This window comes from Weissella paramesenteroides, from assembly GCF_036327715.1.
Classification (GTDB): Bacteria; Bacillota; Bacilli; order Lactobacillales; family Lactobacillaceae; genus Weissella; species Weissella paramesenteroides.
In genome coordinates, this window is sequence record NZ_CP130559.1 from 230,686 (window position 1) to 288,356 (window position 57,671).

Annotated in this window: 48 protein-coding genes, 4 tRNA genes and 1 riboswitch (2 of these 53 only partly in view); of the genes, 44 read left to right on the forward strand and 8 right to left on the reverse strand. The window is 39.2% G+C overall.

Features of this window, described 5'->3' with window-relative positions; translation table 11 throughout:
- The 6 genes from QRX23_RS01095 to QRX23_RS01120 all read left to right on the forward strand — a co-directional run.
- Positions 1–250: the 3' portion of a hypothetical protein gene (locus QRX23_RS01095; RefSeq protein WP_330155637.1), read on the forward strand. 176 nt of this gene lie to the left of the window's left edge; the window shows 250 of its 426 coding nt (coding positions 177–426); the start codon falls outside the window, past its left edge; its stop codon occupies positions 248–250.
- Positions 251–314: 64 nt separating this feature from the next.
- Complete coding sequence (gene rlmD / locus QRX23_RS01100; RefSeq protein ID WP_150191379.1) at positions 315–1,691, forward strand: 23S rRNA (uracil(1939)-C(5))-methyltransferase RlmD; 1,377 nt, start codon at positions 315–317, stop codon at positions 1,689–1,691.
- Between the two features lie 204 nt (positions 1,692–1,895).
- On the forward strand, positions 1,896–2,879 hold the full coding sequence (locus tag QRX23_RS01105; protein ID WP_330155638.1) for a LacI family DNA-binding transcriptional regulator: 984 nt from the start codon (positions 1,896–1,898) through the stop codon (positions 2,877–2,879).
- A gap of 153 nt (positions 2,880–3,032) precedes the next feature.
- Entirely contained in the window at positions 3,033–4,307 is a 1,275-nt protein-coding gene (locus QRX23_RS01110; RefSeq protein WP_040761002.1) for an MFS transporter, read from the forward strand.
- Between the two features lie 18 nt (positions 4,308–4,325).
- Entirely contained in the window at positions 4,326–5,756 is a 1,431-nt protein-coding gene (locus QRX23_RS01115) for a glycoside hydrolase family 32 protein (RefSeq protein ID WP_330155639.1), read from the forward strand.
- 23 nt (positions 5,757–5,779) lie between these two features.
- Positions 5,780–6,655: an ROK family protein gene (locus QRX23_RS01120; protein WP_330155640.1), complete on the forward strand. Its 876-nt coding sequence runs from the start codon at positions 5,780–5,782 to the stop codon at positions 6,653–6,655.
- Between the two features lie 48 nt (positions 6,656–6,703).
- Here the strand turns inward: QRX23_RS01120 and QRX23_RS01125 are convergent, their stop codons facing one another.
- Both QRX23_RS01125 and QRX23_RS01130 read right to left on the reverse strand, forming a co-directional pair.
- Positions 6,704–7,216, reverse strand: a complete 513-nt coding sequence (locus QRX23_RS01125; protein WP_330155641.1) for an rRNA methyltransferase — start codon at positions 7,214–7,216, stop codon at positions 6,704–6,706.
- Positions 7,176–7,871, reverse strand: coding sequence for a phosphatase PAP2 family protein (locus QRX23_RS01130; RefSeq protein WP_002828764.1), 696 nt, complete (start codon positions 7,869–7,871; stop codon positions 7,176–7,178). The genes QRX23_RS01125 and QRX23_RS01130 overlap by 41 nt, the downstream gene beginning before the upstream one ends.
- A 155-nt stretch (positions 7,872–8,026) precedes the next feature.
- Here QRX23_RS01130 and leuS point away from each other — a divergent pair, with 155 nt between their 5' ends.
- From leuS to QRX23_RS01155, 5 genes are all read left to right on the forward strand, one after another.
- Positions 8,027–10,441 carry a leucine--tRNA ligase gene (leuS, locus tag QRX23_RS01135; protein ID WP_330155642.1) on the forward strand — a complete coding sequence of 805 codons (2,415 nt, stop codon included), beginning with the start codon at positions 8,027–8,029 and terminating at the stop codon, positions 10,439–10,441.
- A gap of 190 nt (positions 10,442–10,631) precedes the next feature.
- Positions 10,632–11,702, forward strand: a complete 1,071-nt coding sequence (locus QRX23_RS01140) for a glycosyltransferase (protein WP_002828761.1) — start codon at positions 10,632–10,634, stop codon at positions 11,700–11,702.
- A gap of 88 nt (positions 11,703–11,790) precedes the next feature.
- Positions 11,791–11,863 (forward strand) — tRNA-Arg (locus QRX23_RS01145).
- A gap of 25 nt (positions 11,864–11,888) precedes the next feature.
- Positions 11,889–13,892 (forward strand): putative polysaccharide biosynthesis protein, encoded by a 2,004-nt coding sequence (locus QRX23_RS01150; protein ID WP_330155643.1) that lies wholly within the window; start codon positions 11,889–11,891, stop codon positions 13,890–13,892.
- Positions 13,893–14,229: 337 nt separating this feature from the next.
- The gene (locus QRX23_RS01155; RefSeq protein WP_330155644.1) at positions 14,230–15,495 is read left to right on the forward strand and encodes an aminoacyltransferase; all 1,266 of its coding nucleotides are present in this window, start codon (positions 14,230–14,232) and stop codon (positions 15,493–15,495) included.
- Positions 15,496–15,585: 90 nt separating this feature from the next.
- On the opposite strand, the gene QRX23_RS01160 is transcribed toward QRX23_RS01155, so the two are convergent.
- Complete coding sequence (locus QRX23_RS01160) at positions 15,586–16,494, reverse strand: magnesium transporter CorA family protein (protein ID WP_330155645.1); 909 nt, start codon at positions 16,492–16,494, stop codon at positions 15,586–15,588.
- Between the two features lie 135 nt (positions 16,495–16,629).
- Positions 16,630–17,025 carry a pyridoxamine 5'-phosphate oxidase family protein gene (locus QRX23_RS01165; protein WP_002828755.1) on the reverse strand — a complete coding sequence of 132 codons (396 nt, stop codon included), beginning with the start codon at positions 17,023–17,025 and terminating at the stop codon, positions 16,630–16,632.
- 152 nt (positions 17,026–17,177) lie between these two features.
- On the opposite strand from QRX23_RS01165, the gene QRX23_RS01170 reads away from it, so the two are divergent.
- The 7 genes from QRX23_RS01170 (at position 17,178) to addA (ending at position 29,983) form a co-directional block, all read left to right on the forward strand.
- On the forward strand, positions 17,178–17,315 hold the full coding sequence (locus QRX23_RS01170; RefSeq protein ID WP_330155646.1) for a hypothetical protein: 138 nt from the start codon (positions 17,178–17,180) through the stop codon (positions 17,313–17,315).
- 189 nt (positions 17,316–17,504) lie between these two features.
- A complete protein-coding gene (locus QRX23_RS01175; protein WP_330155647.1) occupies positions 17,505–17,837 on the forward strand; it encodes a DUF7671 family protein in 333 nt (110 codons plus the stop codon).
- A 79-nt stretch (positions 17,838–17,916) separates the two neighbouring features.
- Positions 17,917–19,344: an NADP-dependent phosphogluconate dehydrogenase gene (gndA, locus tag QRX23_RS01180; RefSeq protein WP_330155648.1), complete on the forward strand. Its 1,428-nt coding sequence runs from the start codon at positions 17,917–17,919 to the stop codon at positions 19,342–19,344.
- 268 nt (positions 19,345–19,612) lie between these two features.
- Positions 19,613–20,944 (forward strand): APC family permease, encoded by a 1,332-nt coding sequence (locus tag QRX23_RS01185; protein WP_330155649.1) that lies wholly within the window; start codon positions 19,613–19,615, stop codon positions 20,942–20,944.
- A 72-nt stretch (positions 20,945–21,016) separates the two neighbouring features.
- On the forward strand, positions 21,017–22,420 hold the full coding sequence (pepV, locus tag QRX23_RS01190; protein WP_330155650.1) for a dipeptidase PepV: 1,404 nt from the start codon (positions 21,017–21,019) through the stop codon (positions 22,418–22,420).
- A 187-nt stretch (positions 22,421–22,607) separates the two neighbouring features.
- Positions 22,608–26,174, forward strand: a complete 3,567-nt coding sequence (locus tag QRX23_RS01195) for a PD-(D/E)XK nuclease family protein (RefSeq protein ID WP_330155651.1) — start codon at positions 22,608–22,610, stop codon at positions 26,172–26,174.
- Positions 26,174–29,983: a helicase-exonuclease AddAB subunit AddA gene (gene addA, locus QRX23_RS01200; RefSeq protein WP_330155652.1), complete on the forward strand. Its 3,810-nt coding sequence runs from the start codon at positions 26,174–26,176 to the stop codon at positions 29,981–29,983. The genes QRX23_RS01195 and addA overlap by 1 nt, the downstream gene beginning before the upstream one ends.
- A gap of 110 nt (positions 29,984–30,093) precedes the next feature.
- On the opposite strand, the gene QRX23_RS01205 is transcribed toward addA, so the two are convergent.
- Positions 30,094–31,293: an MFS transporter gene (locus QRX23_RS01205; RefSeq protein ID WP_330155653.1), complete on the reverse strand. Its 1,200-nt coding sequence runs from the start codon at positions 31,291–31,293 to the stop codon at positions 30,094–30,096.
- Positions 31,294–31,499: 206 nt separating this feature from the next.
- On the opposite strand from QRX23_RS01205, the gene glpK reads away from it, so the two are divergent.
- From glpK to purD, 22 genes are all read left to right on the forward strand, one after another.
- On the forward strand, positions 31,500–33,011 hold the full coding sequence (gene glpK, locus QRX23_RS01210) for a glycerol kinase GlpK (protein ID WP_330155654.1): 1,512 nt from the start codon (positions 31,500–31,502) through the stop codon (positions 33,009–33,011).
- Between the two features lie 122 nt (positions 33,012–33,133).
- Positions 33,134–34,600, forward strand: a complete 1,467-nt coding sequence (gene zwf, locus QRX23_RS01215; RefSeq protein ID WP_216814131.1) for a glucose-6-phosphate dehydrogenase — start codon at positions 33,134–33,136, stop codon at positions 34,598–34,600.
- Positions 34,601–34,769: 169 nt separating this feature from the next.
- The gene (locus QRX23_RS01220) at positions 34,770–35,240 is read left to right on the forward strand and encodes an 8-oxo-dGTP diphosphatase (protein WP_330155655.1); all 471 of its coding nucleotides are present in this window, start codon (positions 34,770–34,772) and stop codon (positions 35,238–35,240) included.
- A 156-nt stretch (positions 35,241–35,396) separates the two neighbouring features.
- Positions 35,397–36,245: a pur operon repressor gene (gene purR, locus QRX23_RS01225; protein ID WP_002828743.1), complete on the forward strand. Its 849-nt coding sequence runs from the start codon at positions 35,397–35,399 to the stop codon at positions 36,243–36,245.
- Between the two features lie 21 nt (positions 36,246–36,266).
- Positions 36,267–37,649 carry a bifunctional UDP-N-acetylglucosamine diphosphorylase/glucosamine-1-phosphate N-acetyltransferase GlmU gene (glmU, locus tag QRX23_RS01230; protein ID WP_330155656.1) on the forward strand — a complete coding sequence of 461 codons (1,383 nt, stop codon included), beginning with the start codon at positions 36,267–36,269 and terminating at the stop codon, positions 37,647–37,649.
- Between the two features lie 124 nt (positions 37,650–37,773).
- Complete coding sequence (locus QRX23_RS01235; protein WP_040760995.1) at positions 37,774–38,760, forward strand: ribose-phosphate diphosphokinase; 987 nt, start codon at positions 37,774–37,776, stop codon at positions 38,758–38,760.
- Positions 38,761–38,825: 65 nt separating this feature from the next.
- Positions 38,826–39,770 (forward strand): nucleoside hydrolase, encoded by a 945-nt coding sequence (locus QRX23_RS01240; protein WP_330155657.1) that lies wholly within the window; start codon positions 38,826–38,828, stop codon positions 39,768–39,770.
- A 126-nt stretch (positions 39,771–39,896) separates the two neighbouring features.
- Positions 39,897–40,196: a 30S ribosomal protein S6 gene (rpsF, locus tag QRX23_RS01245; protein WP_002828739.1), complete on the forward strand. Its 300-nt coding sequence runs from the start codon at positions 39,897–39,899 to the stop codon at positions 40,194–40,196.
- Between the two features lie 70 nt (positions 40,197–40,266).
- Positions 40,267–40,818 (forward strand): single-stranded DNA-binding protein, encoded by a 552-nt coding sequence (ssb, locus tag QRX23_RS01250; RefSeq protein WP_002828738.1) that lies wholly within the window; start codon positions 40,267–40,269, stop codon positions 40,816–40,818.
- A gap of 56 nt (positions 40,819–40,874) precedes the next feature.
- Positions 40,875–41,117, forward strand: a complete 243-nt coding sequence (gene rpsR / locus QRX23_RS01255; protein ID WP_002828737.1) for a 30S ribosomal protein S18 — start codon at positions 40,875–40,877, stop codon at positions 41,115–41,117.
- Between the two features lie 294 nt (positions 41,118–41,411).
- Positions 41,412–41,879 carry a hypothetical protein gene (locus QRX23_RS01260; protein ID WP_330155658.1) on the forward strand — a complete coding sequence of 156 codons (468 nt, stop codon included), beginning with the start codon at positions 41,412–41,414 and terminating at the stop codon, positions 41,877–41,879.
- A 265-nt stretch (positions 41,880–42,144) separates the two neighbouring features.
- Positions 42,145–42,636 (forward strand): 5-(carboxyamino)imidazole ribonucleotide mutase, encoded by a 492-nt coding sequence (purE, locus tag QRX23_RS01265; protein WP_330155659.1) that lies wholly within the window; start codon positions 42,145–42,147, stop codon positions 42,634–42,636.
- Positions 42,629–43,750: a 5-(carboxyamino)imidazole ribonucleotide synthase gene (gene purK, locus QRX23_RS01270; RefSeq protein WP_330155660.1), complete on the forward strand. Its 1,122-nt coding sequence runs from the start codon at positions 42,629–42,631 to the stop codon at positions 43,748–43,750. Before purE ends, purK begins: the two co-directional genes overlap by 8 nt.
- Before the next feature lie 2 nt (positions 43,751–43,752).
- Entirely contained in the window at positions 43,753–44,490 is a 738-nt protein-coding gene (gene purC, locus QRX23_RS01275) for a phosphoribosylaminoimidazolesuccinocarboxamide synthase (protein ID WP_330155661.1), read from the forward strand.
- Position 44,491: 1 nt separating this feature from the next.
- Positions 44,492–44,755 (forward strand): phosphoribosylformylglycinamidine synthase subunit PurS, encoded by a 264-nt coding sequence (gene purS, locus QRX23_RS01280; protein ID WP_140837207.1) that lies wholly within the window; start codon positions 44,492–44,494, stop codon positions 44,753–44,755.
- Positions 44,752–45,438: a phosphoribosylformylglycinamidine synthase subunit PurQ gene (purQ, locus tag QRX23_RS01285; protein ID WP_330155662.1), complete on the forward strand. Its 687-nt coding sequence runs from the start codon at positions 44,752–44,754 to the stop codon at positions 45,436–45,438. Before purS ends, purQ begins: the two co-directional genes overlap by 4 nt.
- Entirely contained in the window at positions 45,431–47,665 is a 2,235-nt protein-coding gene (gene purL / locus QRX23_RS01290) for a phosphoribosylformylglycinamidine synthase subunit PurL (protein ID WP_330155663.1), read from the forward strand. The genes purQ and purL overlap by 8 nt, the downstream gene beginning before the upstream one ends.
- Positions 47,650–49,116 (forward strand): amidophosphoribosyltransferase, encoded by a 1,467-nt coding sequence (purF, locus tag QRX23_RS01295; RefSeq protein ID WP_330155664.1) that lies wholly within the window; start codon positions 47,650–47,652, stop codon positions 49,114–49,116. Before purL ends, purF begins: the two co-directional genes overlap by 16 nt.
- Positions 49,117–49,137: 21 nt before the next feature.
- Entirely contained in the window at positions 49,138–50,154 is a 1,017-nt protein-coding gene (purM, locus tag QRX23_RS01300; RefSeq protein ID WP_330155665.1) for a phosphoribosylformylglycinamidine cyclo-ligase, read from the forward strand.
- Positions 50,154–50,738, forward strand: coding sequence for a phosphoribosylglycinamide formyltransferase (purN, locus tag QRX23_RS01305; protein ID WP_330155666.1), 585 nt, complete (start codon positions 50,154–50,156; stop codon positions 50,736–50,738). Before purM ends, purN begins: the two co-directional genes overlap by 1 nt.
- 2 nt (positions 50,739–50,740) lie before the next feature.
- Positions 50,741–52,270, forward strand: a complete 1,530-nt coding sequence (purH, locus tag QRX23_RS01310) for a bifunctional phosphoribosylaminoimidazolecarboxamide formyltransferase/IMP cyclohydrolase (RefSeq protein WP_330155667.1) — start codon at positions 50,741–50,743, stop codon at positions 52,268–52,270.
- Between the two features lie 14 nt (positions 52,271–52,284).
- Positions 52,285–53,517, forward strand: coding sequence for a phosphoribosylamine--glycine ligase (gene purD, locus QRX23_RS01315; protein ID WP_330155668.1), 1,233 nt, complete (start codon positions 52,285–52,287; stop codon positions 53,515–53,517).
- Between the two features lie 195 nt (positions 53,518–53,712).
- Here the strand turns inward: purD and QRX23_RS01320 are convergent.
- Positions 53,713–53,785: transfer RNA gene (locus QRX23_RS01320), tRNA-Lys, on the reverse strand.
- A gap of 110 nt (positions 53,786–53,895) precedes the next feature.
- A tRNA-Lys gene (locus tag QRX23_RS01325) sits at positions 53,896–53,968 on the reverse strand.
- A 135-nt stretch (positions 53,969–54,103) separates the two neighbouring features.
- Positions 54,104–54,206: riboswitch (purine riboswitch) on the forward strand.
- 77 nt (positions 54,207–54,283) lie between these two features.
- Between QRX23_RS01325 and guaB the strand changes: the two genes are divergently transcribed.
- Complete coding sequence (gene guaB / locus QRX23_RS01330) at positions 54,284–55,435, forward strand: IMP dehydrogenase (protein WP_330155669.1); 1,152 nt, start codon at positions 54,284–54,286, stop codon at positions 55,433–55,435.
- Positions 55,435–56,277 carry an IMP dehydrogenase gene (locus tag QRX23_RS01335; RefSeq protein ID WP_330155670.1) on the forward strand — a complete coding sequence of 281 codons (843 nt, stop codon included), beginning with the start codon at positions 55,435–55,437 and terminating at the stop codon, positions 56,275–56,277. The genes guaB and QRX23_RS01335 overlap by 1 nt, the downstream gene beginning before the upstream one ends.
- A gap of 74 nt (positions 56,278–56,351) precedes the next feature.
- Here QRX23_RS01335 and QRX23_RS01340 read toward each other — a convergent pair.
- Positions 56,352–56,424, reverse strand: a tRNA-Lys gene (locus QRX23_RS01340).
- A 252-nt stretch (positions 56,425–56,676) separates the two neighbouring features.
- On the opposite strand from QRX23_RS01340, the gene yycF reads away from it, so the two are divergent.
- On the forward strand, positions 56,677–57,381 hold the full coding sequence (gene yycF / locus QRX23_RS01345) for a response regulator YycF (RefSeq protein ID WP_002828720.1): 705 nt from the start codon (positions 56,677–56,679) through the stop codon (positions 57,379–57,381).
- A gap of 77 nt (positions 57,382–57,458) precedes the next feature.
- Positions 57,459–57,671: the 5' portion of a cell wall metabolism sensor histidine kinase WalK gene (gene walK, locus QRX23_RS01350; protein WP_330155671.1), read on the forward strand. The gene runs 1,671 nt beyond the window's last position; 213 of the gene's 1,884 nt are visible here — the first part of the coding sequence; the start codon lies at positions 57,459–57,461; its stop codon lies beyond the right edge, outside the window.

Genomic DNA, 57,671 nt, shown 5'->3' on the forward strand with positions numbered 1-57,671 from the left:
TGTACAACTTTTAAAAGATAGCGTAACTGAATTACAGGTGGACGTTCGTTATTTAAAACGCGATGTCAGTGATTTGAAACAAGATGTTCAAGAATTAAAATTAGATATGGCGGAAGTCAAAGTAGGTTTGAAAACAATTGTGGCAGATATGCGATTTTTTAAATGGTTAATTGGGGTTAGTGTGGCGCTGCCAAGTATAATCTGGATGGTTCAACAGTTGTGCCGTCTTATTGGATGCCCAATTGATTGATTGCCTACAATTAATAAACTAGTATAATAGGAAGCAGAATGCTAAAGATAATGAGAGAGATAATATGAGTCATACAATCATGCCTGTTCGTTTGGGACAAAAATTGACGGGTCAGGTAATCGATGTTCTCTATAATGGTTTTGGTGTTGTGATGTTGAATGATTATCCAATTCACATGGCAAATGCTTTTCCTGATGAGACAGTCACTTTTGAAATAACACAAGTTAATCGAAAGTTTGCCCGTGCAGAGGTGATTGATGTCGTAGACCCATCACCAGATCGTTTGGAAGCTGGTAAAGATTATCTACTTGATGTTGGAATTGCGCCGTACATTAACTTACGTTATGAAGCACAACTAAAATTAAAGCAATTTCAAGTGGAAAAATTTTATGCAGCAGCAGGTATTGATGCAAATATTGCACCAACAATAGGTATGGAGAATCCAACGCATTACCGCAATAAAACTGTGGTACCCATCAAACGTGATGGCGATAAGCTAGTGACAGGATTTATTAAACGACGAACACCAGGAGAAATTCTCCCTTTAAGTGATTACTATGTTAATGATCCTGTTATTGATCAAACAATTGGCACAGTTCGCGATATTTTAAATGCACACCATATTTCGGTATTCAGTGATGAGACACAGCAGGGTGAAATGCGCTACATCATGGTGCGTCGGGGTTATTATAGTCATGAATTAATGGTTGTTTTAGTTGCGCAAACGGCAACTATTAAAGATGAAATGGCTATTGCAAACGAAATTGCGGCAGTTGTTCCAGGAATTCGTAGCGTTGTTTTGAATCATAATCCAAGAGCCTTACATTTGTTAATGTCTGGTGATAATCGGACATTATGGGGGGCAGATGCTATTCATGATACCTTGCTGGGCATTGAATTTGAAATTGGACCAAACTCGTTTTATCAAGTAAATCCACAAACAACAGAAGTGCTGTATGCCTTGGCTGCTAGAAAAGCAGAACTAAAGCCAACGGATACAGTCATTGATGCTTATTCAGGTATAGGAACGATTGGATTAACAGTTGCCAGCCAGGTAAAGCAGGTGTTAGGGGTTGAGGTAATTGAACGTGCGGTTATTGATGCGCAAAAAAATGTGATGAATAATCAAGTGAAAAATGCTACGTTTATTACTGCGGATGCGCCAGCACAGATGCATCGATGGCAGCAGGAAGGGTTACATGCTAATGTTATTTTTGTTGATCCACCTCGTCGGGGGTTGACCAATGAATTACTTGATGCAGTAACTGAGATGCGACCAGATCGGTTTGTTTATGTGTCATGCAACCCAGCAACAATGGCAAGAGATGCGAAATACTTAATAGAACAAGGCTTTCATATTAAAGGGGATGTTCAACCATTGGATCAATTCCCACAAACTGCCCATGTTGAAGTTGTGACCGTTTTTGAACCGAATAATTAAAAGAGAGCGAGACGAAAGTTGTCTTGAGTCTAATGTGTTGATGCAATCAAATTGATACGCATATAATTAAGCTGTTTTTAGCGGAAAAGGTTGGAACATTTTCTTGTGTTCCAACCTTTTTTGTTTAAAAAAAGCGAATTGTTAAGGGCTTTGATACAATAATATTATTAAGATAAATTTTGAAAGGCAGTATGGTTATTAGGTATGAAACCAAAATTAGAAGACGTCGCAAAATTAGCTGGTGTGTCAAAAACAACTGCTTCACGAGTGCTTAATAATAGAGGTTATTTAAGTGAAAAAACGTTAAAAAAAGTACATGATGCTATGGAACAACTCAATTATCAGCCCAATGCAGCGGCTCGACAATTGTTTAAGCAAAAAACGGGTTTAATCGGACTTATTTTTCCGACAGTATCAAATCCTTTTTTCGGCGAATTAGTTGATTATTTAGAATACGAATTGTATCAGCGACAGTTTAAGGTCATTATTGGTAATTCCTTGCAGGATATATCCAAAGAGACGGATTATTTAAATCAACTATTAGCTGGTCAAGTTGATGGATTGATTGTTGGTACACATAATCAAGGTATTGCAGAATATAAATATAGCCATTTACCAGTGGTAGCAATTGATCGTGTAATGAATAGTGATATTCCGATAGTAGAGTCAGATAATTACAATGGTGGTGTACTGGCAACAGAGAGATTAATTAAGTCGGGTGTTAAACAAATCATTCACACAAATGGCCCAGTTGATTTAGAAACACCTGCAAATCGACGCAGATTAGCATATGAAAAAGTTATGCAGGATCATGGGCTACCACACAACACATTTACGGTAGATTTCAGACTATCCTATAACGAAAAAAAAGAGCAGTATAACAAATTATTTGATTTATATCCTAATGTAGAAGCAATATTTGCATCAAATGATGTGGATGCAAAAATCATTATGACAATTGCTGAGGAACGTGGTAGAAAGATACCAGATAATTTACTAGTAGTCGGTTATGATGGTACAGAATTAATGCGCAATATTGTGCCAGAATTAACGACAGTTATACAGCCCATTGAAGAGATGGCCAAAACAGCGGTGGATGTTCTAATAAAGCGTATTTCTGGCGTTCAAACAGAACCGGAATACATATTACCAGTAACTTTATGGGACGGTCGGACCGGAATTAAATAAAGGGGAAAAGACCAGTTATCTGGTTTTTTTATTTAAGTATATATCAACCGGTTGACATACGTTTTAAAAACAGTATATAATACAATTCGTGAAAGCGATTACATTCCAGTGACTGCATTATACAGTTATCTTTCTACTATGGGGGGACGTCGTATGTCTAAATATATGAAGGCTTTTAAAAATGAGTCTTATCTTCAAAGTTCAGTGACAATGTTATTGTACTTCGCATCTTGGGGTATTTGGTGGTCTTTCTTTCAATTATGGTTAACTGCCAAAAGCGGTTTGAATTTGGATGGTAGTGCCGTTGGAACAATTTATTCCGCTAATTCATTAGTGACCTTAGTATTAATGTTTTTTTATGGCACATTACAAGATAAATTGGGAATTAAAAGGCATTTACTAATATTCAGCGGTGTTTGTGCGGCATTAGTGGGTCCATTCTTTATTTATGCTTATGAACCAATGTTACATACTAACTTCACCATGGGCTTGGTGGTTGGTTCAATTTTTCTTTCAGCAGGATTTTTAGCAACGACAGGTATTTATGAGGCACTAGTTGAGCGCTTCAGTCGCGTTTTCAAATTTGAATATGGTCAGGCACGCGCATGGGGATCATTTGGCTATGCGGTGGTTGCACTATTGGCTGGCCATTTATTTGTCATTAACCCTGATTTAAATTTCTGGGTTGGATCAATATTTGGTGTGCTATTATTGCTAAATGTTTGTTTTTGGGTGCCAAAAGCCGAACGTCTTGAACGAGTACGTAGTGCTCAAGAAACTGAAAAAACAGTACCAAGCGTAAGAGAAATGTTGTCTTTGTTGAAGATGCGTGATCTTTGGGTAGTTATTGTCTTGATTTTCTTTACATGGACTTTCTATACTGTATTTGATCAACAAATGTTTCCGAGCTTCTATGCAGGATTATTTTCATCTGTTGCACAAGGTCAACAGATGTACGGTAATTTGAATTCGATCCAGGTCTTTGTTGAAGCAATTATGATGGGGATTGTACCAGTCATTATGAATAAAATTGGTGTTCGTAACACATTATTGTTAGGAATTGCAATTATGGCAATTCGAATCGGATTATGTGGTTTTATTGATAACCCAGTTGCTATTTCGTTTGTGAAGATGTTGCACTCGTTTGAAACACCATTATTTATTCTGTCGATTTTTAGATATTTTACACTTCATTTTGATACAAAATTATCGGCAACGTTGTATATGATAGGCTTCCAAGTTGCCGCACAGTTAGGTCAGGTTTTCCTTTCAACACCGTTGGGTATGTTGCGAGATAACTCAGGTTATGCAGTGACATTCCATATTATTACAATTATCGTTATCGCTGCGGGAATCTATGCATTCTTTGTTATTAAAAAAGACAATCAAGATGTTAATGGCGAGCCATTAGTTAGTAAAGCTGCTTAAGTAAGAAAGGAATTTTTAATGATGAATGATACATTTATGCAAGTAACTAATCCACGTTATCGTCCACATTTTCATGTGACAGCGCCAGCAGGTTGGATAAATGATCCTAATGGTTTTGTTTATTTTAAAGGTTATTATCATATCTTTTACCAATACCACCCTTACAGTGCAGAATGGGGGCCAATGCATTGGGGACATGCACGCAGCTTAGATCTTGTTCATTGGGAATCATTACCAATTGCGTTGACTCCTGAAAAGCCAATTGCAAAAAATGGTATTTTTTCTGGTAGTGCAATTGTTAAAGATGACAAACTATACCTAATGTATACGGGACATCATTTTGGTGAAAGTGGTCATGATGATGATTTTTATGAAGATCAAAACATTGCAATTAGTGAAGATGGCATTCATTTTAAAAAGTATGAAAATAATCCAGTGATTTCGATGCCACCAAGCGATAATACTGCGAATTTCCGTGATCCTAAAGTTTGGCAACAAGGAGATATGTATTACGTCATTTTAGGTGGTCAAACGAAAGCAGAAAAGGTTGGACGTGTGTTGCTATATGCTTCAAAAGACTTACTTAATTGGACATATGAAGGTGCTATTGCGCAAGCTGATACAGCAGACCAAGAGGGTTATATGTGGGAATGCCCGGATATTTTCTCGCTTGAAGGGCAAGACGTTTTGTTGATGTCTCCGCAGGGTATTCAGCCAAATCATGAAAAATATTTAAACTTACACCAGACAGGTTATATGATTGGTAAATTGGATGTTGATACAGCGCAATTTGAAAGAAATGCATTTGTCGAAATAGATCATGGTCATGATTTCTATGCAAGTCAGACAATGTTGGCACCGGATGGTCGTCGATTGATGTTTGGCTGGATGGCAATGTGGGAGAGCATTATGCCAGAACAGGCTGATGGTTGGGCAGGTGCCTTAACTTTTCCTAGAGAATTAACGATTAAAGACAATCACATTTACATGAACCCAGTTGCGGAGCTTGATCAGTTAAGGATTAATGGTTCAAAAAAAGCAGTGCCATTTACACCGAACGCTACAGAACAATTAGTCCTGTCAGAAGCTGATAGTCATGAAGTGCAACTACAATTAAAGACAGATGAAGACTATACTTTGAAATTTATGGCAGAAAATGATGCTGTTCTTACGTTACACTATGATCATCAGGCAAACAAACTAACCATTGCAAGATCAGATCGTCCAGATCAACGTGTTGGCTATGTAAAGTCAGCAGCAGTCATGACATTGCAGTTATTGATAGATCGTAGTTCAGTAGAGTTCTTTATTAATGATGGTGACACAGTGTTTACAGAACGTTATTATAGTGAGATTCATCCAAATGTTGTGCTGGATAAAATCAACTTTGCGGATGTACAAGCAACAACGTATGAATTAGAGAAAAACACGGTTAAATATAAAAAATGAAATGATAAAATAGGAGAAGAGAAATGCCACTTTTAGGAGCAATTGAAGCAGGTGGAACAAAGTTTGTTGTTGCAGTAGCTGATGTGAATGACCCAGATACGGTGATTGCTCGGGAGAGTTTTCCGACATTGGATGGACCAGCAACTATTAATCAAGTTATTAACTTTTTTGATCAATTTCCAGATATTGCCGCTATTGGGATAGCTGCTTTTGGACCAATTGATATTAACCCACAAAGTCACACGTATGGTTATGTTTTGGATACACCAAAAAGAGGCTGGTCAGGCTATGATTTCTTAGGTGCAATGAAAGCGTGGCGTGATATACCTTACTATTGGACAACTGATGTGAACGGTGCTGGGTGGTCAGAATATGTATCTGGAGCAGCCAAAGATGTTGAAAATGTTGTCTACTTAACGGTTGGTACAGGAATTGGTGCAGGGATTATTCAACATGGTCAATTGTTAAGCGGTAATTCACATCCTGAAGCCGGACATATTATGATGCGCAAACATCCTAAAGATCAATACGCTGGTCATTGCCCATTTCATGGTGACCGATGCTTAGAAGGATTAGCTTCAGGACCAGCTATTGAAGAACGTTGGCATGAGTCAGCTAAGTCATTGCCTGACGATCATTTAGCTTGGGAAATTGAAGCAGACTACCTTGCACAGGCACTCGTAACCTATACGACAATTTTACGACCTGATAGAATCGTCTTTGGTGGTGGTGTGCCTCATCGTGAGATTTTATTGCCAATGGTACGTGAGTCATTTGCACAACAATTGGCCGATTATCTACCAGTTGGTCAATTAGATAAATACATTGTCCATGTTGATCATGGTGATAATGCTGGTGTTTTGGGTTGCTTCTACTTAGCAAAATCGTTGTTAGTGTAATAATTAAAAAATCATCGTCTACAGTAATCTTTCGTAGGCGATGATTTTTTAATGACGTTGTACGACCAAGGCGCTATTCTGTGCTAAAACATCTTGGTAATAGGCAACGCTATAAGAATTTTCCGGTAATTTTGCTAAGTAATTTTTGATTGGAGCTAACAACGTATCGTCTTCACTAAGTAGACATAATAAGCCGTCTGTTTTTAGGACCATTAGTAGTGATTTAACAACTGATTCAACATCAGTAGTTGGCGTTTTTTCATCTAATTGAAAAATAGCTGCACCAACAGGATGTGTTGGATCCAGGTAGGCGGGAATATTGGCAAAGTTTTTGCTGATTAAGTCCACACGTTCGTTTAAACCACTTAAAAATAAAGAAGTTGCCACATCGTCAATTTCAGATTTTGTATCTGAAAAAGCTAGCACTTTTCCAGTATCTCCAACGCGACTAGCTAAGAATCGCGTAATGTCACCATGACGGATTGTTGCATCAATGGCTAAATCACCAGGAGTGAGATATTCATTGAGTGATATTTGAACTAGATTTTGGATTGAGCGCATTTTCGAAAACCTCTCGTGTACGATATTTAAAAATTACTTCTTTTGACATGATTAATAAGAAAGTTCCTAAACCAAAGCCAGCCAGAACATCTGAAAAATAGTGGACACCCAAATAGACGCGACTAACGGGGATGGCGATAACTAGTCCAGATAATAATGTCATAAAGGCATAGCGTAGGTTGTCTTCGGATTTTAGATAGTAGTGAACTAAAACAATTAAAGAACCATATAGAAGAATGGCGTTTAGTGCATGACCCGAGGGAAATGAGTAACCTGATTGTTCAATCACGTGGTAGATTGCTGGACGTGGTCGATGGAAAATATGCTTAAATAGCGACATCACACCTAAACCGAAAACGCCGACATTAACCATCATAAACACAGCGACGTCTACTTTACGAATTAATAAAGCAATAATTGTCGTTACCACCATGACCAAAGCTGTCCATTTTGTATTGCCAGCACGGGTGATATTCCGAAAAAACCAAGATCTTTCTGGTGTTAATGGTTCACGAAGGTAACGGAATCCAAATTGATCTAGCCAATGAATATAACCAAAGTCGTTAACATAGCCAATAGCTAGGACAATAAAAATGATTAACCCAGTGAAAGCTACAGCTAATTGTAGATAATCAAATTTTCTTAGATGTCTCATTTGAATTCCTCCTTCTTAATTCTTTCTCATTTAATTAGTTTAGCACAAAATGTTCCGAAAATATGAATAATAATTGATGCCCTTAATCCTTGCTGAATATTGAAAGCTCGGTCTTTTTTTGATAAAGTAAGACTATTAAAGTGAGGTTATCAATCATGGCATATCAACACAAATTAGTAGAGAAAAAATGGCAACATTTTTGGGATGAACATCAGACATTTAAAACATCAAATGTTTCTGATAAAGAAAAGTTTTTTGCAATGGACATGTTTCCGTTTCCTTCTGGTCAAGGGCTACACGTTGGCCATCCAGAAGGTTACACTGCAACAGACATTGTGTCACGTATGAAACGTATGCAGGGCTATAATGTCTTACATCCGATGGGATTTGATGCTTTTGGTTTGCCAACTGAGGAATACGCCATTAAAACTGGTGAAGATCCAAAGACAGTGACAGCCAAGAATGTTAAGACATTCCGCCATCAAATGAAGTCACTTGGCTTGTCATATGATTGGTCACGTGAAGTTAATACAACTGATCCAAAATATTATAAATGGACGCAGTGGATTTTTGAACAATTGTACAAAAAAGGTTTAGCTTACGAAGATGAAATCATGGTTAACTGGGCACCAGACTATAATGGTGGTACCGTTGTTGCTAATGAGGAAATCATTGATGGTAAGACTGAACGTGGTGGTTATCCAGTATATCGTGTGCCAATGCGCCAATGGGCATTGAAGATTACAGCCTATGCAGATCGTTTAATTGATGATTTGGATGATTTGGACTGGCCCGAGGCGATTAAGGAACAACAACGTCATTGGATTGGACGTTCAATTGGCGCATCAGCCAACTTTAAAGTCCAAGATTTTGATGATGAAATAGAAGTTTTCACAACACGTGCGGACACTTTGTTTGGTGCAACATATCTTGTATTGGCTCCTGAACACAAATTAGTTGATAAAATTGTCAGTGCAGATCAAAAAGCTGCAGTTGATGCCTTTAAGAAGGAAATTGCTTCTAAGTCAGATTTGGAACGTACAGATTTGAATAAAGACAAGGCTGGTGTATTTACTGGTGCCTATGCAATCAACCCAGTTAATGGTGAGGCATTGCCTATCTGGATTGGTGATTATGTCCTGGCTTCATATGGAACAGGTGCCATTATGGCGGTTGCTGCACATGATACTCGTGATTATGATTTTGCTACAAAGTATAATCTACCAATTCGTCCAGTTATTGAAGGTGGAGATGTTACCAAAGAAGCTTATACTGGCGATGGTAAGCATATCAATTCTGGCTTCCTAGATGGCTTGGGTAAAGAAGAAGCTATTACGAAGATGATCGATTGGCTTGAAGAACACCATGCTGGTCATAAGAAAGTGAACTATCGTTTGCGGGATTGGATTTTCTCACGTCAACGTTATTGGGGTGAACCTATTCCAGTAATTCATTGGGAAGATGGTGAGCAAACGCTAGTTCCTGAATCAGAATTACCATTACGTTTACCAGAAGTTGATAACATCATGCCTTCTGGTACGGGTGAGTCACCTTTGGTCAATGTGGATGAGTGGGTCAATGTTGTTGATGAAAATGGTCGTAAAGGTAAGCGTGAGACTAACACGATGCCACAGTGGGCTGGTTCATCATGGTATTATCTACGTTACATGGATCCACATAATGATCAAGAAATTGTTTCTCCAGAAGCTGAAGCCTATTGGCGAAATGTTGACTTGTACATCGGTGGTGCAGAACATGCGGTGCTACATTTGTTGTATGCACGTTTCTGGCACAAAGTATTGTATGACCTAGGTGTTGTGCACACGAAAGAACCTTTCCAAAGATTGGCTAATCAAGGAATGATTCTTGGTGAAAACCACGAAAAGATGTCAAAGTCTAAGGGTAACGTTGTTAATCCAGATGATGTGGTTGAAGAGTACGGTGCCGATACATTGCGTTTGTATGAAATGTTTATGGGACCTTTGGATCAATCAATTGCCTGGTCTGAAGAAGGTCTAGCTGGATCACGTCGTTGGTTAGAACGTGTTTGGCGTTTGTTTATTGACGATGATGACAAACTTCGTGATCACATTACAACCATTAATGACCATAAGCTAGATAAAATCTATAACGAAACTGTTAAGAAGGTCACTGAAGATTATGAGAACTTGCGCTTTAATACAGCAATTTCTCAAATGATGATTTTCGTGAATGAAGCCTATAAGCAAGATAGTTTGTCAGTGCAATATGTTGAAGGATTTATTAAATTACTTAACCCAATTGCACCTCATATGACAGAAGAATTGTGGAGCTTCTTGCATGCGGATGAATCAGTTGCCTATGCAGAGTGGCCAACTTATGATGAATCTGCATTAGTTGCTGATGAAATTGAGCTTATTCTTCAAGTGAATGGTAAGTTACGTGGTCATGTGACGGTTGCTGCTGATGCTGACCGTGATGCAATCACTGCCGCAGCAAAGCAAAATGAAAATGTGCAAAAGCAACTAGATGGTGCAGAGCCTAAAAAGGTGATTGTTGTACCTGGTAAGTTAGTTAACTTTGTGGTATAAAAGCAAGCAAAGAAAATTAATCCGTTAAATTAGAATAAGCGATACTAATAGGTAGGTTTTAGTCTGAGCATAGGGTAGTCAGTTGAAACATAAGTGACTATTGTATACGAATAAGACCGCTGATCTAATCATTTTAATTTGGTAGATTGGCGGTCTTGTTTATGTTCCAAGAAACTGAAGGGGGATTAGCATGACAAAAAAAGTGTTAATGACTGTCGAAAATTTGAGTATGGGTGGCTTGAAACGTGCAGCAACAGTTGTTGGTAATGCAATTTCAGATTTTGCTGATGTTGCATTTTATCAATTGGCGGATGTACCAAGTTACTATGATCTCAAAGGGGAGTTAATTCCCGCTGTGCATCCAGTTATGCCAGAAAATGGTGCTAAGCCTTTGGAAAAATATGCGCAACAAATGTCAGACTTGGCGGATGTTATCTTACAACATGATATTGATGTGCTAATTTTAAATGCAGGTATTTTAGCAAGTTTTATTCCTTATTTAAAGGAACGTGCGCCAAGAGTCAAAATGATTGCGTGGATGCATAATAACATTCAAACTTATTTTAACCAGTATTACCGAGAGATGCGGCCAGAATTTGTTGCGGGTATTAAGGCTGCAGATGCCGTTGTTGCTTTGACTGAGTCTGATTTACAAGGTTTTCAAACGGTGACCGATAAAGCACAAAAAATTTGGAATCCGGTAACGATGCCAATTCAAGGACGCGCAGATCTAACCAAAAAAGTGATTGCTTTTACTGGACGCATTGCGATTCAACACAAGGGAATCGATATTTTGCTACATTTAGCGAAACGGTTACCTGATGATTGGCATATCGCCATCGCTGGCGAAGGATTGCCTAAGGATATGGCAGCGTTTAAACGGTTGATTAAAGTTAACGATGTTGCAGATAAAATTATTTATCGTGGTGGTTTACGTGATGAAGCACTGTCGGATCATTATCGTGAAGCATCTATTTTCTTAGCCACATCACGATGGGAAGGTTTGCCATTAGTTTTGGTAGAAGCAATGTCTTTCGGACTACCAATTGTTTCAACGGATAATACGGGAGCTGTGGAAATTTTAGATGGTGGTATCTATGGTGAATTAGCAAAACAAGATGTTGATTCATTGTGGTATCGTTTAGAACCAGTCATTCAAAGTATTGAAATGCGCGAAACCTTAGCAACAAAATCGTTAGAAAGAGCACAAAGTTTTGCGATAGCGCCAATCCTAAAACAGTGGGCAGCGCTAATAAATTAACAGTTAACCCATTATTTGTAGATGGTGTGTGAAAAACATCTACAAACAATGGGTTTTCTTGTGTATAATAATGTATTAGGTTGTCATTGGCGCTATAGTTCAACAGGATAGAACAAGGACCTCCTAAGTCTTAGATCACAGTTCGAGTCTGTGTAGCGTCATCAATTATTAGGAAGGGGAAGTAACATGGCTGACGATAAATCACACCAATCAAAAAATGGCTCGTCAACGTCGCCATTTCGGCGTGATATTAGTTTCGAAGAATTAAATCAATTACTGAATGGTAAAAAAATTGATGAAATTTTTGAAGAACGCCATGATAAAACATCCTCTGAGGATAGTATCACGGAAGATAATGTTCTCTCTGATCAGAAAGTGACAGAGGTGAAGGTTCGGCCAAATGGTGTTTCGACATTTAAGGTACATGAAGTACCAGACACGGTCATAGAAAAAACGAATATGGTAGCACCTACAGTTGTGGATGCGACTAATACAGTACAAACACCAACTGCTATTTCTGCGCAAGAACCGGTTGAGAGCGAAGAGCCAACAGCAGATGTTGAAACTGAAGAAACGGAGATGGCTGCTAAGTCTCGTATGCTTCGCGGTTCAGCTTGGATGACTATTGGTAATCTTGCATCGAGGTTGTTGGGTGCATTGTACATTATTCCGTGGATTGCGATGATTGGTAATGTTTATTATAATCTTGCCAATTCGTTGTTTTCACAAGGTTATCAAATATACAGTGTTGCTTTGCTGATATCAACAGCTGGACTACCAAATGTTTTAGCTCGTCTAGTTGCAGAGTACAGTGCCTCCAAGCAATATGATGCTGTCCGACATGTCTTTCGACAAGCCATTAATTTGGGAGCGATTCTAGGAATTGCTGTCGGTGCTATTCTCTATTTATTAGCAGGTCTCTTGTCTCAAGGAGATCCAAATGTCGTACGCGTGATTCATGCGTTGTCTGCGGCCGTGGTAATTATTCCAATTCTATCTATGTTACGAGGTTACGTACAGGGATTTGAATTTATGGGTCTATCAGCTTGGTCGCAGTTTGTTGAACAATTAGTACGTGTTATCTATATGTTAGCAATGACTTATTGGATTATGATTGGACACCATGGAGATTGGGTAGATGCAACTGTTCAGTCAACTTTTGCAGCCTTTTGGGGTGCATTAGCCGGTATCCTAGTGCTATTGTTAGGCATTGTCATGCGTCGTCGTTTCTTTGCAGAACAACGTAAACATGCTGTTAGAACACGTCATTTTGACGCACGAGCTGTCTTGATGAAAATGGCTCGTCAGTCTGTGCCAGTTATTTTTGCGGGATCTGCCATTTCACTAGTACAAGTGTTTGATCAGTACACATTCTTTAGAATTATACGTGCTTTTACGGATATTTCGAATGGAGCAATGCAAGCAATGTATGCGCAATTCGCCTTTAATTCTAATAAGTTAGTAATGTTGGTTGTTTCATTAGCGGTTGGTATGGCAGAAACAGCTTTGCCAATGTTAGCTCGGGCAAGGGAAATAGGTGACCGAGAAAATATTGGTCGGCAAATTCAATTCGCATTAAAGTTGTTAGCGTTTGTTATGGTGCCTGCAGTTTTGGGAATGGTTGCAATTGCACGCCCACTGTATGTGTTGTTCTATCGTACATCAGATTTGACGAATGGTACCTTGATTTTGCAATTTGCTAGTTATTCAGCAATTTTCCTAAGTTTGTATATGGTCGTATTAGCCATCTATCAAGGATTGGGTCGTTTGCGTTATACAGTGAGATTGCTAATATTTATATTTGCAGTTAAGATTGTTTTGCAAGTACCATTAACAATTTGGTTACAGGGTATGGGACCATTGGTATCAACGACGATTGCTTTCTTATTGGGTATGATCGTTGCTATTCGTCACTTAGCAAGTTTGTATCATATCGACTGGGCATCATTTAATGACACCTTTGTAATTATTTTATTCTGGAGTTTGTTGATGTATGCTGTGGTTGCACCAATTTCATATACAATCGGATTGTTTACGCCAGATACTAAGTTATGGCAGTTACTGAATTTAGCGATCTCTGGTGGTGTTGGTGCGGCGATTTATGGCGTTGCAGTACTTAAAACACATGTTGGAGAAGCCGTATTAGGTCCACGTGCGACTTGGCTAGCGCATAAATTACATTTAAAGTAATATAATGATTAGGATAAAGTTGAACTCAATGATTGAGCTCAACTTTTTTTAAATTAAGAATGTGGATAAGTCTGTGTAAAACCCCAATTTTCTGTGGATAAATGGTGGAAAAAGGTGAAAATACTGTGACTTTTTCCACTGGTACGGTCTAATTTAACATAAAATAAACAGTATTTTTTTACAAAAGACGGAAAAATCGCATGATAGAGATTGTTTTATAAGTTATTCTGATATTTTTAAATGTGGAAAACTATATTATTCAGTACTTTTTCAAAATTTAAGTTGGATAGCGTATAATTCAAAGTAATAGATAAGAAGATAAGGAAATGGGTTAACTATGACACGTTCATTTAAAGAATTAACAACAGAACAATTTGAGTCATTTGCACAAACACACCCTGCTGGTAGTTATCTACAAACAGCAGCACAATCGCGTTTATTGGCTCGTCGTGGCTGGCAAACAAGTTTGGTCGGTTTAGTTGAAGAAAATCAAGTGGTTGCAGCTGCTGTGTTGGCATGGATACCTGTTCGAATGGGAAACATGTTCCAAATTGATGGTGGCATGCTTATTGATTTTAGTGATCAAGATTTAGTGGCGGCGTTTGTGGATGGCGTGATGGCATTTGCGAAAGAACACCGTGGTTTATTTTTGCGGATAATGCCAAATGCGATTTACCGACGTTTTGACGATGAAGGTCAGCAAATTGGCAATACAGAAAGCACAGTGATTGATGCCTTAACAAGAATTGGCTTTGAACATACGCCTGCTACCAAAGGGTGGACAACAAATTCTTCACCATCATGGCAATATGTTAAGTCACTACAACCAATACTAGATGCTCAAGATACGACAAAAGCTTTACGGTCATCTTTTGGTAAAGATGGCAAGTACTACTTAAAGAAAACTGATCAATTTGGCATCAAAGTTCGTCGCCTAGAAAAAGCTGATTTACCTGACTTTAAAGCATTGACGCAAGATACAGCTAATCGGCTAAATTATCATGATAAAGATTTAGATTTTTATCAAACTGTTTTTGATGAATATGGTGATGATGCCTATTTTGTATTTGCAGAAATGAATTTTCCTGCATATATCAAGGGACAACAACAGGCACGTGATCACTTAGCCGAAGTTGTGGCTAATCTTGATGCACGAATCGCTGAAAAACCTAACTATAAAAAGCTAAAGCGTCAACGTGCGGAATATGCAGATCAGCATAAGCAACATGAAAAGCGTATCACGCAGGCAAAAATGGCACATGAACAGGCTGGTAAAGATGTGGTAACTATTGCGGGTGCCTTGTTCTTAGCGACTGCTAATGAAATGATTTATTTGTACTCAGGTACTTATGATGAGTACAAGAATTTTTATGGACCATACGCGGTGCAAGAGTATGCCTTTGAACAAGCACTAAAACGCCAAATTCCGCACTATAACTTCTATGGTATTTCAGGTGTGTTCGATGGTTCTGATGGTGTCTTAGGTTTCAAGCAAGGATTTTCGGGTCATGCTGAAGAAAAGGTTGGTTCATTCGTTCGCCCAATTAATGGTCCTAAGTATGCTATCTATCATTTCTTGAAAAAGATTTTAGCACGCGGTTAATTAATGCATGTTTAGCACAAAGAGGTTGAGACAAAAGAAAATGTCTCAACCTCTTTAAACATACTCTAAAATACTGAAGGGATTGTGTATTTATTTTTTAAAAAAGCCAAAATGCCAAAGAATCATTGTAATGATTACCATCAAAATGATTGTAATAATAACGGTATAAAGCCAACCACCAGCAGCATGCGTGAAAGGTAAAGCAACGTTTTGACCAAAGAAGCCGGAAACAATGGTGGGCATCGTTAAAACGATTGAGGAAACCGTTAATAATTTCATGGTCCAATTTAAGTTTGCATTTGCAACATTGTCAAATGCGTTCGCGACACTACTCGTTACCTCTTGAGACAATTTGCCGGTATCTAAAGCTTGCTGCAATTCAACCGCAACATCATCAATACGCTCAAGCTGTTTTGTGTTTAAATGTTGACGATCATGCATTTGTAGTGTGTTTAATAGAGCATGATCTGTTTGTAATGAGTTAATTAAATAAATTAAATCAGTCTGTAGTGACATGAGTTGATTGATTGCTGGTTGGGTTGGTTTGGTTGATTTAATTGTACTTTGAATAGACAAACGTTTACGATTGATGGTCAAAATTGACTTCATGAATTCACTAGACAATGACTCCGTGAGACCTAAAATGAGATCAATTGGTTGTGTGAGCTGTGTTTCAGCTAATTTCATTAAGTGATTGATGGCATAATTGGTCTCTTTACGTGTGAATAGATAAAGAACGGATTGATCAATTGTATATAAAAAACTAATTGGCTCAGTGGTTGCTCGGTTTGACGTAGGTGTCACAATGTCAAATATCATTAAATTATATCGATTGATACCATCATATTCCATTCGGGCACTTTCATAAGGGTCAATGGCATAGTCAATCAATTCGTTAGGAATGCCATGCTTATCAACTAGCACGACTCGATCTTCAGGTGTCATTTCACTAACTTGATACACCGTGAATTTAGAAAATAATTTTTGCTCTTTTATCATAGAATCTACTTTCTCACTAGAATATATGTATAGTTAATTATAATAAGTATAACGAAATAATTAATATATTTTTAGACTAAAAAAGGATTGGCACATTTTCTTTTGTGCCAATCCTTTATTCGTCAATATTAAATTTTAAGAAATCTGTGTGCCAGCCTCTAATGTGTTATCTAATTTAAAGATACTTTCAATATCGATGATAACATATGCAGCACGAGGGAAACGTTCGTAAAGACTAGCGGGAATATTCTCCTTCGCCAAGTCATCATCTTGATGAATATGAACCTGACCTTCAAATCGGAATCCCTTTTGTGCCGGGCGATCAGCAACAGCAACGGCTGCATGACCATTAACCGTTAAGTTATGGAATGCATGACGAAATGTATGTTCAAAATAGGCTAAATGAGAATCATCCAAAACGTGGAGAGATCCCTTTGGACCAACTTTTGGCATCCCGTTTTCATCAGCGGTAGCTAAGAAAGGTAACTGTTCGCTAAGCATTTGTTTCATTTCTTCTGTTAATTTAGCCATAGTAAGTCCTCTTTTCGATTATTACTTACTAATTATAAGAGTGATGTTCTTTAAAATCAAATTTCTTAGCCTACAAATAAAGATGGTTGACGAATAGTATAAATATCGGTATACTTGAAAAGTTATCGATAACAAAAATGGAGGAAATAATTATGGCAGTTAGATCACCATATAATTCATGGGCCCGTCGTCGTCCAGTTTCACACGACTACTCAAAGAAAGTTCGTAGTGCTGAAGTTGTTAACATTCAACAATGGGCTAAAGGTAAAGCTGTATTAGAATCAAAGTAATTTGGCATTATTTAGTTACGAAATGAAAGCGAGACAACAGTCGTTTTGAAGCCGTTACATTGCGGTTTCTGACTTTTGGAACGCGTTTAAGAAGACTAACGTAGATATACGTTAGTCTTTTTTTATGTAGAATTTCCCACGGATTGTTATAATGAAAATAATTGATTAGTAAATGAGGTGGCGTGTGATATGGCAAGTAAGTACCCAACAGCAGAATTAATTGGGGTCGTCATGGTTCAAAATAATAGTGGTCAATATGAACCCAAAGAAAGTCAACTTGATGCCAATGCATTTCATAGTTGGCGGATTGGTAAACATACCAAAGGCAAGTTGGGAGCTCCGGGACAGTTGTTTCTTACCGAAAATAATTTAATTGTGATGTTAGTTGCAATTGAACCATTGGCTTTTAAAAATCGGCATGACATAACACCGATGGCACGCTTTTTAACAACATTAGTTCCTGATCAAGTAAAAATGCAAGTGTTAACAAGCTATCAATATGAGAAAAAGTCAGTGAATTAAGGTAATGCTTTTTTAAGATTTTCGGGTTACACTGATAGCTACAGAATGTTTTTTGTCAATTTATAGGGGGAATATTAATATGACAACTGCAGAGTTTGGTGTCGTTGGCTTAGCCGTTATGGGTCGTAATTTGGCTTTAAATGTGGCTTCACGAGGTTATAAGGTGGCTTTGTACAATCGAACGTCCAGACGTACAGATGATTTGGTTGAGAAGCATCCCGATTCAGGATTTGTGCCAAGTTATTCAATCGAGGAATTTGTGGCCTCTATCCAAAAGCCACGACGGATTTTATTGATGGTAAAGGCTGGTGCCGGAACCGATGCAGTCATTGAAGAATTGTTACCTTATCTAGATAAGGGTGACATTTTAATTGATGGCGGTAATACTTTCTTTGAGGATACCATTCGTCGTTCTAATAAATTAGAAAAGTCAGGCATCAACTTTATTGGTATGGGTGTTTCCGGTGGTGAGCTAGGTGCTTTGCAGGGACCCTCAATGATGCCTGGTGGTCAACGTGAGGCTTATGATTTAGTGGAACCAATTTTGAAAGAAATTGCTGCCAAGGCACCAGAAGATGGCAAGCCAACCGTAACCTACATTGGACCAAATGGTGCCGGTCACTACGTCAAAATGGTCCACAATGGTATTGAGTATGGTGACATGCAATTAATTGCAGAATCATATGACATCTTAAAGCGTGTATTAAAGTTAGACAAAGATGGGTTGGCTAAGACATTTGCAGACTGGAATAAGGGCGAGTTAGACTCATATCTTATTGAAATTACTGCGGATATTCTGACACGTGATGATGATCTCGGTTCAGGTAAGCCAATGGTTGATATGATTTTAGATCGCGCAGGCAATAAGGGAACTGGAAAGTGGTCATCACAATCAGCTTTGGAAGTTGGTGCACCACAATCCTTGATTACAGAATCTGTTTACGCCCGTTATATTTCAGCATTAAAGACCGATCGTTTAGCAGCAGCTGATGTCCTAGTTGGTCCAGACTATGACTTTGATGGTGATGTTGCAGCTACCGTTGAGGACATTCGTCAGGCACTTTATTTTGGTAAGGTCATGTCATATGCACAAGGATTTGATCAATTACGTATGGCATCAGATCACTACGATTGGTCATTGCCATTTGGCGAGTTAGCACAGTTATGGCGTGCAGGGGCAATCATTCGTGCACAGTTCTTGCAACGCATCACTGATGCTTACGATGAAAAGCCAGACTTACACAACTTGTTATTAGCACCTTACTTTAAGCAAATTGCCGAATCATATCAAGCATCTGCTCGTCGTGTGATTGCTTTGGCGACAGCAGCTGGGGTACCAGTACCATCATTATCAGCTGCAGTAGCTTACTATGATTCATATCGTTCACCAGTTTTGCCAGCTAACCTTATTCAGGCACAGCGTGACTACTTTGGGGCACATACTTATGAGCGAGTTGATAAGCCAGCAGGTGAAATGTACCATTATTCATGGTATGACGAAGCATAAATTAATAAACAATAAGAAACCATATTGTTTTGCAGTTTAAAGTATGCTAGTATTTATCTAGCGAAAGTAAAAAGCGTACATTAATTGAGGAGAGTCTATCAAATGTTTGATTTTATTAACAATAATAATAATAATCGTTTGAACTCAACACAATTAGTGATTGGGCGTTTTTACAACGCTTAAACTGTGAGAACATACGAAGCAGTCAACCAATTACTAAATTGGATGACTGCTTTTTTTGTTGAAATTTTGAATTAGGAGAATATTTATGCCGCAGAAAGTTGAATTAAAACGCTCGATGGGAATTTGGTCTGGGTTGTCGTTGGTGATTGGAACAGTCATTGGATCAGGAATCTTCTTTAAACAAGCTGGTGTCCTGCAAACGGCTGGCTCATCAACATTGGGGTTGTTAGCCTGGTTGACTGGTGGTGTGATTACATTGGCTGCCGGACTAACAATTGCTGAAATTGGTGCCCGTTTACCGAAGACAGGTGGCTTATATAGCTATATTGAGTCACTATATGGACCGGTTGCTGGATTTTTAACTGGTTGGATGCAAGTAGTTATTTACGCCCCCGCTGTTATTGCTTCAATTGCGGGCTATGCAGCGTTCTTGACCGCTAACTTTCTCGGCTTACCAACAAGTTCGGCAACTTGGATCGCCGTTATTTATGTTGCTTTTATTGCGGGGATTAACCTCTTTGAGAATCGTGTCGCTGCCAGTTTCCAAGTCATTACAACATCAATTAAATTAATTCCGATTGCTATTTTAATTATTTACGGTTTATTCTTTGGCAAGGTTAATGCACTAGGTCAGACTGTTTCAGAAACTGTTTCGCATGGTGGTGGTTTTGGTATGGCGATTCTTGCCACTTTGTTTGCTTATGATGGTTGGATTCTTTTGGCAAATATTGCTGGTGAATTAAAGAATCCACGTCGTGATTTGCCACGATCGATTGTTGGTGGTGTCAGTTTGATTGTGGTTGCTTATGTTGGTGTTTCATTTGGTGTTTATCATGCTTTACCATCTGATCGAATCGTGGCATTACAGAATAATGCGACATTTGCGGTTGTTCGAGCAGCCTTTGGTGACTTTGGTGGTCGTGCATTAAGTATTGCCATTATCATCTCGATGTTAGGTACACTGAATGGTAAGATGATTTCCTTCCCACGAATGGCTTATGCTATGTCACTTGATGGGTTGTTTCCAAAATATTTATCAAAACTGACTCGTAAAACACAAGAACCAACAAACGCAATTTTAACGGTTGCATTAATGACGATTGCCCTAGCAATTGTTTACACGAATGGTGTTGATCGTTTATCAGATATTGCTATTTTTACAATTTGGATTTTTTATACTGCAGCGTTCTTTGGTGTCTTTATTTTACGTCATCAGACACTTGATAAAAATGTTGATCCAGCAACATTATTCAAAACACCGCTATTCCCAATCACGCCATTAGTGGCCATTGTTGGTGCACTATTTGTGATTGGTTCAACGGTTATCAACGATTTCTCAGGGGCAGTCATTTCAATTATTTTAGTTCTTATTGGATTACCTGTGTTCTATTATTATGAACATAAGCGACAGCAGTAGTACGCTATATTGTCACTTCTCATAAAACGCGGTACACTGGCTCTATTAGATTTTGATTAGAGGTCGAGTGATATGTCGTGGACAATACAAGCAAAGCAGTATGAGACGGATTTAATTAATGATTTAAATCAAATTATACGAATCCCTTCAGTTTTGGATTCGAAAACACAAACACCACAGACGCCTTTCGGTATTGATATGGTTCGGGCACTATCTAAAATGGAAGAATTTGCTAATCGAGATGGGTTCCGCTATGGGCGGGTCGATAATATGGTGACGTGGATTGAATTTGGACCAGCTTATGCACCAGAAACGTTAGGGATACTAACACACATCGATGTTGTGCCAGCTGGTGATGGCTGGTTACGTCAGCCGTTTAATCCGGAAATTTTAGATGGTTTATACTTTGGCCGTGGGGCGGCAGATATGAAGGCGGACTTGATGTCTGCTTATTACGCCTTAAAGATGCTTGCTGATCAAGGGCGAGTGTTGCAACGAAAAGTGCGATTAATTATCGGTACTGATGAAGAAAATGGGTGGCGTGATATCCCACGTTATCTTGCACAAGAAGGTGAACCAACATTTGGCTTTTCACCAGATGGTGCTTTTCCGGTCGTTAATGGTGAGAAGGCGTTTCAGACGGTGCAATTACGGTTCCCCAGTGTTTCTGAAGGACCATATATTCTCGAGCGTTTCATGTCTGGTAGTCGAGCAAATGTTGTACCGGGAGAAGCGAAAGCCAGAATCAATGTACCACAGGGAATGTTGATTGCCGAAGATTTTGCAAATTTTTTAAAACAATATCCATTCTTAGAGGGTAACGTGCAGCAAGCTGGTGAAACGGTGCGGTTAACACTATTTGGTGTGCAGGCCCATGGTGCATATCCAGCTGATGGCAAAAATGCAGGTACTTATTTAGCGCAATTTTTACAACAATATCCATTTGGTGGGGATGCCCATGCTTTTTTGAACTTTTTAGGGACAACAGTTCATCGGGATATTTATGCAAAAAATTTGGGACTCGCGTACCATGATAAAGAAATGGGAGATTTAACGTTAAATGTCGGGGTAATGCGGTACAGTCATCGTGGTCAGGGAACAATACTGCTAAACTTCCGATATCCCAAAGGTGTAAACATCCAAGCGATTGTCACACAAGTACAACGACATTTGGGGGACCTAATGGCTGATGTCACGGTCGTTCAAGCTGGTATGCCACCTCATCTGGTTGCTGCTGATGATGAGTTAGTAAAGACACTTTCTGCTGTCTATGCTGAACAAACGGGACAATATTTGCCACCTCGAACTTCAAATGGGGGATCTTACGCTAGGTTATTAAAGCGAGGCGTTGCATTTGGTGGTCAATTCCCCGATGTTAAAGTTACCAGTCATCAAGCCAATGAATTTACGCCAGTGGCTAATTTAACTCGTGCTATGGCAATATTTGCTGAGTCGATCTGGCGTCTTTGTCGATAATATTAATATATTTTTAGTTAAAAGGTTGGTGCATTTTTTGTGCCAACTTTTTTATATTAAGTTACACACCGGTTCCAAAACAACTTTTGTCACACTCCCTCTTAAACGTGTTTCAAAAGTCAACGCAAAAATATTTGGTGATAACTGGTAAAATAGTAGCAAGAACTAGTGATATTGGAGGCAACAAATGGCGTTAGAATTATTATTCGGTCGATCAAGTGCTGATCATGAATTGGCATTATTGCAGCGAGTTCAGCAGGTTTTAGCGACAGATGAACAAGCGCAGGTATTTTATATTGTCCCAAATCATATCAAATTTGAAACAGAAATAAATGTTTTGACAAGATTAGCAACATTATCAGGAAGACATGGGGCAGCGATTGCTGTACCTAATGTGTCGGTTTTTTCATTAAGTCGTTTAGCATGGTACTACATGCAAAATGATCCAATTTATCAACAAGCTAATCTATCACAAAACGGATTGACAATGTTGGTGCAAACATTATTGCAACAACATAAAGCAGAATTGAAGTTGTATGGTAATTTATTAACTAAACAGGGGTTTATTGGACAATTTACGACGCAATTATTAGAGTTAAAACAATCTGGTTTATCATGGGATGATGTGACAGACATTGCTGATAAATTAACAAATCAAGAAACCTTACAGATGAAGTTATACGATTTAGCAACTATCGGTCAGTCATTGGAAGATGAATTAGCGCAGCGTGGTCAGTATTTAAGTAGTGATTTATTATTGGCGTTAAAAGTGTATCTGGCGACAGAAAAAACAGACATTTCACACCATTATTTCTTTATCAATGATTATTCACAAATGACATCACCTGAACGCGGGTTGGTTGAAGCATTGATTACTTACGCAGGCGGTGTCACTGTTGCCTTACCAGCAGATGATGGGTCAGCTAGTTTAACGGAATCAGCAATTTCTGAAAATGATTTATTTTATCGACCTAAGAATCTTGGGCGACAATTACGTGATGCTGCGGTGATGCATAAGATACCTGTGATCGCAAATACGATTGAGGCGCAGCGTAAAATGAGTCCAGGCATGTTAGCTGTTGAAGATTTCTGGATTAAATATGAGCAACAAGGAATTATCCGTGATTCATATGATGCGCATGGTGCAATTGAAATTTGGCAAACACATACTCGTTATCAGGAAGTAGAACAGATGGCGCGTTTGATTCGTCAAGAAGTCGCTGCCGGTAAGCATCGATATCGTGATTATTTACTCATGACACGCGATTTAGGTCAGTATGAAAATATCATGCCAGCAGTTTTTGCACGTTATGAAATTCCAATATTTATGGATTTAGACCGACCGATGTCAGCGCATCCTTTGGTTGCCTTTTTGGATAAATTACTACATTTAGCCCCAGCATATACAATGACGGATGTCATGGGTCTTTTAAAAACTGAATTGCTAATACCAGATGGTGTTTTATTGGCGGATTACCGTGAAGCTCTTGCAGAAACTGAAAATTATGTGTTGGCAAAAAATATTGCGGGGTGGCAATGGACTGATAAAACGCCGTGGCAATATGACCGCCAGGCGCTAACGAGTGATGATGAGGTGACTCGTGAACGTGTTGCAAGTAAAGATGCGCAGTTAGCCATGATTCATGATCAAATTAGCCAGACTGTTGCACCATTTTTACATCATTTGCAACAGGCACCGACTGCGTGTGAAATGGCACGTGAATTATATAATTTTATAACGCAAATCGGCATTCAAAAACGCCTAATTAACTGGCGAGATAATGCTATTGAACAGGGCAATTTGTGGTCTGCGCAACAACCGGAACAAGTTTGGCGCGTTTTTATTAGCATTTTGGATGATTTTGTCCAGGTATTTGATTCAGAAGTCATGACACTTGAAGTGCTTCAAGATGTTTTTACAGCTGCTTTTGATAGTGCCAAGTATGCTGGTATTCCAGCAACGATGGATCAAGTACACATTTCTGAGAGTGGTATTGTGCAACGGACCGGGTACGAAACGGTTATTGTATTCGGAGCGACAAATCACAATTTACCGGCTGTAACCCGTATTAAAGCAATCTTGCATGATGGTGATCGAGCAATACTACAGCCAACTTTGCCAGATAATGTTTTTTTGAAAGAAACGTCAGAACAACAAATGGCTCAAGAGTCTTTGTTGATGTATCGCGCAATGATGGTAGCGAATCAAAGGTTAATATGGACATACGCAACTAGTGATGGGGATGGTTCACAGCAACCATCAACCTATGTGAATCGTATCCAAAAGCAGTTCCAACTACCGCTAGTGCAATTTGATGCTTTACCAGATCCAATGAGTCACCACGTTGATGATTATGTTGGGACACCAACAAGTACGATTGCGCAAATTATTATTGCTAATCGACAAGCGAAACAACGTGGGACGGTTGACGGACAGTTGAGCGGTGCTTGGCGTAATTTGATGCAACAAGTACAAAAAATAGCACCATATCAATTGCAACATTTGTTGGGTAGTTTACATTATCAAAATGAACCAGAAAAGTTACAACCGGTACTAGTAAATACGCTTTTTGGACATGACTTAAAGGCTTCAATTTCACGTTTAGAAAGTTATTCACGTAACCCTTATGAATTTTTCTTGCAATATGGGTTGCGACTACAGGAACGACAAGTATTACAATTAACGCCTGCTGAAAAAGGTACCTTGATGCATGCCATGTTGGAGCAACTTTTCCAAACATTGGTAACAAAACAACAAGTATTAGGAGCATTAACGGATGACCAATTACGCCAACTAGAACAGGATATTTTGCAGGGACTGCTGACAAGTGATGATCCAACGTATGATATTTTTAATAGTTCATCACGGATGCGTTTCTTGACGCAACAACTTGCTGTACAGGTTCATGAAACGATGATCAGTATGAAACGCGGGCAGCTGCTTGATGGTGGGGTTCATACAATTGGTGTGGAAGCCGGGTTTGGTCTGCCACAAAGTCAATTAAAACCAGTCGAATATGACATGCCATTTGGTCGTGTTAAAGTCCGGGGAAAAGTTGATCGTTACGATTTAGTTGAAACGAATGCGGGCAACTTCTTGACGATTGTCGATTACAAGTCAAGTAAGCGTGTGTTTGATTATAGTAAAGCGTATGCCGGTCTAGAGTTGCAATTAATGACCTATTGGACAGCGATGTTAATGAATAAAGATGTTTTACCAACTGGTGAAATGGGTGGCGCTCTATTCTGGACGCTTCAGAACCCATGGATCAGCATGAATGATTTGACAGGTGATACATTACAACAGTTGCAATCAGCAGCTGATAAACAAGCAATTGAACAAGGCCGTTATCGGGGTGTTTTGCGTACAAATGACGACTATATTTCCCGCTTAGAAAGTACACCTGATATTGTTGCACCATACGCTATTGATCGGAAAAAAGATAACTCGTTCAAGAAGACAGCGGATGTTGTTTCGGATGATACGTTAGCGACCTTGCTACAATTCAATGAATACAAAATCAAAGATATTGCTGAACGAATTTTAGAAGGAACTTTTCCGCTATACCCATTCCGAGATGGTACAGCAAGTACAGGATTAATATATTCACCTTATAAACCAATTATGATGTTTGATGCCATGATGGGCAATCGTTATAACAATCTTGAAAAATTATCGGTGAGTGCAGCATTAGAGGCGATGTCACGATTTATTCAAAAACATCATCAGGAACCAGAGGAGGGTCAAAAATAATGAAATTTACTGATTCTCAATCAGCAGCCATTAAAACAAAGGGACGTAATGTGTTGGTATCAGCTTCTGCAGGTTCTGGGAAAACCCGTGTTTTGGTTGAACGTGTGATGCAACGACTATTGGCTGGTGAAAATGTTAATGAGTTTTTGATTGTTACGTTTACAGAAGCAGCTGCCAGTGAAATGAAAGAACGTTTAGAAAGTGCCATTCGTTCAGAACTTATAGCAAGTGTTGGTGAACAGCGACAACATCTTTTAAAACAGCTACGGCTATTGAATATTGCTAATATTTCGACCTTGCATGCGTTTGCGCTACGGTTAATTGAACAATATCACTATACAATTGACTTAGATCCACAATTTCGGTTGATGGATGATGCAGAACGTACTTTGGTCATGTTAGAGGTATACAACACTTTATTAGAAGAACAGTATGCTAATGATAATGAACAACATGCTTTCGCAACGTTCGCAGCGCAATTTACGACGAGTACAACAGATGATAGGGCGTTACAAGAAGCAACTTTTTCTCTGTATGATTTTGCGACTGCTCGTCCAGATACAGTTAACTGGCTGGATCATTTATCGGATTTATATCAGGTTGATCAGGAAGATTTTACAAGTAGCCAATTTTACCAAGCGCAGTTAAAGCCACAAATTTTAAAAGAATTACAGGGCATTGTTGATAGGGCTGCAAAGTTGGTTGCACAGGCTCCAGATACGATGGATGAGGCGCCAGCAGTTAATCGGTTATTAAATTTACAATCTGATGAAACTGCCTATCAACAAGCATTGACATTGGTACAAAATGAAGCCAATGATTGGAATACGGTGCAACAAACTATCAAACACATTGATTTGATGAGTTGGGGGGTTGATACACAAGGGAAACGTAAAAATTTCACAAAAAAGCATGATCCTGCATTAAAAATAGCTTGGGATCGAGTTAAAGATGAACGTGAAGCACTAAAGAAAAGATTTACGATAGTACTGGAAAAATATTTTGTATTAGACCAAGCAGGTTTGGTGTTAGCGATTGAAGGTGCTGGCATGGTGATTGACCGTTTGGTGAAGTTAACGAAAGACTTTAGCACAGACTTCTTAACTGAAAAATTACGACGAAAAGTATTAGATTTTAATGATTTAGAGCACTTTGCCTTGCATATCGTTAGTCAGGAAAAAGTAAAGGCTGAATTGCAAGAACGTTACACTGAAATTATGGTTGACGAATACCAGGATACGAATCAATTACAGGAAGCGATTTTGCATGAGATTACTTCGGGTGATAATTTGTTTCAGGTTGGTGATATTAAGCAATCCATTTATAAATTTCGGCAAGCTGATCCAACATTATTTGCGGGTAAACTTGCCACATATCCATCGGATACAATTAGTGAGGTGATTACACTTCAGGAGAATTTCCGTTCACAACCCAATGTGACGAATTTTATTAACTATATTTTTGCGCAAGCTATGAGTCGTTCATTGGGAGATATTGAATATACTGGTGAAGCCGAATTAGTTGCTGGTGCAGATTATTATCCTGAGGAGTTACCTAAAAAAGCAGAATTATTGCTTTATTTAGATGATACAAATCAAGATGAGTCGCTTGCTGATGCAGAAGTAGATGCAGAAGCGGACACGCTAGCCTCTGATGCACCTTATACCAAAGCAACTGGGCAAATTCGATTGACAGCGTTGAAAATTCAAGAATTGATTCAATCAAAATTTGAAATTTTTGATCGGCAAGCGCAAAAGAAGCGCCCCGTCAATTACGGCGACATGACCATATTGGTACCAACGAAAGGACAAAATTTAGATGTCTTAGATGTCTTTCGTGAAATGAATATTCCTATCATGATTGATGGGACTGAGAATTATTTTCAAACCACTGAAATTTCAGTGATTATGAGTTTCCTACAAGTAATTGATAATCCACATCAGGATATTCCATTGGTAGCTGTGTTACGTTCGCCATTGTATGATATTGGGGAAAATGGCTTGGCACTTATTCGTGCACAAACACCAGAAGAAGATTTTTATACTGCAGTCAAGAATTTAGCAAACGATGACGAAAGCGATACGATTGGCGATATTTCGCCAGTATTAGTGAAAAACACGCAAACACAAGTACAACGTTTCTTAGCAGATTTAGCAGTATTTCGTGATTTGGCCGTGCAAAATCAAATTGTCACATTGTTGTGGGCTATCTATAATCGGACAGGTTGGTTGGATTATGTTGGTGGGTTGCCTTCAGGTGCGCAACGACAAGCAAATTTGCATGCACTATATGATCGTGCATCAGCGTATCAAAAGAGTAGTTTTGTTGGTTTATATCAATTTATTAATTACGTGACACAGCTACAAAGTCACGATAAAGATTTAGGTGAAGCAGATGCCAATGTGGCACAAGACAGTGTGTCCTTAATGACGATTCATCATTCTAAGGGATTGGAATTTCCAATTGTTTTTCTGTTAAATGCGACCCGTACAATGATCAGTCAAAGGGAAACACAAGGAAGTATTATTCTCGATGCGCAAGCTGGCGGTGGGATGAATTATGTTGATTTACAACATCACTTGAAATTAATTACACCGCAACATGAGTATATTGCACAAGTGAAACGACAAAATGCATATGCTGAACAATTGCGTGTCTTGTATGTTGCTTTAACCCGTGCGGAGCAGCAATTGTTTATTGTTGGTGCTTATGATAATGTCGATAAATTGTGGCAAACTTGGCAACAAAGTGCTGGTGTCACAGAGTGGATGTTGCCAGATACAATTCGTTTAGCCGGTAAATCATTTATGGACTTGTTGGGGATGACCTTAATCCGCCATCCCCAAGCGCCAGAACAATTCGCGCCATTACGTGGTTATGATGTAAATGACGTCATGCAATTTGATGAGATACGGACAAAGACACCTAAAAATGCGTTTGCATTTGAGCTAGAGGTTATCAACACGCAGGATTTAGTCAATCGTGTAGCAAATTATCAGCCACTTAGCGATGATATAGTTGATACAAAAGATGTTACAGAAACATCGGCAGAGGAACACGCTGATTGGCAATCTGTGCTCCAATTTGCGTATCCGTATGAAACTGCCACCCGAGCAACGGCCTATCAATCTGTATCAGAAATTAAACGATTATTTGAAGATCCTGATTTGGCTGAAGGTCGTCAATTGTTAGACCGACGTTTGGTGACGGATGATTTAGCTGGTTTACGTATGACTGATGAGGAATTACCTGAACCCGATTTCATGCAAGAATCCGCAACACGATTATCTTCGGCTGCAATTGGAACGGCGACCCATTTAGTTATGCAGCGCCTTGATCTTACAAAGGGTGTCCCAACTGAAGTAGTCATTAGAACGCTCATTCAACAGTTAGTAAACGAAAAGTTAATTGATGATAAAATTGCACCATTAATTTCGGTCGATAAAATTGGTAGATTCTTTAATGACTCGCCACTTGGCAAACAAATGATTCAACATGCGGATTCGTTACGACGAGAAGTCCCATTTTCATTGCTATTAGATGCTAAGCGGTTATATCGTGCCTTTGATGGTGATGATAAAGTGTTAGTGCATGGAATTATTGACGGTTATTTCCAAGTAGATGATGAAATTTGGTTGTTTGATTATAAAACAGACCATGTATCTCAACAAGCAGCAACGAACATTTTAACAAAACGCTATGCTGGACAATTAAACATCTATGCGCAAGCATTGGTAGCAATGGGATTACCAATGCCTAAACGATTCATTTACGCAATTAATGCCGAAAAGTTAATTCGGTTATCATAAGTTAATAATTGTTGTTACAGCGAGACTTCGGTCTTTTGGAACAAGTTTAAAAGGCCCGCAGTTTACCAATTTCAAATCGGTAGACTGCGGGCCTTTAAAAATGCTCTAAATTATTTTTTTAAATGAAATGTATTTAATATTAAAGTTAAGCAGACAAAGAATATCATGATACCAAATACTGATGCAAAGAGAATTTTATAAGAACCACTATCAATTAGCAAACCGCCATAAAGTGGGCCGATAGCTCGACCTAAAGAAACAATCATTGTTAATAATCCTTGGGCATGTCCTTTGGCATTTGGGTCACTAAGTTTGTCAATCCATGCCGGAATTTGAGGACTAGCAAAAATTTCACCGATGGTTAAAATCATAAAACTAGCAATAAACATTGGATATGTTTTTGCTTGAATTAAGACTAAAAAGGATATGGCAAACAAGGTAGAGCCACCTAAGACAGTCAATCGTAATGGCAGGTATACAATGATACGATTTAATAGACCTTGGCCGAAAATGATGATAATACCGTTTAATGTCCATAAGAACGAATAATCTTTGGTTGTCATCCCCAAATCGGTCATGTGAGTCGCAATCACTGTTTCCCATAAAATATATGACATATAAAAAGCAAAGGCTAGACCTAAAATGGCATAGATAACAATTGGCGTTTTGAATGTGCTTTTGGCAGCACGTGCAGCAGCACGCGCACTTTGCTTGGCTAACCCTTTTATATTGAAATATTTAACAACTAAGGCAAAAAATACTAGATACATGGTGGATGCGCCACCAAACACATATTTAACACCGTAATCAAAAAGAAAGCCAACAATTGCAGTACCAGCAACGACACCGATATTCATGAATAAATACTGAAAATTAAAAATTTTTCGAGTATCGACAGATTGAATGGTTGCGGCGTAGGCATTCAATAGTGTATAAATCAGCCCATCTGCAAAGCCAAGTATTAGCATAAAAATCGCGAAGACTGGCCAACTATGCCAAAATGTGAGCATGAGCAAAGTTGCTAATGCGACACCAACAGAGAGGGTCATGGCCTTATAAGGACTCCAATGGTCAAAAAGGCGGCCACCTAACCAATTACCAATCATCATTGTAACTGAGAGACCCATGACGACCATGCCAGATATGGTCATGCTTTGATGCAGTATGTTGTGCATATACAGCGTGGTAATGGGCCAAATTAGTGAGGCGCCAGTAGATTGAAAAAATGTTGTTATGTATAAAACGATTGCTTTAATTTCGATGTGCTGCGGTTTGAGCACATCGCCGTCTGTTGACGACTGAGTTATCATAAATCCTCCATAGATTGTGTAAATTAGTACAAATAAAAATTTTGACACCATATACTTTCAGGGGGTACCTTTTGTATATGGTATTATGCGTGGAAATCGCATGTTTATCTGTTTTATCCTTAGAAAAGTTTAGCATAAATCGTGGGAATTGGTATACTTAAGGGAGATGAGTTTCAAATCTATACAGAATTATTGGGGAATAAAAAATGGCGATTAAGAAACCAGAATATATTTTAGCAATTGATCAAGGAACGACTGGTACACGAGCAATTGTGTTTAATCATAATGCACGACGGGTGACATCAGTCGCGGTTCCAATGACGCCAGTTGTACCCAGCACTGGTTGGTTAGAGCAGCGTCCGTTAGATATTTGGCATGCCACGCAAACAGCTGTTGCTGATGCATTGATCAATGCCGGTATTCGAGGGGACGAAATTAAGGCGTTGGGGATTGCAAACCAGCGTGAAACGACGATTATTTGGCATCGTAAAACAGGTCAGCCAATTTATAATGCAATTAGTTGGTCTTCAACGCAATCACAGGAGATTGCACAGGAGATTGCCGATGATGCAAAAAAGACAGAATTGATTCGCCAAAAAACAGGATTACCAGTGAGTGCTTATTTTTCAGCAACCAAAATTCGTTGGATTTTAGATAAAGTACCTGGGGCACAAGCGGCTGCAGAAAATGGTGATTTGGTATTTGGAACAGTTGATACGTGGTTAACGTGGCAGCTAACAGATGGTGCTGTTCATGCAACTGATGCGACGAATGCTGCCCGCACAATGCTATATAATATTCACACGCAAGCCTGGGATGAAGAATTATTAGCTATGTTCAACATTCCCTTAAGTATGTTACCTGAAGTTCACAATAGTAGTGAAGTCATCGGACAAACTAGTCCAATGGCGTTCTTTGGTGGTCAAGTACCAATTGCTAGTGTGATTGGTGATCAAAACGCTTCGATGGTGGGACAACTAGCCCTTGAGAAAGGGATGGTAAAAAATACGTATGGTGCTGGGGCGTTCATGATTATGAATACGGGCGAAAAGCCAGTGATGTCAAATAATCGTTTGGTAACGACCATTGCTTATCAGGTTGATGATAAACCCGTGTACGCGCTAGAAGGATCTATTTTCTCTGCTGGAACAGCCATCCAATGGTTACATGACCGTCTAGGATTAATTGAAACACAGTTAGATACCTGGACATTGGCGGAAGAGTCCACAAATCAAAATGAAATTTATGTCATTCCAGCCTTTAATGGGTTAGGCGCTCCTTATTGGGATCCTAATGCACGGGGGACTGTTTTTGGTATGACAAGAGGCACAAACAAGGCCGATTTTGTGAAGGCAACTTTGCAATCAATTGCCTATCAAACAGCCGACATCCTATCAACAATGAAGAAAGATTCTGGCTATGATTTAGCCACAATGAAAGCAGATGGTTCTGTTTCACGTAATCCATACCTGATGCAGTTTCAGGCAGATATTGCGCATGTTGAAATTGAACGATCATTAGATGAGGATGCAACGCCACTTGGTGCTGCCTTCTTGGCAGGGTTGGCAGTTGGTTATTGGCAAGACTTATCTGATTTGCAACGTTATGTACAAGCAGGCCGCCAGTTTAAGCCAAGCTTGGCTGAGGAACAACGACAACATTTGCGCCAAGGCTGGCGTAATGCGATCAAAGCGACACAATTTTTTGGTGAAATTTAAAATTGTAAGCGATTTACATTTTTATAGAAAAAATATGAAAAAAAGTTTATAATTACTTGTGAATGAAATGATGAACTTAAAGAAATTGTTTTTAAGAACTAACTAGTAAAGGAGCATTCATCGTGCCTAAAGAAATTACAACATTGTTGACGTTTTTTGGTGGGACTGGAGATTTAGCAAAGCGTAAGCTATATCCATCTACCTATAACCTTTTTAAGAAAGGTTTCTTACAAGAACATTTTGCGATTATTGGAACTGCTCGTCAGGAGTTAACAACAGATGAATTCCGTGAACTAGTTCGCACATCTATTGCTGACTTTATTGAAGATCAAGCTAATGCTGAAGAATTTGTTTCACACTTTTACTACATTCAGTTAGACATTACAGATCAAGCGGGCTATGCAAACATGCTTTCATTAAATAATGAATTGGATGCCAAGTATAGTTTGAAGGGCAACCGTATTTTCTATATGTCAGTTGCACCACGCTTCTTTGGCACAGTAGCAAAGTATTTGAAGTCAGAGAATTTGCTAACTGAGAACGGTGAATTTAACCGTTTGATGATTGAAAAGCCATTTGGTTCATCATATGATACAGCCGAAGCGCTTCAAAATGAACTATCAGAAGCATTTGATGAAAACCAAATTTATCGTATTGATCACTATCTTGGTAAGGAGATGGTGCAAAATATTGCAGCTGTTCGTTTTGGAAACCCACTATTTGATGCTGCTTGGAACAAAGATTATATCGAAAACATTCAAGTTACTTTGTCAGAAGTTTTGGGTGTTGAGGAACGTGCTGGATATTATGATACAGCAGGTGCATTACGTGATATGATTCAAAATCACACGATGCAAGTTATTGGTTGGTTAGCCATGGAAAAACCAGCATCATTTACGGATAAAGAAATTCGAGCTGCTAAGAATGCAGCATTTAATTCTTTGAAGATTTACAATACACCAGAAGAAGTAGCTGCTAACTTTGTACGTGGTCAATACGGTGAATCAGCAGATGGTTCACAAAAGAAATATTTGGATGAATTAGATGTACCAGCAGATTCACAAAATAATACTTATGTAGCTGGTAAGTTGCAATTTGATATGCCACGTTGGGAAGGCGTACCATTCTATATTCGTTCAGGTAAGCGCCTAGCTGCAAAGTCAACCCGTGTTGATGTGGTCTTTAAGAAAGGCTTGAACATCTTTGGCGAAGGGGTCTCACTAGACAACCCAGTTCTATCAATTTTGATTGATCCTAAGGGCGGTATTGAGTTTAAAATTAATGCCAAAGACATTACATCATCATTCGCAACACGTACCATTGATTTGGATTGGCAAGTTTCTGATGAAGACAAGGCCGTCACACCTGAACCATACGAGCGTATGATTCATGATGCGATGAACGGTGATGGTTCAAACTTCGCTGATTGGAATGGTGTTGGAACTGCTTGGCGCTTTGTTGATGCTATTCAAGCTGCTTGGGATGCAAAGAAAGAATCATTCCCTAACTATGTTTCAGGCTCAATGGGACCAGTTGCAGCTGATGAATTGCTAGCTAAAGATGGTAACGAGTGGATTTTTAAGGGTTAAACTTGTTTTGTAAAACTAAATAAGCTGTTGATCCTCCGAGATTGAGACAAAAGACGGTTTCAGTCTTTTGGAACACGTTTAAGGTCATCAATCTACTGACTTCAAATCGGTGGATTGATGGCTTTTTCAGTTTATGATTACGGTATTTTAAAGATAATAAGGAGCGATTATGTCCAGATATACACCAATTGAATTGACTAATATGATTATGATTGAAAATCCTGAAACGAATGAAATCTTAGTTGAGAATCGACGGAATCCAACATGGCCAGGAGTGACCTTCCCTGGTGGACATGTAGAAGTGGGTGAAACGGTGACGCAATCAGTCTATCGCGAAGCATATGAAGAAACGGGTCTAATCATTGAAGAACCGAAGATGGTTGGTATTAAAGAGTGGCCATTAGAAAATGGGGCTCGCTATATTGTCTTTTTATATAAAACAAATCAGTATCATGGTCAAATTCAAACTGGGCGTGAAGGTGAAATATTTTGGACAACACGCGAACAATTATTGCATGGTCAATTTAAGTTGCCGAACACATTTGCAGAAATGTTACCCGTTTTTGATAATCCTGAAATAAATGAGTTAGCGTTGCATGCAACGGTTGATCAGGTGGTCCAAGATATTAGCTGGCAATAAAGTTACAAAACACGAACGTCCGAAAAAAATTATTTTTTTTAAAGGAAACGCCCTTTGATTTCGGATTTAATCAGTGTTTTTAAACTGAAAATGAACGAATATGTTATAATATTAGTATTAAATTAAAAATTACCGAACGTTCGAGGTTATAAAAATATGAAAACACGTCGAAGCGATCGTTTAGTAGATATGACACGTTATCTATTAGAACGACCACGTACTCTAGTCTCATTAACACATTTTGCTGAAGAATACGAAAGTGCCAAGTCATCGATTTCAGAGGACTTGACTATTTTAAAGCGGACTTTCCGTGAACGTGGTATTGGCCTTTTGGAGACTATTCCTGGTGCTGCTGGTGGTGCCCGGTTTACACCATACATGACAAAAGCTGATGCTAAGGAGTTCGTGGATTCTTTAGTTAATGCTATCGATGATGAAACCCGGGTCTTACCTGGCGGTTATGTCTATCTTTCAGATATTTTAGGTCAACCATGGTTCTTGCAACGCATTGGTCGTTTGATTGCAACGCAATATTTGCGTGAGCCAATTGATGCTGTGATGACGGCGGCAACAAAGGGAGTGCCGGTGGCACAAGCGGTTGCTGAGCAATTAAATGTGCCATTTGTGATTGTACGTAATGATACAAAGGTTACCGAAGGACCTACGATGTCCGTTAATTATGTAACCGGTCAATCACAACGTTTAGAAAAGCTTGAGTTGTCTCGACGTTCTTTGCCAATGGGTTCACGAGTTTTGATCGTTGATGATTTTATGAAAGCCGGTGGAACGATTCGTGGGATGGCCTCTTTGGTTAAGGAATTCGAGGGTCAAGTTGTTGGCGCTGCCGTTGTTGCTGAAGGCCGGGTTGAGCATCGGGTGATTGATGAATATACATCATTAATTCATGTTGATACCAATAAGGATGACGGCATTATTAACGTCACATCTGGAAATTATGCAGATGAAATTTATGCCAAATTTGAAGAAGAATTAGAAAGTAAATAGTATTAGATTAAGGTGGAAGTCATGCAAAGATTTGTCATTGTTTTAGCAGCAGGAAAAGGGACACGAATGAAGTCTGATTTACCAAAGGTGCTGCATAAAGTTGGCGGTAAGCCAATGGTGCAGTTGGTGGTGGATACGGTAAAACAAGCAGGTGTTGCTAAAACTGTTACCATCATCGGTAATGGTGCTGAACAGGTGAAAGACGCTTTAGGTGATTCTTCTGAATTTGCAGTACAAACTCAGCAATTGGGGACAGGTCATGCGATTCAAATGGCTGCACCTTTATTAGCGGCTGAACAGGGCATGACGCTGATTGCTTCAGGTGATGCCCCAATGTTTACAGCAACCACTTATCAAGATTTATTTAATTATCATGAGCAATCTAACAACGCTGTCACGGTGTTGACGGCAAAAGCACCAGATCCAACTGGTTATGGTCGCATTATTCGTGACGAACAAGGTAATGTATTACGAATTGTTGAGCAAAAAGACGCTAATGATGATGAGAAAAAGGTCGACGAAGTTAATACTGGTGTCTATGTTTTTGATAACCAACTACTATTTGAAAGCTTGCAACATGTCACAAATGACAATGCCCAAGGGGAATATTACCTCCCAGACACGTTAGAAATTTTGCGTGAGTCTGGTCAAACTGTTGGTGCCTTTCAAATTAGTGATTTTGGTGAGTCAATGGGGGTAAATGATCGCGTTGCATTAGCCAAAGCAAATCAAATTATGCGCCAACGAATTAACGAAGTCCATATGCGAGCTGGTGTTACTTTGATTGATCCGGCCAATACTTATATTGATGTGGATGTGCAAATTGGCGCAGATACTTTGATTGAACCAAATGTCTATCTAAAAGGGCAAACCAAAATCGGGCGTCGTGTTGTGGTGACATCAGGGTCGACGATTGTTGATTCTATTGTTGCTGATGATGCTCAAATCGATTCTAGTCATCTGGAAGAAGCCGAAGTACGTGAGGCAGCAACGGTTGGACCATTCGCCCATCTACGTCCAGCAGCATTCTTGGATCGAGAAGCACATGCGGGTAACTTCGTTGAGGTTAAAAAGGCAACATTAGGGGCTCGTTCAAAAATGGGGCACTTGTCTTACCTAGGGGATGCGACAATTGGCACTGATGTTAATATTGGTGCTGGTACGGTGTTTGTTAACTATGATGGCATGAATAAGTGGCATTCAAATGTTGGTGATCGAGCCTTTATCGGATCTGGATCTAAAATTATTAGCCCAGTAGAAATTGCGGATGAGTCTTTTGTAGCAGCCGGCTCAATCATTACCGATGATGTACCTGAACATGCAATGGGGATTGCTCGTGCACGTCAAACAGTTAAAGCTGATTTTTGGCAGCGGACACCTTTGTTTAAAAAATTTAATAAATAGTCATCGAATTAGTTTGTCTGTAACACCGGTTGGTCAATAATAGATTGAAGAATACGTTGAAAAACTGTACAATGGGATTATTAAAGACTTGAATACGCACGTGAATGTGTCTATGGAGGAAAGCATGGCAACTTATTCGGATCCACATTTGAAAATATTTTCATTGAGTAGCAATCGCCCATTAGCGGAAAAGATTGCTGCCGCTATCGGTGTGGAACTATCGAAAATAAATATCGCTCGGTTTAGTGACGGAGAGATTCAAATTAATATTGAAGAATCCGTTCGTGGGGATAACGTATATGTTATCCAACCAACATCAGCACCAGTTAATGACAGTTTGATGGAACTGCTAATTATGATTGATGCATTGCGTCGAGCAAGCGCACGTTCAATTAATATTGTAATGCCTTACTATGGCTATGCACGCCAAGATCGTAAGGCACGTTCTCGCGAACCAATTTCAGCAAAGTTGGTCGCTAACATGCTTGAAATGGTCGGTGCAACTCGAGTACTAGCACTTGATTTGCATGCATCACAGATCCAAGGATTCTTCGATATTCCAGTTGATCATATGATGGGGGCACCACTATTGGCTGACTACTTGATCACAACAGGTATTGCGGATGACAATACAGTTGTTGTATCTCCTGACCATGGTGGTGTTACTCGTGCACGTGCTCTGGCAGAATTATTGGGATCACATGAGCCAATTGCCATTATTGATAAGCGTCGTCCAAAGGCTAATGTTGCACAAATTATGAACATTATTGGTGATGTTAAAGGAAAGCGGGCCATCATGATCGATGATATGATTGATACTGGTGGTACAATCACGCAAGGAGCACAAAAGTTGAAAGACGAAGGGGCTTCCGAAGTGTATGTTGTTGCAACACATGCGGTCTTTTCAGGTAAAGCTGTTGAAAATCTACAAAATTCTGTATTTGAGAAAGTTATTGTGACAGACTCAATTAATTTGCCAGAAGAAAAGAAGTTCCCAAAGTTGGTACAAGTTTCAACTGCGGAATTGATTGCTGAAGCGATTAAGCGGATCAATGAGAACAAAGCGGTTTCACCGTTGTTTAAAACACGTTTTCACCGTACAGCTGATTAAGTAAGAAAAATAAGTCGTTGTTCTAGCAAAGTTTAGAGCAGCGTTTTTTTATAAGAGGATAAAAAATGGCCAAAAAAAAGATGATTTTAGACTTGGATACTGGTGTTGATGATGCATTAGCATTAGCGTATGCACTGGCAACTTCTGATGCTGATTTAATTGGTGTGGTGTCTTCATTTGGAAATACCCAAGTTGAGACTGCTGCTCAAAACACATTGAAATTATTGGAGCTCTTAGACGAGCAGCATGTACCCGTTTTTGTTGGGGCAGCTCATTCATCAACAACTGATAGCTTTGAAACCATGCAGGTATCAATGGATATCCATGGTAAAAATGCTATTGGAGATGTTGTCTTACCTGATCCTAAGGCAACGCCAGAAACAACGACAGCAGTTGATTTTTTAATTGAATCTGCCCACCGGTACGCTGAAGATTTGATTGTGGTACCAACTGGTCCACTAACTAACTTGGCAGCAGCCTTTCAAAAGGATTCTCAAATAGCTGATTTGATTGGAAACATCACTTTAATGGGTGGTGCATTAACTGTTCCGGGTAATGTAACACCATATACTGAAGCGAATATTAATCAAGATCCTGCAGCGGCTGACTATGTTTTCAAACATGCAAAACATCTGGTAATGGTTGGCTTGGATGTGACGTTACAAACATTGCTAACAAAGAAAGAAACACAACAATGGCGAGACTTAGGTACCCGCCAAGGTCGTGTGTTTGCCGATATTTTCGATTATTATATCGATGCCTATGATAATTTAGATATTAATCATGCGGGTGCTGCATTACATGATCCATTGGCTGTTGGTGTGGCAGTCGATCCAAATTTGGTGACATTATTACCATTGAATATGATGGTTGATGTCAATGATGGTCGCACGATTGGTGATCCGAGTCGTTTGCGTGATCCACATAAAAATAACTATGTCGCCGTTGAAGTGGATGAACCATTTTATTTAGAGCGATTTATGAACTATACATTGCAGATATTATCATAACAATCAATAGTTAAGGCTTGCCAAATGCCTTATTATCGTGTAATATAATTGTTTGTGAGTTATCAGTAATTGATAGCTCTCCTTGCCGGCAGGTAGTCGGCCATAGACCAAAAGGAGGAATATATAATGGCATACGAATTAACATACATTATTCGCCCTGACATGAATGCTGACGCTAAGAAAGCATTGGTTGAGCGTTTTGACAAAGTGTTGTCAGATAATGGTGCTACGGTGGTTGAGTCAAAGGACTGGTCATCACGTCGTTTTACTTATGAAATTGCAGGTTACCGTGAGGGTCTTTACCACATCGTTAACTTTACTGCAGAAGATGACGCAGCTATTAACGAATTTGATCGTTTGGCTAAGATTTCAGAAGATATCTTGCGTCACATGGTTGTAAAGCGCGAATTAGCATCAGCTGAGTAATTTTTATAAGTTACTTTAATTTAATAAATTTAGTGGCTAGGTCTGAGGACCTTGAAAGGAGGCTTTCCATATGATAAATCGTGTTGTTCTGGTTGGTCGTTTGACACGTGATGTTGAATTACGTTATACGACTTCTGGTGCTGCTGTTGGTTCATTTACAATTGCCGTTAATCGACAATTTACAAATGCTAACGGTGAGCGTGATACTGATTTTATTAATGCTGTCATTTGGCGTAAGTCAGCAGAAAATTTTGCTAATTTTACATCAAAAGGTTCGTTAGTTGGTATTGAAGGCCGTATTCAAACTCGTAATTATGAAAATCAACAAGGGCAACGTGTTTATGTCACGGAAGTCGTCGTTGATAACTTCTCATTGTTAGAAAGTCGTGCTGAAAGTGAAGCACGCCGTTCTCAGAGTGGTTCAAATAATACGAATAATTTTGGTGGTGGACAGCAACGCAGTCAAGGAAACTTTAATTCCTCATCATCACAAAACCCATTTGGTGCACCAGCATCTAGTGGTAATGTGTTCAATGGTGGTTCAGCTAATTCACAATCATCAAATGATCCTTTCGGTGGTGGTCAAGAGATTGATATCTCTGATGATGACCTACCATTCTAAATTATTAACAAAACAACATTGTCTAACGACATTATTCTATCAGGAGGAATTTAATCATGGCACAACAACGTCGTGGTGGCGGACCTCGTCGCCGTCGTAAGGTTGACTTTATCGCAGCCAACCACATTGAATATGTGGATTACAAAGATACTGAATTATTGGAACGTTTCATCTCAGAACGTGGTAAGATTTTGCCTCGTCGTGTTACTGGAACTTCAGCAAAGAACCAACGTAAAGTTACGACTGCTATTAAGCGTGCTCGTATCATGGGTCTTTTGCCATTCGTTGCAGAAGATTAATTACGTATAAGAAAAGTTGGAACAAAAGAATTTGTTCCAACTTTTTTTTGCTAAAAATGTATTAATTATCAGCATGAAAGTCTTATAGCATAAACGCGTTCCAAAAGTCTGAAGCCTCAATGTAACGCAATTTACGCCATTCCTGTCCTGCGCTTTGCTACGGCCAAAAATGACGTAAATCACGTTACACACCGGCTTCAAAACGACTCTTGTCGTGCTCTCTTTTTCATATAACCTTAGATAGTCGCTTTGATCAATGACATTAGTTACAATACAAGTACAAGGGAGGAATATATGAAAAGAGTAATCATGTATATCGTTGTATTTGTATTAGGTATTGTTTTAGGGGGATTAGGGGTCCATTTTGTTTCGGAATATCAGACAGATAAAGCGGAAGATAAATATGAATCAAGTTATCGTGATTCAAGAGCGGCTTCACTAAAACAGAATCAAAATTTTGGCAGCAGTCAGAGCAATAATACAGAAAGTAGTCAGGTTGTATCCTTGCCATCGCAAGAAGAGGTTACAAAGCGTGTCAGTAATGACCTTGATAAGTTTATTGCAGAACAACAAGATGGTTTGCTTAAGACGGCATCTGTTGAAGATTCTGTAGATGCGTTTGAAGATTCGTATCTTGATACTTATGAGGATGAACTGCAAACAAAGTATCCAGGCGATGTTAATGAAGATCAGATTGAGCATTTATTAGATACGGCAGTAGCGACGTTAAACATACACCAAAAAATTTCAGACAATAAATGATGAATTTAAATAAAAATATTTATCATTAAGGCATCGGTAAAATGCTGGTTTTAACACCAGTATTTTACCGATTTTTTTGTAGCTATGTCCCAATCTAATGCTAAAAGTGGATGTTAAAAAACACGAACTTTATTAAAAAATCAAACTTTTTACAGCCTTTTTTTGAAATAAACACGAATTATAGACATTGACTTAAATAATAAAGTTAAGTATTATGAAAGTGAAAAATAGGTGTGTTAACGACGGATTTAAAAAGTGAGGAATAATGGTGACAAATGAAGTTGCAGTATTGATGGGATCGATTTCGGATTGGTCAACGATGAAATTAACATGTGAACAACTTGAAGACCTAGGTATATCATACGAAAGACATGTTATATCAGCTCATCGTATGCCCAATGAATTACAGAAATTTGGTCAAAATGCTCGCATGCAAGGCTACAAAGTAATTATTGCAGGTGCTGGTGGTGCAGCACATTTGCCAGGGATGATTGCAGCCAATACAACCTTACCAGTGATTGGCGTTCCAATTAAAACACGAACATTAAATGGCTTAGATTCATTACTTTCAATTGTTCAGATGCCAGCAGGAGCACCAGTAGCGACGGTTAGTATCGGTGAAGCTGGTGCTAAGAATGCGGCTATTTTAGCGGCGCAAATTTTGGCAGTCACACAATTAGATGTGCAAGAAAAATTAGTTGCATTCAAACAGATGCAACGTCAAGAATCTATCGAAAGTGAGGCGCGTTTTGATTAAAACGATTTTACCGCCAGCTACAATCGGTATTGTTGGTGGTGGACAATTAGGTCAAATGATGACGTTAAGTGCTAAAAGTATGGGATATAAGGTTGGTATCTTAGATCCTACACCGGCTGCACCGGCTGCCCAGGTTGCGGATTTTCAAATACAAGCAAATTATGATGATGAAGCTGCGTTATTGGAATTAGCACATCGTAGTGCTGTTTTAACCTATGAATTTGAAAATGTCGCTGAAGAAACTTTAAAAAAAGCTGCGGCATATGCGGCCTTACCTCAAGGTGTTAATTTACTGCATATTACAGGGCAACGTTTGCGAGAGAAAAATTTTTTAAGAGATGCACAGGTACCAGTAACAGAGTTTGCAGCGGTTACTGATGAGGCGTCATTACAAACAGCTATTGCGAAAATTGGTTATCCAGCACTTTTAAAAACAGTCAGTGGTGGTTACGATGGCCATGGTCAACTTGATATTAATGACTCTGCAGACTTAATCACTGCTAAGCAATTGTATGATCAAGCGCCATGTATCCTAGAAGCTCGTCAGAATTTTCAGGCGGAAGCGTCGATTATGGTAACACGAGACTTGCATCAAAAAATTTATACTTTTCCGTTGGTGACGAATCAACATAAAAATCACATTTTACATACAACGATTGCTGCCAATCAATTTCCTGAAATACTACGTCAGAAAGCAAAAAATTATGCTGAAAAAATTGCTGAAAAGCTCAATCTCTATGGTGTTTTAGGGATTGAATTTTTTGTTATTAATGATCATGAATTGATTGTCAATGAATTGGCTCCTCGACCACATAATTCAGGTCATTACACGATTGAGGCATGTAACATCTCACAATTTGAAGCACATATCCGAAGTATTTGTGGCTTGCCAATACCCGTAATTAGGCAAGAACACCCCGCGGTGATGCGTAATTTATTAGGGACTGACTTAACGTTAGCGCGAGAATTATTAAATGACCATCCGGAGTGGCATTTCCATGATTATGGTAAAGCTGAAATTAGACCACAACGAAAGCTTGGCCATATTACTGTCGTAGGTGATGATATTGACGAACTGTTTGAAATGACCGCTATGTTAAAGGGAGAAAATTAATAATGACTGAACTGGCAGAGATAGAAAAACAAGAATTGTTATACCAAGGAAAAGCAAAAGAAATGTACACGACAAATGATCCGGAAATTTTGTGGGTACATTACATGGACCAAGTAACTGCTTTAAATGGGAAACGTAAAGTGCAGATGAAGGATAAGGGGAAGACAAATTGTGCCATTTCATCGCAATTATTTACTGATTTACGGCAGCAAGGCATAGAAAATCATTTCATAAAGCAATTGGGTCCTACTGATCAATTAGTAGAGCGCGTTCAGATTATCCCTTTGGAAACGGTTGTCCGTAATTATGCGTCTGGTAGTTTTGTAAAACGTTATCAAGTAGATTATTTGCAAAAATTTGAACAACCAGTCATTGAATTTTTCTATAAAAACGATGCATTAGATGATCCTTTTTTGAACGATGATGATGCTTTGGCATTGGGTGTTGCAACAAGTGATCAAATTGCAGAGATTCGTAAACTTGCACGACAAGTTAATCAACATTTGATTCAAATTTTTACCAAAATGAATGTACAACTTGTTGATTTTAAACTTGAGTTTGGGTTAACAACAGCCGGGGATGTCATTTTAGCAGATGAGTTGTCGCCAGATAATTGTCGTTTAGTTGATATGAAAACAAAAGAGTCACTAGATAAGGACATTTTCCGTAAAGGATTAGGCGAAATGGTGCCGGTCTATGAAGAAATTTTGCAACGCTTACAACACTCGGAGGAAATCTAAAATGACAGTTGTTAAAGTTTTTGTGAACTATAAAGAATCAATTTTGAATCCAGAGGCTGAGGCAATTAAACAAGCGTTAGGTCGCCTTGGTTATGACGATATTATTGATTTAAAAGTGGGAAAGACCTTTGAATTAACGTTTGCTGATCAATTGAGTCATGACGAGATTGAACATGAAGTCAATGAAATTTGTGATCGGATGTTAGCAAATTTTAACATGGAGAACTATCGCTATGAAATTAGCGACTCGGAGGCAATACAATGAGGTTTGCGGTTTTAGCATTTCCTGGATCTAATTGCGAGTTAGATGCCTATTATGCGGTTTCGGATGTGCTTCATGAAGAAGCAGAACTGGTTTCTTATGAAGCAGATTCGTTAATTGATTTTGACGCAGTGATTGTGCCAGGTGGCTTTTCTTATGGTGACTATTTACGTAGTGGCGCAATTGCACGTTTTGCACCAATTATTCCAGCGTTACAACAATTTGCGAAAAGTGGGAAACCTGTTATTGGTATCTGTAATGGTTTTCAAATTCTTACGGAAGCGGGTCTTTTACCAGGTACCTTGCAAAAAAATACAGTTGCTAAATTTGTGTGTCGAGACCAACAGCTAGTTGTTGCAAATAATCAAACACCCTTTTCATCACTATACGAAATGGGTGCAGTCATTACGTTACCAATTGCTCATGGTGATGGTAATTATTATTGTGATGCTGAGACACTTAAAACGCTAGAAGAGAATAATCAAATTGTTTTTAGGTATCAAAATAACCCCAATGGTAGTTTGGGTGATATTGCTGGTGTTACTAATAGTGAAGGCAATGTGTTGGGCATGATGCCACACCCAGAACGAGCGGTTGAAAAAATATTGGGATCAGATGATGGTGTCCAATTATTTGCATCGATAATTAACTTTGTTAAGAAACATGAGGTAGCTAGCTATGAGTAGTGTTGGTGTTCAAACAGCAGAAATTTCACCCGCAGATATTGAAGAACAAAAGCTTTATCGGTCATTAGGACTATCGGATGATGAATATCAATTAATTAAAAATGACATTCTAGGGCGTTTGCCAAATTATACTGAAGTCGGATTATTTTCAGGTATGTGGAGTGAACACTGTTCATACAAAAATTCAAAACCAGTTTTAAAAAAATTCTTTACCACTGGTCCTCGTGTTGTAAAGGGGCCAGGTGAAGGTGCCGGTATTATTGATATCGGTGATGGTCAAGGGGTAGTTTTTAAAGCTGAAAGCCATAATCATCCATCAGCAGTTGAACCGTTTCAAGGAGCAACGACTGGAGTTGGTGGTATTTTACGTGATATTTTTTCAATGGGTGCTCGTCCAATTGCGAGTTTAGATAGTTTGCGCTTCGGGACGCCCCGTACTGCAGCAGATCGCTATTTAATTTCACAAGTTGTCGCTGGTATCAGTGCATATGGTAATTGTATTGGTGTTCCAACGGTAGGTGGCGATATGGCATTTGATGATGCTTATGACCATAATCCGCTGGTCAATGTGATGTGTGTTGGCCTAATGGATTTGGAAAACATTCAAGTTGGTGCAGCGGCAGGTGTTGGTAATAGCATTATTTATGTTGGTGCTAAAACTGGTCGTGATGGGATCAATGGTGCATCATTTGCATCAGCACAATTTGATTCTGAACATGAAAGTCAACGGTCTGCTGTTCAAGTTGGTGATCCCTTTACTGAAAAATTAGTCATGGAAGCATGTTTAGAAATCAGTGAGCATCACGCAGACGCTTTGGTTGGTATGCAAGACATGGGTGCTGCCGGTTTGGTATCTTCTTCGGCAGAAATGGGTTCAAAAGCTGGTGGCAACGGTATGATTTTAGATTTGGATTTAGTGCCCCAACGTGAGACTAATATGACACCTTTTGAAATGATGCTATCAGAATCACAAGAACGGATGTTGTTATGCGTCAAGAGTGGCCATGAAGATGAAGTATTAGCGGTATTTGACGAATATGGTGTGGAAGCAGTTGTGATTGGTCATGTTACTGATAATGATGATTACCAACTAGTGCACCATGGTCAAATTGTTGCTGATGTGCCAGTTGATGCACTTGCATCACAAGCACCGGTCTATCACCGTGAAAGTAAGGTACCAGCAAGAATCGAACAAGCTAGTAAGCAACAGTTTGTGCCAGAAGTTTCTTCAGCCACTGAAGTTTTAAAGCAAATGTTAGCCCAGTTAACAATTGCTTCAAAGGAAAGTGTTTATGAAACTTATGATTCACAAGTTCAAACGAACACGCTAGTAAAGCCTGGTTCTGATGCAGCTGTTGTTAGAATTCGTCATCATGATAAAGCACTAGCTATGACAACAGATGTTAATGGTCGCTATCTATATCTAAATCCACGAATTGGTGGTCAAATGGCTGTGGCAGAGGCGGCAAGAAATATTGTGGCTTCCGGAGCTATACCGTTGGGTATCACGGATTGTTTGAATTTTGGTAATCCAGAAAAACCAGAACAATTTTATGAATTAGACCAAGCAGTACAAGGAATGAGTGAGGCGTGTGAAAAGTTTGCTACACCAGTTATCTCTGGGAATGTTTCTTTGAACAATGAGTTTGATGATGTGCCAATTTACCCAACCCCAATGGTGGGGATGGTTGGTTTGATTCAAGGGCTCGAACACATTACCACTCAGGATTTCAAACAAGCTGGTGATTTCGTTTATGTCATTGGTCAAACACATCAGGATTTTAATGGTTCAGAGATTCAGAAATTGCAGACCGGTGAAATTTCAGGTCAATTATTTGATTTTGACTTGGATTATGAAGTTAAAATACAAAATCTTGTGACGCAGGCAATTCAAAATAATCTTTTGCAAAGTGCACATGATGTTTCAGAAGGTGGCTTGATTGTTGCGATTGCAGAAGCAACATTTGGTAACCAGTTAGGTGTTGATTTGACAAGTAAATTGTCAGTTCGTCAATTTTTCGCTGAAACACAATCACGTTTTGTTGTTTCTGTGAGTCCTGAAAATCAAGTGGCATTCAAACAATTGGTTGGTGCACATGCAACGTATTTGGGTCGAGTGACTGACGATGCTCGTTTACAAGTCACGGCGCAAGATGGGGCATTTGATCTCTCAGTTGCCCAAGCATTAGATATTTGGAAAGGAGCTTTGCCATGCAGCCTGAATTAAGTCATTTGAATGAGGAATGTGGTGTCTTTGGCGTCTGGGGTACGCCAGACGCAGCATTTTTAACCTATACTGGTTTGTTTGCATTACAACATCGTGGCCAAGAAGGCGCAGGCATCACAATTAATGATGACGGACAACTTAGAACGAAACGTGGTTTAGGGTTGCTTAACGATGTATTCAATGCGGCAGATCTTGAACAACTTCAAGGACAAGCAGCAATAGGACATGTTCGTTATTCAACAGCAGGTAGTAATTTACTAGAAAATATTCAACCATTACCTTTCAATTTTAGTGACACACAGTTTGCCCTTGCTCACAATGGTAATTTGACAAATGCAGAGACAATTCGGAAAAACTTAGAAGATAGAGGTGCGATATATCATTCAAGTTCAGATTCAGAGAATTTAATGCATCTTATCCGATTGAGTAAAGCAACAACGTTAGATGAACAAGTTAAGGATGCCTTGCGGACGATTAAAGGTGGTTTTGCCTATTTATTATTGACGAAGGATCGTCTTTATGCTGCTCTTGATCCAAATGGCTTTCGACCACTTGTTGTTGGTAAATTGCCGAATGGTGGCTTTGTGGTTTGTAGCGAAACCTGCGCATTAGATGCTGTTGGTGCAAATTTTTTCTGTGATGTGCAGCCTGGTCAATTATTGCGAATTGACGAGTCGGGATTATCAATTTCTGCTTACACAACAGACACGCAATTAGCAATTTGTTCAATGGAATTTATTTATTTTGCCCGCCCAGATTCAGATATTTATGGTGTAAATGTTCATTCTGCTCGTAAACGTATGGGGGCATTATTAGCCAAGGAACAGCCAGTTGAAGCCGACTTGGTAACCGGTGTGCCCAACTCTTCTTTATCAGCGGCCATGGGTTATGCCCAGGAGTCAGGGTTACCTTATGAGATGGGCTTGATTAAAAATCAGTATTCTGCCCGCACATTTATTCAGCCAACTCAAAAATTACGTGAACAAGGTGTGAATATGAAGCTCTCAGCTGTTAAGGGGGTTGTGGCTGGAAAACGAGTGGTTTTGGTTGATGATTCTATTGTACGTGGCACGACTAGCCGACGCATTGTGAAGTTATTAAAAGATGCGGGAGCAGCAGAAGTCCACTTGCGGATAGCTTCGCCAGCACTAAAATATCCATGTTTCTATGGGATTGATATTCAACACGCCAGTGAATTGATTGCGGCGAATCAAACTTTGGCAGAAATGCGGCAAACATTTGGCGCGGATTCGTTAGGATTTTTAAGTGTACCAAGTTTGATAAAAGCCGTGGGATTAAATACTGGTGCACCAAATGGTAGTCTGTGTGTTGCCTATTTTGATGGTAAATATCCAACACCACTTTATGATTATCAAGAACAATACGACCAAGAGCAAGAAAAATTACGTCGGCAAGATGAACCTAAACATGTAACGACATCATCATATTAGTTAACAGGAAAGGATCACAGAATGGATGCCTATAAAAAGGCGGGCGTTGATATCAATGCAGGATATCAATTGGTCGATCAAATAAAAAATTTAGCACACAATGACTCGTTGGGTTCGTTTGGCGGACTATTTCCGTTAGAAATTGGATCATATCAAGAGCCGGTTTTAGTTGCGGGAACAGATGGCGTTGGCACTAAATTACTGATTGCGATTCAAGCAAATAAGAATACGCAAGTGGGTATCGATTTGGTAGCGATGTGTGTTAATGATGTGCTATCTCAAGGGGCCAAGCCACTGTTTTTTCTCGACTATCTGGGAACTGGTCATTTAGATCAAGGACAAGCGAAAGATATTATAACTGGCGTGGTCGAAGGGGTGAAACAAGCTGGTGCAATGCTATTGGGTGGTGAAACGGCTGAAATGCCTGATATGTATGCTACTCAGCATTATGATTTAGCGGGATTTGCAGTTGGTATTGCTGATAAGCAACAGTTATTAACGGCTGAAAATACCAAAAATGGTGATGTACTCATTGGCTTAGCGTCAAATGGTCTGCATTCAAATGGTTTCAGCTTGGTGCGTGATATTTTATTTAAACAAAATAACTTCTCATTGCATGAGACATTGCCAGGTTACGAACATGATTTGCAAACCGAATTGTTAAAGCCGACACGAATCTACGTTGATGCAGTTTATCCTTTGATACAACAAGAGTTGGTACACACCATCGCTCATATTACTGGCGGTGGACTAATTGAGAATGTGGGTCGTATTTTGGCTAAAAATCAGCGTGCTGAAATAAATGTAGCGACTTGGCCGATGCCAAAAATTATGCATTCATTACAAGAATTAGGTCAGCTGACATTTACGGATATGACGCAGACTTTTAACTTAGGAATTGGTATGGTACTAGCGGTTGATCCGGCAAATGTAGAAAAAGTGATGACATTATTACAGCGATCGGGTGAAAAGGTTTATCAAATTGGTCGAGTTGTTTCAGGACAACAGGGAGTCGAATTGAAAGGCGAATTGCAGTGATGTCAATAATCAAAAAAATAGCGATTTTTGCTTCGGGCGAGGGGTCTAACTTTACAGCCTTATGTCAGGCGTTTACGCGTGAAAAAATGCCGGTCCAAGTTGCATTACTAGTATGTGATCACCAAAATGTGCCAGTATTGCAACGTGCTGAAAATGAGGGTGTTCCTACCATGGTGGTCAATTTTCGTGACTATCCAGATAAAGCATCCGCAGAAGCTGTTATTGCAGCAAGATTAGCCGCTGACCAAATTGATTTTATTTTGTTAGCTGGATATATGCGAATTATCGGGCCAACATTATTAGCAGGGTATGCCGGTAAAATGGTCAATATTCACCCAGCGTTATTGCCGAATTTTCCTGGTCGTCATGGCATTGAGGATGCTTATGAAGCAGGTGTGTCGACAACTGGCGTAACCATTCACTGGGTTGATGCAGGTGTCGATTCGGGTCAGATTATTGCCCAGCGTCAGGTACCGATTTATAAAACAGATCAGCTTACTGATCTTGAGCAAAGGATTCATCAGGTTGAACATAAATTTTATCCATCAGTTGTTAAAGAGCTATTAGAAAAAGGAGAATTCTAAAAATGACTAAAAGAGCATTGTTGAGCGTTTCAGATAAAACAGGTTTATTGGAATTCGCACGCCAGTTAATTGCCCTAGATTTTGAAATTATTTCAACTGGGGGAACGAAAAAAGCCCTTGAAGATGGTGGGCTAAACGTTATTGGCGTTGAAGATATTACTGGTTTCCCTGAAATGTTAGATGGTCGCGTCAAAACTTTGCATCCGAAAATTCATGGTGGATTACTGGCAAAACGTCATAATTCGGCACACATAGCACAACTCGAAGAAGCAGGTATTTCACCCATTGATTTAGTTGTTGTTAATTTATATCCCTTCAAGGAAACAATTGAAAAGCCTGAAACCACTGAGGCAGACGCAATCGAGCAAATTGATATTGGTGGGCCATCAATGTTGCGTGCGGCTGCAAAAAATTTTGCGGATGTTTTGTCGGTGGTCGATACTGCTGATTATGAACGGGTGATATCATTTTTAGAAGCTGGTCAAGAGGATTTTACTTTTAGAAAAGAATTGGCAGCAAAAGTATTTCAACATACAGCAGCGTATGATGCATTGATTGCTAATTATCTGACGACTGAAGAATTTCCTGAGAAATTAACGTTAACATATGAGAAGCAACAAAGCCTGCGTTATGGTGAAAACAGTCACCAAGCAGCAGCGTTTTACCGTAACCCTATTCCAGCAAAATTATCAATTATCACGAAACAATTACATGGTAAGGAGCTATCTTTCAATAACTTGAAGGATGCTAATGCAGCCTTAAACATGGTTAGTGAATTTGCAGAACCATGTGTGGTTGCAATGAAACATATGAATCCATGTGGTGTTGGTATTGCTGATAATATTGAACAAGCTTGGGACGAGGCGTACGAATCAGATCCGATGTCGATTTTTGGTGGTATCGTCGCAGTTAATCGTGAGATTGATGCAGCGACTGCCCAGAAAATGCATGAAATTTTCTTGGAAATTGTCATTGCACCATCATTTAGTGCCGAGGCTTTGGAAATTCTTGGTAAGAAGAAGAATATTCGTTTATTGCAGGCTGACTTAAACCATCGTGATGAGGCAGAACGTTTCGAAACGATTGCAGTTAGTGGTGGGTTGCTTGTCCAAGAAACTGACCGTCAAGTTGAAGCAGTGTCAGATTTTAAAGTGGTGACTAAGACGCAACCAACGGCTGAACAATTGCAGGCATTACAATTTGGCCAACACGTCGTGAAGTTTGTGAAAAGTAATGCCATTGTTGTCACAACAGCTACAAAAACATTAGGCGTTGGGATGGGACAACCTAATCGCATTGATGCAACAAAGATTGCAATACAAAAGGCGATGCCTAAAGAAGGTTATGAACATGCCATTTTGGCCTCAGATGCCTTCTTCCCAATGGATGACTGCGTTGAGTATGCTGCACAACATAATATTAAAGCCATCGTTCAACCTGGTGGTAGTATTCGTGATAAAGATTCTATTGCGATGGCCGATAAGTATGGGATTGCAATGGTGACTACCGGTGTACGTCACTTTAGGCATTAGAAAGGGGTAGTGAGATGGTCAATGTTTTGATCATTGGTTCTGGCGCACGTGAACATGCAATTGCCGCAGCCTTTCTGAAGAGTGAGCAAGTTGCGCAGGTTTTTTGTGCACCAGGAAATCCTGGCATGCAAGCAAGTGGTATTCAAACAATTGCGATTGCCGAAAATGATTTTGAAAAAGTAGCTCTTTTTGCTGAGCAACAACCGATAGACTTGGTGTTTGTTGGTCCAGAGGAACCACTAGCTAATGGTATTGTAGACTTCTTAACGGCTAAGGGGATTCGTGTTTTTGGACCTAATCAGGCAGCAGCTAGATTGGAAAGTGATAAACAGTTTGCTAAAGAATTTATGAGTCGCAATCACGTGCCAACAGCAGCTTTTGCTTCGTTTAAAGATTTTGAGCAGGCATTTAACTATGCTCAAAAATTATCACTGCCAGTAGTAATCAAAGAGAACGGTCTGGCGGGTGGCAAGGGCGTCCGCATTGTCAAAGAAGCTGATGAGTTAGCGTTAGCTTTGCGTGAAAGTTTACAAAAATCTGATCAAATTCTTGTAGAAGAATATTTAGAAGGCGAAGAATTCTCATTGATGTTGTTTGTTGGTGGGCCAAAGCCTGTCATTTTGCCAGTTTCACAAGACCATAAAAAAATATATGCAGGAGAAACTGGACCAAATACAGGTGGCATGGGTGCTTATTCGCCAGTGCCACATATTACAGATGATATTATTGCGCGCGTAGAACAAACTGTCGTCAAACCTACGATAAATGGTTTATTACGTGAAAATTTGATGTATGCGGGGACATTATATATTGGCTGTATGCTGACTAGTGAGGGCATCAAAGTAATAGAATTTAATGTCCGATTGGGTGATCCAGAAACACAAGTTTTGTTACCACAATTAGAGAGTGACTTTTACACAGCGATAACAGATTTGATTGCTGGTAAAAATCCGCAGATGGTTTGGCAGACACAAGATTATTACTTAGGGACAGTTGTTGCTGCTCCGGGATATCCGGATGCGCCTAAACAACATATTGTCTTACCGATATTACCACAGAATGTTTTTTATGCTGGGGTTAGCGCCGAGGAACACCGATTATACAGTTTGGGTGGACGTATTTTTACGCTGATTGCACGTGCGCCGAGTTTGAAAGAGGCGCAAAATAGTGTCAACACAGCCCTAAAGAATTTGAATTTGAATGATTTTTACTATCGAACGGATATTGGATTCCGCGATATCGACTAATTAATACAATTTTTGTAAGAAGAGGTTTGAACATTTTCTTTCATTCAAACTTTTGGAGAACGCTCAAGGTCATCAATTTACCGACTTCAAGTCGATGGATTGATGATCCTTTTGGTATATAAGCTAGATGCGTTTTGATTTTTGCCACTAAGAATAAAAAAAGAGAATGACCGAAGCCATTCTCTTTCAAAATAGTGGACAAGCAGGGGCTCGAACCCTGGACCCACGGATTAAGAGTCCGTTGCTCTACCAACTGAGCTACTTGTCCAAATTATTAAATTGTCTCGCAACAACAAATAATAATATATCATACAATAAGTATGTGTGCAAGCTTTTTTGAAAATAAAAAAGCTGATTCAAAATCAGCTTTCAAAGTAGTGGACAAGCAGGGGCTCGAACCCTGGACCCACGGATTAAGAGTCCGTTGCTCTACCAACTGAGCTACTTGTCCAAATTATTAATATTGTCTCACAACGACGAATATAAATATATCATATAAAAGGGATGATTGCAAGCTTTTTTGGTTTAAAAAAATTAAAAATAAGTACTTGCAATTTTTTAGAAGTCGAGTAGAATCAATTGATAAATAAATATGAACTACCTTGTAGATTTAATCGTTAGATAAATGGGCTAACAAGTCTCTACCGCCTACCCGATAATAGGCGACAATCCACAATTGATTAGTGAAACTGTCTGGTTAACTAGCATTTGTTGGATTCTATACAATCTTGCAAATGCTTTTTTTATACAAAAAAATGGAGGAAATATGGCTAATTATAGTATTGCAAATAAATTTGTACCAATGGGGTTAACTTTCGAAGATGTCGCGTTACCGGAAAATACTGTGGGTAACCAACAAGATAAAATATCTATGCAAACTATTCTTACGCCAACGTTGAAATTGAATCAACCGATTCTATCTGCTGCGATGGACACGGTCACAGAGTCTCCAATGGCAATTGCTTTGGCAAAATTTGGTGGTCTTGGTGTGATTCATAAAAACATGTTGATTGCAGACCAGGCAGCAGAAATCCGTTTCGTTAAATCTGCGAAGGTAGATCTGACGCTTGACCCAAATGCAGCAGTTGACGATCATGGACGTTTAATTGTTGCTGGTGCAGTAGGCGTTACATCAAATACGCTTGAACGTGTGCGAGCATTAGTCGCAGCTGGTGCGGATGCAATTGTCCTTGATTCGGCTCATGGACATTCCGAAGGCGTTTTACGTAAGATTCGTGAAGTTCGCGATGCCTTTCCTAAAATCAATATTATTGCTGGCAATATTGCGACAAAGGAAGGCGCTAGTGCCCTGTATGATGCGGGAGCAGATGTTGCTAAGGTTGGCATTGGTCCTGGATCAATTTGTACAACTCGTGTGGTTGCTGGTGTTGGTGTTCCCCAAATTTCAGCAATTGCTGCAGCAGCAGAAGCAGCAAAGGAATACAATAAGGCAATTATCGCTGACGGTGGTATTAAAACTTCAGCAGATATGTCAAAAGCTATTCTAGCTGGTGGTCATGCAGTTATGTTGGGATCAGTTCTTGCTGGAACATATGAAACACCTGGTGATGTATTGATTGACGAAGCTACTGGATTACGATTTAAGGCCTACAGAGGTATGGGTTCAATTGCAGCGATGCAAAATGGCTCAAAGGATCGCTATTTCCAAGGAGAAGTCAATGAAGCAAATAAAATGGTGCCAGAAGGTATCGAAGGTAAAACACCATATAAGGGAACGTTACTTGATGTTTTACGACCTGCATTAAATGACGTCGCTGAAAACTTAAATAAAGGTGGCTTTACTTCAATTCTACAAGCTGCTGAGAATGGACACTTGGTAGTAGCGACAGCCACACAAGATTATGCAAAAGTACCACAAAGTGTACGCATCATGCAAAACAAGGAGGAATTAGTATAATGTTTAGCCAAAATGGATTGGGACTTGATGAGGTATTGTTGGTACCAAGTGCTTCCAATGTATTACCAAATGAAATTGATATTAGTACACAGGTTGCTGAAAATATTACACTATCAATTCCGGTAATTGGCGCAACGGGATTTGCAACGGTGGCAAATGCGATTGATTTTGCAAAAGAAGGCACGTTGGCTATTCTGCCAGTTCAATTATCAACACCTGAAAATGTGACTAAAATTAAGCAATTAGATAATCACTATCTAGTTGGGGTATCAGTAGAGGCTACTGATACTGTAGAAGAATTAGTACAAGCAGGTGCTGATGTTGTACAAGTCCTACCGACTAATAATCAAGACTTTTTGGTAAAAAACATTAGTGAAATTAAATCTAACTTTAATTCAATACCAGTCTGGTTCGGACCAGTAGATGATTTGGAAATTGCTAAAAAAGCACTTGTTGCAGGTGCCGATACAATTATCGTTGATGGTGATTCAATAAATGCCATCGTGACAACTGTTATGGCTTTTGCTAAACAAGCTGCTGAGTTTAACAAAAATGTCATTCTTGGCTCAGGCATTCAATACAGTGGGGATGTGGTTAAAGCATTGGCTGCCGGTGCGGTTGCAACAATGATTGATGAAAAAATGATTACTGATGTTATTGCAGATAACATTTTTCAAATCAGTGGTGGTTTACGATCGGGTATGGGGTACACCGGTTCAGGTGATGTAGAAACACTACGTCAGCAAGCGCAATTTGTTCAAATTACTTCAGCAGGGTTAACTGAAAGTCATCCACATGATATTGAATTGATTAAGGATGCCCCAAATTATCATCACATTTAATTGATGACAGACGTAGATATCATTAATGAAAAAAGGCGTCAGAATTTTTTAATTCTGACGCCTTTTTAATATAGTGGACAAGCAGGGGCTCGAACCCTGGACCCACGGATTAAGAGTCCGTTGCTCTACCAACTGAGCTACTTGTCCAAATTGATTAAATTGTTTCGCAACAACGAATAATAATATACCACCAGTAAAAAAAGATTGCAAGCATTAAATTAAAATATCATATCGAATGAATTAATAGACCGTGTATAAATCACTTTTTTTAAAGTGATTTATACCTATATATAGTCGAGTGATCTTGTTTTTTAAATTTTTGATAAAGTTTTATTTTGGTAAAAGCTGCTTGCATGATATAATATCAATCAGAGACCCACCCTTGGGAGGAACATAGTGATGAGTAAAATATTGGTCGTAGATGACGAAAAGCCTATTTCAGATATTATAAAATTTAATTTAACTAAAGAAGGTTATGATGTCGCTGTGGCGATGGATGGTCGTGAAGCTTTGGATTTGTTTGAGAGTGAGGAACCAGACTTGGTTCTTCTAGATCAAATGTTACCTGAGGTTGAGGGAACTGAAGTATTGCGTCAAATTCGGACAAAATCTCAAACACCAGTTATCATGGTTACTGCAAAAGATTCGGAAATTGACAAAGTACTTGGTTTAGAAATGGGTGCGGATGATTACGTCACGAAACCATTTTCAAACCGTGAACTATTGGCGCGTATAAAGGCTAACTTGCGCCGTCAATCACCAGTGTCTGGACAATCAGGTCAAGTTGATGATAGTGGTGACATTAAAATTGGCGCACTGACTATCCATCCTGATGCTTACATGGTTTCTAAAAATGGACAAGATATCGAATTGACTCATCGTGAGTTTGAGTTATTGCACCACTTGTCAAAGCATATTGGACAAGTCATGACACGTGATGATTTATTACAAACGGTATGGGGTTATGATTATTTCGGGGATGTACGCACAGTTGATGTCACTGTACGACGCATCCGTGAAAAAATTGAAGAGACACCTAGTCATCCGCAAATTTTGATGACCCGTCGCGGTGTCGGATATTATCTGAAAGCTTCAGAAGAATAAATCATTAAATTGAAAGGCTAGTGCCTTGCCAAATGGCATGGTGCTAGTCTTTTTCGTAATTAAGAAAGGCAGTATTCATGCAAAGTAGTCGCAAAGGGCGCCGCTTTTTTTCATCTATTCACTTTAAAATTGCATTAGTATTTACGCTAACATTAATTGTTACTTTGGAATTAGTTGGTGCCTTTTTTGTGCGTCAATTAGAGCAACAAAGTTTATCATCTTTTCGTGATCAGATTGCTTTGCCGGCATACGTTGACGATTCCTTGACGCAACAATTGGCTAGTAGTAGT

Bases quoted from the DNA above. Each gene is read 5' to 3' on its own strand.
- purH (WP_330155667.1), top strand. From the start codon at position 50,741: ATGACTAAAAGAGCATTGTTGAGCGTTTCAGATAAAACAGGTTTATTG.
- rpsF (WP_002828739.1), top strand. From the start codon at position 39,897: ATGGCATACGAATTAACATACATTATTCGCCCTGACATGAATGCTGAC.
- QRX23_RS01260 (WP_330155658.1), top strand. From the start codon at position 41,412: ATGAAAAGAGTAATCATGTATATCGTTGTATTTGTATTAGGTATTGTT.
- purS (WP_140837207.1), top strand. From the start codon at position 44,492: ATGACAGTTGTTAAAGTTTTTGTGAACTATAAAGAATCAATTTTGAAT.
- glmU (WP_330155656.1), top strand. From the start codon at position 36,267: ATGCAAAGATTTGTCATTGTTTTAGCAGCAGGAAAAGGGACACGAATG.
- leuS (WP_330155642.1), top strand. From the start codon at position 8,027: ATGGCATATCAACACAAATTAGTAGAGAAAAAATGGCAACATTTTTGG.
- QRX23_RS01170 (WP_330155646.1), top strand. From the start codon at position 17,178: ATGGCAGTTAGATCACCATATAATTCATGGGCCCGTCGTCGTCCAGTT.
- addA (WP_330155652.1), top strand. From the start codon at position 26,174: ATGAAATTTACTGATTCTCAATCAGCAGCCATTAAAACAAAGGGACGT.
- purL (WP_330155663.1), top strand. From the start codon at position 45,431: ATGAGTAGTGTTGGTGTTCAAACAGCAGAAATTTCACCCGCAGATATT.
- QRX23_RS01165 (WP_002828755.1), bottom strand. From the start codon at position 17,025: ATGGCTAAATTAACAGAAGAAATGAAACAAATGCTTAGCGAACAGTTA.
- QRX23_RS01125 (WP_330155641.1), bottom strand. From the start codon at position 7,216: ATGCGCTCAATCCAAAATCTAGTTCAAATATCACTCAATGAATATCTC.
- glpK (WP_330155654.1), top strand. From the start codon at position 31,500: ATGGCGATTAAGAAACCAGAATATATTTTAGCAATTGATCAAGGAACG.
- purR (WP_002828743.1), top strand. From the start codon at position 35,397: ATGAAAACACGTCGAAGCGATCGTTTAGTAGATATGACACGTTATCTA.
- ssb (WP_002828738.1), top strand. From the start codon at position 40,267: ATGATAAATCGTGTTGTTCTGGTTGGTCGTTTGACACGTGATGTTGAA.
- QRX23_RS01195 (WP_330155651.1), top strand. From the start codon at position 22,608: ATGGCGTTAGAATTATTATTCGGTCGATCAAGTGCTGATCATGAATTG.
- pepV (WP_330155650.1), top strand. From the start codon at position 21,017: ATGTCGTGGACAATACAAGCAAAGCAGTATGAGACGGATTTAATTAAT.
- QRX23_RS01130 (WP_002828764.1), bottom strand. From the start codon at position 7,871: ATGAGACATCTAAGAAAATTTGATTATCTACAATTAGCTGTAGCTTTC.
- QRX23_RS01185 (WP_330155649.1), top strand. From the start codon at position 19,613: ATGCCGCAGAAAGTTGAATTAAAACGCTCGATGGGAATTTGGTCTGGG.
- QRX23_RS01240 (WP_330155657.1), top strand. From the start codon at position 38,826: ATGGCCAAAAAAAAGATGATTTTAGACTTGGATACTGGTGTTGATGAT.
- gndA (WP_330155648.1), top strand. From the start codon at position 17,917: ATGACAACTGCAGAGTTTGGTGTCGTTGGCTTAGCCGTTATGGGTCGT.
- QRX23_RS01110 (WP_040761002.1), top strand. From the start codon at position 3,033: ATGTCTAAATATATGAAGGCTTTTAAAAATGAGTCTTATCTTCAAAGT.
- guaB (WP_330155669.1), top strand. From the start codon at position 54,284: ATGGCTAATTATAGTATTGCAAATAAATTTGTACCAATGGGGTTAACT.
- purQ (WP_330155662.1), top strand. From the start codon at position 44,752: ATGAGGTTTGCGGTTTTAGCATTTCCTGGATCTAATTGCGAGTTAGAT.
- yycF (WP_002828720.1), top strand. From the start codon at position 56,677: ATGAGTAAAATATTGGTCGTAGATGACGAAAAGCCTATTTCAGATATT.
- purF (WP_330155664.1), top strand. From the start codon at position 47,650: ATGCAGCCTGAATTAAGTCATTTGAATGAGGAATGTGGTGTCTTTGGC.
- QRX23_RS01105 (WP_330155638.1), top strand. From the start codon at position 1,896: ATGAAACCAAAATTAGAAGACGTCGCAAAATTAGCTGGTGTGTCAAAA.
- QRX23_RS01115 (WP_330155639.1), top strand. From the start codon at position 4,326: ATGATGAATGATACATTTATGCAAGTAACTAATCCACGTTATCGTCCA.
- QRX23_RS01175 (WP_330155647.1), top strand. From the start codon at position 17,505: ATGGCAAGTAAGTACCCAACAGCAGAATTAATTGGGGTCGTCATGGTT.
- QRX23_RS01205 (WP_330155653.1), bottom strand. From the start codon at position 31,293: ATGATAACTCAGTCGTCAACAGACGGCGATGTGCTCAAACCGCAGCAC.
- purE (WP_330155659.1), top strand. From the start codon at position 42,145: ATGGTGACAAATGAAGTTGCAGTATTGATGGGATCGATTTCGGATTGG.
- rlmD (WP_150191379.1), top strand. From the start codon at position 315: ATGAGTCATACAATCATGCCTGTTCGTTTGGGACAAAAATTGACGGGT.
- purC (WP_330155661.1), top strand. From the start codon at position 43,753: ATGACTGAACTGGCAGAGATAGAAAAACAAGAATTGTTATACCAAGGA.
- QRX23_RS01155 (WP_330155644.1), top strand. From the start codon at position 14,230: ATGACACGTTCATTTAAAGAATTAACAACAGAACAATTTGAGTCATTT.
- purN (WP_330155666.1), top strand. From the start codon at position 50,154: ATGTCAATAATCAAAAAAATAGCGATTTTTGCTTCGGGCGAGGGGTCT.
- rpsR (WP_002828737.1), top strand. From the start codon at position 40,875: ATGGCACAACAACGTCGTGGTGGCGGACCTCGTCGCCGTCGTAAGGTT.
- QRX23_RS01335 (WP_330155670.1), top strand. From the start codon at position 55,435: ATGTTTAGCCAAAATGGATTGGGACTTGATGAGGTATTGTTGGTACCA.
- QRX23_RS01150 (WP_330155643.1), top strand. From the start codon at position 11,889: ATGGCTGACGATAAATCACACCAATCAAAAAATGGCTCGTCAACGTCG.
- QRX23_RS01140 (WP_002828761.1), top strand. From the start codon at position 10,632: ATGACAAAAAAAGTGTTAATGACTGTCGAAAATTTGAGTATGGGTGGC.
- purD (WP_330155668.1), top strand. From the start codon at position 52,285: ATGGTCAATGTTTTGATCATTGGTTCTGGCGCACGTGAACATGCAATT.
- QRX23_RS01235 (WP_040760995.1), top strand. From the start codon at position 37,774: ATGGCAACTTATTCGGATCCACATTTGAAAATATTTTCATTGAGTAGC.
- QRX23_RS01120 (WP_330155640.1), top strand. From the start codon at position 5,780: ATGCCACTTTTAGGAGCAATTGAAGCAGGTGGAACAAAGTTTGTTGTT.
- QRX23_RS01220 (WP_330155655.1), top strand. From the start codon at position 34,770: ATGTCCAGATATACACCAATTGAATTGACTAATATGATTATGATTGAA.
- purM (WP_330155665.1), top strand. From the start codon at position 49,138: ATGGATGCCTATAAAAAGGCGGGCGTTGATATCAATGCAGGATATCAA.
- QRX23_RS01160 (WP_330155645.1), bottom strand. From the start codon at position 16,494: ATGATAAAAGAGCAAAAATTATTTTCTAAATTCACGGTGTATCAAGTT.